Here is a 57671-nt window from a genome sequence, read left to right as displayed (position 1 = left end):
TCAGGTCAGCGACCGAGGAACTTCTCCAGGCCGGCGGGCAGCTCGAGCGGAGCCGCGGGGCCGTCGGTGTCGGTCGACGCGGGCTTGGATCCCAGGCCAAACGCGGACCCCTTCGGCGCCGCCGGCGCTGGACCGGCCGCCGCCAGACGCTCCTGCTCGGCGCGCTTGGCGGGGTTCCCGGACTTGCCCTTCTTGCCCTTGGCCGGCGGCGCGCTGCGCCCTCGGCCCTTCTTGCCGCCCATCCCCGGGAGGTTGCCCATCCCGGGCAGGCCCATGCCGCCACCCTTGGCCATCTGCGCCATCATCTTGCGCGCACCCTCGAACCGTTCGAGCAGCTGGTTGACGTCGGTCGCCGTCGTGCCCGAACCCTTCGCGATGCGGGCGCGGCGGGAGCCGTTGATGATCTTCGGGCTGCGGCGCTCCCCCGGGGTCATCGAGCGGACGATCGCCTCGACCCGGTCGACCTCGCGCTCGTCGAAGTTGTCGATCGCCTCACGCATCTGGCCCATGCCGGGGAGCATCCCCAGCATCTTCTTCATCGACCCCATCTGCTTGAGCTGCTGCATCTGCACGAGGAAGTCCTCGAGCGTGAATCCGGTGCCGGAGGCGAGCTTGGCCGCGAGCTCTTCGGCCTGATCGGCGTCGAACGCCTTCTCCGCCTGCTCGATCAGGGTGAGCACGTCGCCCATGTCGAGGATGCGCGAGGCCATCCGGTCCGGGTGGAACACCTCGAAGTCGGTGAGCTTCTCGCCGGTCGACGCGAACAGGATCGGGCGCCCGGTCACCGAGGCGACCGAGAGTGCCGCGCCACCGCGGGCGTCGCCGTCGAGCTTGGTGAGCACCACGCCCGTGAAGCCGACGCCGTCGGCGAAGGCCTGGGCCGTGGCGACCGCGTCCTGCCCGATCATCGCGTCGATCACGAACAGGATCTCGTCCGGGTCGAGGGCGTCGCGGATGTCGCCGGCCTGCTGCATCAGCTCGGCGTCGACGCCGAGCCGGCCGGCGGTGTCGACGATGAGGATGTCGTGCTGGCGGGAGACCGCGGTCGCCAGGCCCTCGCGCGCGACGGCGACCGGGTCGCCCGCCACCGCCTGGCTCTCGTCGGCGTGCCCCTGGGTGCCGGGGTGCGGCGCGAAGACGGGGACGCCGGCCCGCTCCCCGACGATCTTCAGCTGGGTGACGGCGTTGGGGCGCTGCAGGTCGGCCGCGACGAGCAGCGGCGTGTGGCCCTGGTTGCGCAGGTGCAGCGCGAGCTTGCCGGCCAGGGTCGTCTTGCCGGCACCCTGCAGGCCCGCGAGCAGGATGACCGTGGGCGGGGTCTTCGCGAAGACCAACGGGCGGTTCGCGCCGCCGAGGATCGCGACGAGCTCGTCGTTGACGATCTTGACGACCTGCTGGGCAGGGTTGAGCGCGCCGGACACCTCGACCGAGAGCGCGCGCTCGCGCACCTTGCCGGTGAACTCGCGCACCACGCTCACCGCGACGTCGGCGTCGAGCAGGGCGCGTCGAATCTCCCGCACCGTGGCGTCGATGTCGGCTTCCGACAGCCGGCCCTTGGTACGCAGGTTCTTGAAGGTCGACGTCAGTCGATCGGACAGCGTGGCGAACACCGCTACATCCTCACCGTTCGTTCGAGATCACGGACGGTTCAGCGTACCCGCCAGCGTCGCCGCGGCTCTGCCGGTCAGGTCGTCGATCAGCCGGGCCCGCCACGCGGTCCAGGCGGTCGGCCCCGCGGCCGAGGCGTCCGCCTCCGTCAGGGCGCGCAGCATCCGCAGCATCCCGGGCCGGTGGTCGACGGCGTCGAGCAACGCCTCGACCGTCTCCGGGGCTTCCGGATCGCGGGTCGTGGCGAGGTCGGCGAGCGTGAGGTGGTGACGCACCAGCCGGGTGACGTCGGCGATCTGGTCGGCAGCGAAGCCCATCCGCGTCATGATCGGCTCGACCAGTCGGGCCCCCTCCACGGAGTGGTCCCGGGAGCCGGGCCGTTTGCCGATGTCATGCAGCAGCGCGGCCACGAGCATCACGTCCGCGCCCTCGTGGCTCTGGTACGTCCGGGTGACCCGCGAGACGGTCTCGATCAGGTGCCGGTCCACGGTGTGCCGGTGGATCGCCGACCGCTGGGGCCGGTTCCGCACGGCGGCCCACTCGGGGATCCAGGTCGTCACGACGCCGGCGAGGTCGAGCGCCTCCCAGACCGGGATCTGGGCCGAGCCGGTGCCCAGCAGCTGGAGCAACGACTCCCGGGCCGGCCGCGGCCACGGCACCGGGATCGCCGGGGTCAGGGTCAGGCTCGCGACCGTGACCGGAGAGAGGTTGAGGCCGGTGCGGGCCGCCGTCGCCGCCGCGCGCAACGAGAGCAGCGGGTCGGTCGCGGGCCGCGCATCCACGCCGAGCACGAGCTCGCCGTCGTGCTCGACCAGGCCGAGGCCGACCGAGCGCAGGCTCGGTGCCGGACGGCGCCCGCGCACGAGCACGGGCCGGCGCGACACGGTCGGGCGCTGCAGGGCCTGGCGGGCGTGCCGCACGGTGGTGTCGAGCGCGTACGAGACGATGCGGCCCGCCTCCGCGAGGCTCGCGAGCAGGTCATCGGCATCGTCGAAGTCGCACATCGCGGCGACCTCGTCCTGGTCGGCGAGCAGCAGCCGGTTCGTGCGGCGGCGGGTGACGACCTGGACGGCGTCGCGCACGTCGAGCAGGTGGGCGTGGGCCTCGTCCACCGCGCCGTGCGGGCGGTCGGTGAGCCAGGTCGCAGCCAGGGCGGACAGGACGACGGCGTCGCGAATCCCGCCGCGCGCCTCCTTCAGGTCGGGCTCGATGAGGTAGGCCAGCTCGCCGTGCCGGTCGGCGCGCTCGCGGGTCGACCCGAGCAGCTCGGGCAGCCGGCGGCGGGCCGCCCCGCGCCAGTCGCTGAGCAGGGCCGACTTCGCCCGGTGCGCGACGACGGCGTCGCCCGCCACGGGCCGCAGATCGAGCAGTCCGACGGCGGCAGGCAGGTCCTTGGAGGCGACCTGGCGGCACTGGGCGAGCGAGCGCACGGAGTGGTCGAGGTCGAGCCCGGCGTCCCAGATCGGGTACCAGAGCCGCTCGGCCAGGGCCGCGAGCTGGGCCGGGCTGTGACCCCGGCCGTCGTGCACGAGCACCAGGTCGAGGTCGCTCGCCGGGCTTGGGTCGCCCCGCCCGATGCTCCCGACGGCGCTCAGGGCGATCCCCGTGATCGGGGCACCCGAGGTACCGCCGTCGTCCGCCGGGAAGTCCGCCACCGCGGTCTCCCACAGCTCGGTCAGCCGGGTCGTGACGAGCTCGGCGACGGCGGCGCGACGAGCGACGCCGTCGGACCCGGGCCCGCTCAGCCGGGTGGCGAGCTCCATGCGCTGGACCCGAAGGTCCCGCACCCCCGTGCGGGGGTGCGGGACCTCGGGCGCCGCGGGGCCCTCTGTGTCGCCTTCCGGCGCCCGCGATGCGGTCATGCTTACAGCGCGTCCACGCCGTGCTCGCCGGTCCGGACCCGGGCCACGTCCTCGACCGGGACCACCCAGACCTTGCCGTCGCCGATCTTGCCGGTCTGCGCCGCCTTGATCAGGACCGCGGTCACGGTGGCCGTGTCCTCGTCCGCCACCAAGACCTCGATGCGCACCTTCGGGACCAGGTCCACGGTGTACTCCGCGCCGCGGTAGACCTCCGTGTGGCCGCGCTGCCGGCCGTAGCCGCTCGCCTCGCTCACGGTCATCCCGCGGACACCGGCCGCCTCGAGGGCCGATTTCACATCATCCAGCCGATGGGGCTGGATCACTCCGGTCACGAGCTTGGTCATGCCTTCACCTCCGTCATGGTCACGCGAGCACCCAGGGCCTCGTACGCAGTCTCACCGTGCTGTGCCAGGTCGATGCCGCCGACCTCGTCGCCGTCACTGACCCGCATACCGATAGTTGCCTGCAGGATCGCACCGATCACGTACGTCACGATGAAGGAGAACACGACGACCACGACCGCCGCGATCACCTGGGTGGCCAGCTGCGTCAGACCGCCGCCGTAGAACAGCCCGTTCATGGCGCCCTCGGGGTACCAGGTGGAGTTCTTGTCGGTCGCGAACAGGCCGATCAGGATGGTGCCGGTGAGACCACCGACGAGGTGGACCCCGACGACGTCGAGCGAGTCGTCGTAGCCGAACCGGTACTTGAGGCCGACGGCCAGGGCGCAGAGCGAACCGGCGATGGCGCCGATCGCGATGGCACCGAAGGTGTCGACGGCTGCGGCCGCCGGGGTGATCGCGACGAGACCGCCGACGACGCCGGACGCGGCACCGAGCGAGGTCGCCTTGCCGTCACGCAGCCGCTCCGTGAGGAGCCAGGTGAGCATCGCGGCGCAGGTGGCGATCAGGGTGTTCAGCCAGGCCCGGCCGGCGACGCCGTCCGCGGCGAACTCGGAGCCGGCGTTGAAGCCGAACCAGCCGAACCACAGCAGCGCCGCACCGAGCATGACGAACGGAAGGTTGTGGGGCCGCATGGGCTCCTTGCCGAAGCCCTTGCGCTTGCCGAGGATCAGGGCGAGCGCGAGGCCGGCGATACCGGCGTTGATGTGCACGACCGTTCCACCGGCGAAGTCGATCGGGACCGACAGGCCCATGTCGACGGTGATTCCCTCGGCGCCGAGCAGGCCGCCGCCCCACACCCAGTGGGCCACCGGCATGTAGACGATGGTCACCCAGATGCCGGCGAAGATCAGCCACGCACTGAACTTGGTGCGGTCCGCGATGGCACCGCTGATGAGGGCGATCGTGATGATGGCGAAGGTCGCCTGGAACGCCACGGCAACGAGCGCGGGCACGCCGGCCGCTGCCATCAGGCTCTGGTCATCGGTCATGCCGTCGAGGCCGAAGTAGTCCAGCGGGTTGCCGATGAAACCACCGATGTCGCTGCCGAACGTGGCCGAGTAGCCCCACAGGACCCAGATGAGCCCCACGACGCCCATGGCGCCGAAACTCATCATCATCATGTTGAGCACGGACTTGCCCCGCACCATGCCACCGTAGAAGAACGCCAGACCAGGCGTCATCAGCAGCACGAGTGCAGAAGCCGTCAACATCCACGCTGTGTTGCCTGTATCCAGCGCAAAATCCATGAGGATCGCCTCTCCCTTCGCCGGCCGCTCGGCCGGACGGTCATTACTCTCTGGGAGAGGAGTTACCCGACAGTGCCCGTGGTGTTACCGGGGCGTGACAAGGAGTGCAGCCAGGTAAACGTTGCGTTTCGCGGCACCCGTACGGGGCAATCTGCCGGGTGAGGCGTCAGTCCCCGAGCAGCCCGTCGACGAAGTCGGCCGCGTCGAACGGGGCCAGGTCGTCGGGGCCCTCGCCGAGCCCGATGAGCTTGACCGGGACCCCCAGCTCGCGCTGGACCGCGATGACGATCCCGCCCTTGGCGGTGCCGTCGAGCTTGGTCAGGACGATCCCGGTGACCCCCGCGACCTCGGCGAACACGCGCGCCTGGTTCAGACCGTTCTGGCCCGTGGTGGCGTCGAGCACGAGCAGCACCTCGGTCAGCGGCGCCTCCCGCGTGATGACCCGCGTGATCTTGCCGAGCTCGTCCATCAGGCCGGCCTTGTTCTGGAGCCGACCGGCGGTGTCGACGAGCACGACGTCGGCCCCGGTCTCGCGGCCGCTGCGCACGGCGTCGAACGCGACCGCGGCCGGGTCGGCGCCGTCGCGGTCGGAGCGCACGGTGGGCACCCCCACCCGGGCCCCCCAGGTCTCGAGCTGGTCGGCGGCGGCGGCGCGGAACGTGTCGGCCGCGCCGAGCACGACGGTGCGCCCGTCGGCCACCAGGACCCGCGCGAGCTTGCCGACGGTCGTGGTCTTGCCCGTGCCGTTGACCCCCACGACGAGCACGACGGCGGGGCGGTGCAGGCCGTCCTCGCCGAGGCCCGGCGCGGTGGCGAGGGTCCGATCGAGTGCCGGGTCGACGAGGGTGATGAGCTGTTCGCGCAGCAGGGCGCGCACGGCGGCCGGCTCCCGCACGCCGTCGACCCGCACCTGACGGCGCAGCGCGTCGATCAGCTCGCCGGTCGGCCCCGCACCGACGTCCGCGAGCAGCAAGGTCTCCTCGAGCTCGTCCCAGTCGTCCTCGGAGAGGTGGTCGCGCGAGAGGACCGCGAGCAGACGAGCACCGAGGGGTGAGCCCGATCGGGCCAGCCGGCCCCGCAGCCGGGCCATGCGCCCGACGACGGGTTCGGGCACCTCGAGCGTGGGGGCAGGCGTCGGGGGCGCCTCGGCGACGCCGGCGTCAGGCGCCAGGACGTCCTCGGGCAGGGTCGCCGTGGACCCAGGCGTCGTGCCCGTGGGCGCGGGCGCCGTGCCCGTGGGCGCAGGCGCCGTGTCAGCCGGCGCGCTCGGCAACGTCGGGCCGGAGCTCCGGCGTCGGGCGACGAGGGCGACGGCCGTACCCAGGACAGCGAGGGTCGGCAGGCCGATGGCGAGGAGCAGATCGAGGGTGTCGTTCACCGGGTCAGTCTGTCAGGACCTTCGCCGTGGGCGCCGCGGAGATTCGCGAGCAACGCCTGCGGGGCTGTCGGCGGGGCGGCTCAGCGCCGGACGAGGCCGACCCCGCGGGACGCCAGGTCGCGCGCACGCAGGAGCGTGTCGGCCAGGTCGTCGAGCTGCAGATAGGCGTCGTCGTCCACCTCGGCGGCGGCGAAGAACTCGTCGAACGTCGCATCCACCGGCTCGGGCTCGAGAACCCTGGCCGTGGCCTCGGGAGTGGTCTTGCGCGAGCGCCACGACGCCAGGCCGGCTCGCACGTCGGTCAGGACCTCGCGCGGACCGCCGGACCGGCTGCCGTCGTTGCCGCGGCTCGCGACGACCAGCACCACCACAGCAGCAGCGAGGGCGACGAGAGTCCAGACGACAAGAGAGACCATGGCTCCAGTATCTCCCGTCCGACGTCCGCTCACCCGCCGGCAGGGCCGTGCGGTGACCGAACTCACTCGACAACCACTCGCCCGCCAGCCCGACCGCCACGCGTCCGGATCAGGTCCGGGTGCTCTCGCGCATCCGCTGGCTGACGACCGTGGTGACGCCGTCGCCGCGCATCGTGACGCCGTACAGCGCGTCGGCGATCTCCATCGTGCGCTTCTGGTGCGTGACGACGATGAGCTGGCTGTCTTCCTGGAGCTCGACGAACAGCTCGAGGAGTCGACCCAGGTTCGCGTCGTCGAGCGCGGCCTCCACCTCGTCCATCACGTAGAACGGGCTGGGGCGGGCCTTGAAGATCGCCACGAGGAGCGCGACGGCGGTCAGGGACCGTTCCCCACCCGACAGCAGCGACAGGCGCTTGACCTTCTTGCCCGCCGGCCGCGCCTCGACCTCGATCCCCGTGGTGAGCATCTGACCCGGTTCGGTCAGCACCAGGTGCCCCTCGCCACCCGGGAAGAGCCGGGGGAAGACGATCTCGAACTGCGCGGCGGTGTCCCGATAGGCGTCGGCGAAGACCTGCTCCACGCGCTCGTCGATCTCGCGCACGATCTCGAGCAGGTCCGCGCGGGACCGTTTCAGGTCCGCGAGCTGATCGGTGAGGAACTTGTGCCGCTCCTCGAGCGCGGCGAACTCCTCCAGCGCGAGCGGGTTGACCCGGCCGAGCAGCGCGAGCGCGCGCTCGGCGGCCCGCAGGCGCTTCTCCTGCTGCTCGCGCACGTACGGGACCTCCCGCGGCGCGTCGTCCGCGCCGGCGAGCACGGGAACCGGCAGGTGGGGCCCGAAGCTCTCGAGCAGCATCTGCGGATCGAGGCCGAGGTCGTCGACGGCGCGCATCTCGAGCTGTACGATCCGCAGACGCTGCTGGGCGCGGGCCACCTCGTCCCGGTGCGCCACGTCGGTGAGCTCGGCCAGCTGGCGGGTGAGCTCGTCGACCTCGGCGCGCAGCACCACGAGCGCGCCGTCGCGCTCCTGCCGAGCCGCCTCCGCCGCCTCGCGTTCGAGCCCCGCCCGGTGCAGGGAGACCTCGAGCTCGGCGAGCGCCCGCTGCGCGCCGCTGCGCACGGCCTGGGCGAGATGGGCCTGGTGGGCGCGGACGCGTTCCCGGGCGGCTGCCCGCACCCGCGCGGCGCGTTCGGTCTGGGCCGCCCGTTCGAGCGACTGGGCCCGGCCCGACAGGGCCCGGGCGCGTTCCTCGCTCGTGCGCAGCGTCAGGCGCGCATCGGTCTCCGCTCCGCGGGCCGCCGTGGCCAGGCCCGCGAGCCGGTCCCGCTCCTGCGTGCCCTCCTCGATGGCTGCCTCGGACTCGGCCGGCTCGGTCTGGGCGGCGCCCAGCCGTGCGGTGAGCTCGGCGAGCTCGGCCTGATCGGCAGCGAGCGACGCGGCGGCCACCGCGAGCGAGCCGCGTACCCGCTCGGCCTCCGCGCGGGCGGCGCGGGCCGTCGCGCCGAGGTGCCCGAGCTGTTCGGCCACCGCGGCCAGGGCTGCATCGGACTGGTTCAGGCGGTCGAGGGTGTCCTCGTAGGCGGCACGCGCCGCGGTCTGGCCCTCGACCGCCGCGACGAGCTCAAACCTCGCCCGCTCACCGCGTCCGGCGGCCTCGGCGAGAACGCGGCGGGCCTCCTCCAGGGCGGCCTGCAGGTGCAGGACGCTCGGCGCCGTGGCCGACCCACCCGACGCGGTCGTGCGCGAGAGCAGGTCACCGCCGCGAGTGACCACGGTCAGGTCGGGCCGGCTGGCGACGATCGCCCGAGCCGTCGCGAGATCGTCGACGACGACGACCCCGGCGAGCAAGACCTGCACGGCGCCGCGCACGGACTCGGGGGCACGCACCAGATCGATCGCGCGATCGGCGCCGACCGGCGGCTCGGGCTCCGCAGCCCCACCCGCACCGGCGGTGCCGGCTGCACCGGCTGCACCGATGAGCAGGCTCGCCCGCCCCGCGTCGTCGGTGCGCAACCACCGGATCGCGTCCACGGCCGCGTCGACCGACTCGACCGCCACGGCATCGGCCGCCGACCCGAGCGCCGCGGCGATGGCGTTCTCGTTCCCGGCGGTGATGCTCAGCAGCGCGGCGAGCGACCCGAGCGTGCCGCCCAGGCCGTCGGCCGCGAGCAACGCGCCCGCACCGTCCTTGCGCGTCAGGCTGAGCTCGAGCGTCTCGATCCGGGCCACCTGCGAGGTGCGGTCGCGCTCCGCCACGGCGAGCTGCTCGCGGAGCGCGGCCACGCGGGCGGCGGACTCCTCGACGGCGTCGGCGGCGGCCTCGTGGTCGCTGTCCAGGCCCTCCTCGCCCTCCTCGACCCCGGCGACCTGCGTCTCCAGCGCGGCGAAGTCGGTCGTGGCGCGACTCCCCCGCTGCTCCGCCTCCGCCAGCGTGTTCCGCAGGCGTCCCAGCTCGCTCTCGGTGGCCTCGACCCGGCTGCGCCGGGCGGCGACGTGCCCCGCGAGCCGCGCCAGCCCCTCGCGCCGGTCGGCCGCACCGCGCAGCGAGGTGGCGAGCGCCTTCTCAGCGGCCGACGACGCGGCCTCGGCATCCGCGCGGGCGGCGACGGCCTCGGCGAGCGCGGTCCGGGCGAGCTCCACCTCCGCGACGAGCTCCGCCTCCGCGGCACGCACGCGCGCGGCCTGCGCGTCCAGGTCGTTCGGGTCACCGCGATGCTCCACCTCGCCGGCCGCCGAGCCGAGGAGCCGGAGCCGTTCGGAGGCGAGGGTCGCGGTGCCGCGCAGTCGCTCGCGCAGCGACGACAGCCGGTACCAGACCTCGCTCGCGGCGGAGAGCTGCGGGCTGGCCTCGGCGGCGAGCTGCTCGAGCGCGGTGAGCCGGCCGCGCGCGGTGTCGAGCGCCTGCCCGACCTCGCCGCGCCGAGAGGCCAGGGCCGACTCGTCCGCGATCTCCTGCTCGAGGGTCGAGCTGAGCTGGGCGAGGTCGTCCGCCAGCAGGCGGGCCCGGGCGTCCCGGAAGTCGGCCTGGACGACCTGGGCACGACGGGCGACCTCGGCCTGCTTGCCGAGCGGCCCGAGCTGGCGACGGATCTCACCGGTCAGGTCACCGAGCCGGGTGAGGTTGGCCTGCATCGCCTCGAGCTTGCGGAGCGCCTTCTCCTTGCGCTTGCGGTGCTTGAGGACCCCGGCGGCCTCCTCGATGAAGCCGCGACGCTCCTCGGGGGTGGCGCGCAGGACGGCGTCGAGCTGCCCCTGCCCGACGATGACGTGCATCTCGCGTCCGAGCCCGGAGTCGGAGAGCAGGTCCTGGATGTCGAGCAGCCGGCACGACGAGCCGTTGATCGCGTACTCCGACCCGCCGTTGCGGAACAGCGTCCGCGAGATCGTGACCTCGCTGTACTCGATCGGCAGGGCGCCGTCGGCGTTGTCGATGGTGAGCGAGACCTCGGCCCGGCCGAGCGGCGGCCGCCCGGCCGTCCCGGCGAAGATGACGTCCTCCATCTTGCCGCCGCGCAGCGACTTGGCCCCCTGCTCACCCATCACCCACGCGAGCGCGTCGACGACGTTCGACTTGCCCGAGCCGTTCGGCCCGACGACGCACGTCACCCCAGGCTCGAAGTTCAGGGTCGTCGCCGAGGCGAACGATTTGAACCCGCGCAGGGTGAGGGTCTTGAGGTGCACGAGGGCAGCCTAGAAGGTCCTGGTCAGAGGGTCGGGAACCAGAGCGCGATCTCGCGCGCGGCCGACTCCGGGGAGTCCGAACCGTGCACGAGGTTCTGCTGCACGGCGCTCCCCCAGTCACGGCCGAGGTCCCCGCGGATGGTGCCCGGTGCGGCACCCGTGGGGTCGGTCGTACCGGCCAGGGCACGGAACCCCTCGATCACGCGCTCGCCCTCGGCGACCACCGCGAGCACCGGTCCGGACGCCATGAAGTCGACCAGCGGGGCGAAGAACCCCTTGCCCGCGTGCTCGGCGTAGTGCTCCTGGAGCAGGTCCGACCCGGCGGTGCGCAGGTCCACCGCGACCAGGCGGTAGCCCTTGGCCTCGACCCGGCGAAGGATCTCGCCCGCCAGGCCGCGGCGGACCCCGTCGGGCTTGACGAGGATGAGGGTGCGCTCGGTCGCGACAGCGGGAGCGGTGGAAGCGGTCGGCACTGCGGATGCGGTCATGCGAGGACCCTAACGGCCGAGCGGGCCTGCGTCGTCCCCGTCCTGCTGCGCCTTCTCCCGCTGCGCTGTCTCGCCCTGCGCCGCGTCCCACTCCGCCTTCTCGCGATCGATCCGCCCACCGAGTCGGAGCGCGACCACCCACAGGGCGACGAAGACGATCCCGACCCCGAGCGCGGTCCCCCCGACGAACGAGGCGGCCCGCACCGGCGCGAAGAGCAGCACGAACCCGCTCGCGAGGATCAGCCCCTGCACCACGCTGCCGGCCAGGTAGGCACCCGGCCGACGCAGCATGCCGGACAGGACCACGAGCACCAGGCTCAACGTGCCGCCCACCGCCCAGACGACCCCGGTCGGGGCGGCCCGGAGCCCGAACGCGACCAGCGCGGCGAAGAACACCACGAAGGCCTCGAGCACGAGCACCGTCGCCGCGAACGTGCGGCGCACCGACCGCCGACCCCCGGTTTGTGGCGAGGGCGGGCGGCTCGTGCCGGGGGCCCCGGTCGGGAGGTCGCTGGACGGGGAGGTCATCGCGTCAGGCTACCGGCGCCCGCTGCGGTTCCGGCAGGGTCGGGCCGTCGGTCCCGGCCGGGTGCCGGCCGACCTGCTCGAGCTGAGCCGGAGTGCCCTCGACGATCGCGCCGTCGTCGGCGATCGCCTCGCCGCGGGCGACCATCCCAGCCACGTCGGACAGCTTGACCTCACGCAGGAAGAGCGTGAGGACGAAGCCGAACGCGAGCAACGGCACGAGGTACCAGAAGGCCGGCGCGAGCGCGTTGGCATAGGCGTCGATGACCCCCGTGTGCAGCGGTTCGGGCAGGGCCGCGACCAGGGCCGGGGTGAGCCCGTCGGTGCTGGCTCCACCGGCGCCGGCGGGGACCCCCGCGAACACCTCACCGAGGTTGGTCTCCAGGCGGGACACGAAGATCGTGCTGAACAGCGCGGTACCGACGGCGGCGCCGATCTCGCGGAAGAAGTTGCTCGCGCTGGTCGCCGTGCCCATCTCGTGGGGGTCGACGGAGTTCTGCACCGCGAGCACGATCGTCTGCATCACGAGGCCGAGCCCGGCGCCGAGGACGAAGATCATCGCCGAGAACAGCAGCATGTTGACGCCGCCGGTGAGCTGGGTCAGCCAGACCAGCCCGAGGGTGGCGATGCCCATGCCGAGGATCGGGTAGATCCGGTAGTGACCGGTCTTGGTGATCGCGATCCCGGATCCGATCGCGGTGGCCATGACGCCGACCATCATCGGCAGCATGAGGAAGCCCGACTCGGTGACCCCGGCACCCGTCGACATCTGCAGGAACTGCGGCAGGAAGCCGAGCGCGGCGAACATGCCCATGCCGATCACCAGGCCGACTGACGTGGCGATGGCGAACGTGGGGTTCTTGAACAGGTGCAGCGGCAGCAGCGGCTCTTCCGCGCGCTGCTCGACGAACACGAACACGACGGCCGAGAGCACGGTGCCGACCACCAGGGCGAGGAGCGACAGATCGGTCCAGTCGTAGCCCGCGTTGCCGCTCCAGCTCTGCCAGCTCGTGGCGAGCACCAGGCCGGAGGTGGCCACGACCATGAAGAAGATGCCGGCGACGTCGATCTTGCGGCCCGACCGGTGGCTCGGGAGCTTGAGGGTCTTCCAGGCGACCGCGAACGCCGCGATCCCGATCGGGATGTTGATCCAGAAGCACCAGCGCCAGTCGAGGCTCTCGGTGAAGAACCCGCCCAGGAGCGGCCCGATCACGGCGGCGACGCCGAACAGCGCCCCCATCGGGCCCATGTACTTGCCGCGGTCCTTCGCCGGCACGATGTCCGCGATGATCGCCTGCGACAGGATCATGAGCCCGCCGCCGCCGAGCCCCTGGATCCCGCGCCAGACGACCAGCTCGCCGAAGCTCTGCGCGAAGCCGGCCCCGGCGGACGCCACGGTGAACAGCCCGATCGCGACGAGGAACGGGTACCGCCGGCCCCACAGGTCACCGAACTTGCCGTACAGCGGCATGACGATCGCGATCGCCAGGATGTAGGCCGTGATGACCCAGCCCTGGTGCGCGACGCCGTTGAGCTCGCCGACGATCGTGGGCATCGCGGTGCCGACGATCGACTGGTCCAGGGACGACATGAACATGCTGGCCATCAGGGCAGCGAAGATCACCCACACGGTGCGCTTGGTGAGCACGATCAGCGCAGGCGCCGTGTCTGCCGGTGGGGTGGGGGTTGGGGTGGGAGCGGCGGGAGCCATCGGGACCTCGTTCAGGTTAGGGACAGGTGGTGTCGGCGCCGTTGCCGCGGGGAAACAAAGACGATCGGGAAGGGGATGCAGTTCTCAGGTCTCGGCCAGGAGCCCGCGCAGGTCGTGCACGACGCCGGCCAGCTGGTCCTGGGCACCGCCCTCACCCCCGGTGGCCTCCCAGCGCACGAAGGCGGACCGGGTGAGGACCATCACGAGGATGCCGATCAGCTCGACCCGGTCGGCGGGCACGTCGGGGCCGAGCCGGCGCCGGATGAGCGCCTCGACCTCGCCGCGGGACTTCTCCATCCATGCCACCTGGGCCAGCAGCAAGCGAGGTTCGTGCTGCGCGAGCGCCATGACGCGCGCGATCCGGTCCTTGCCGATCATCGGCTTGTCGAGCAGCCAGGTGACGAGCACCTCGAGGTCGGTCATCAGGTGCCCGGTCGGACCGCCGGCCGCGAACGCGTCCGCCACGGCGGGGTCCATCGCCCACGGCTCGATGCCGAGCACGGCGTCGTCCTTGGAGGCGAAGTAGTTGAAGAAGGTCCGGGTGGAGACGCCCGCCTCGGCGCAGATCGCCTCGACGGTGGCGCCGTCCAGCCCCTCGCGCTCGACGAGCAGGTGGGTGGCGTCGATGAGGGCCTCACGGCGCGCCGCCTTCTTGCGTGAGCGCAGGCCAGCGGGCGGCGCGGACGACTCGGAGACGGAGGACATGACCGGAACTCTACACCGAGTGCAAATATGCAGTCAGTAAAGTTTCGAGTGATTCACGTCTCACCGACGACGCCGTCTCACAACGGTCGCTGTCGCTACGCCTCGCCGAACCCGGCCTCGATCTCGTCGATCACGGCCACGAGAGCCGCACGCGCCTGCGGTCCGGCCGCGGTCACGACGACCTGCTGGCCACCCACCGCCCCCAGCCCGATCAGGGCGAGCACGCTCGCGGCGTCGACGCCGTTCACCGTGACGACCGCCTCGAAGCTTGCGGCGGTTCGCGCGAGCTGCGCGGCCGGCCGGGCATGCAGGCCGAGCGGGTTGCGCAGCACGGCCGTGGCCCGCATCGAGGCCGGGACGGGTCCGTGCTCCGAGGGTGCCGCGCCACCCGAACGGGCGAAGGTCGCGCCCGCCAGCTCAGCGGCACCGAGCACGGCCTCGACGTCCTGGCCGCCGTCGGCCGCGACGGCCGCCGCGATCGAGCCCTCCACGAAAGGTGCGTCGGCCAGGCGGACCCGGGCGCGAACCTCGTCGTCCAGGAACTCGAGGACCGACTCCGCGGTGAGGACCGCCGAGCCCAGATCGGTCAGGATGACGACCGAACGCCCGCCGTCGGCGGCGCGGCCCAGGCCCGCCTCGATCAGGTCGTAGCTCGTGCCGATCCCGCCGTCCTCGAGCCCGCCCGCGGCGACCAGCAGGACGCTCGGGGCCATCTGTGCCGCAAGCTCAAGGGTCCCGGCGGCGAGGTCCCGCGAGTGCGAGACGAGCAGGAGCGCCACCGGGGCACGGCCTGCGTCGCCGCCGGTCGACGCAGCCTCGACGGGAGCGGTCATGCGCCGTGCGCGGCAGCCGCGTCGGACGCGGCCCGCAGGACGATCGCGGTCGAGGTCGCCCCCGGGTCCTGGTGCCCGGCACTGCGCTCGCCCAGGTAGCTGGCGCGGCCCTTCGTCGCGACCAGCGGAATCGTCGCGACGGCACCGAGCTCGGCGGCCGAGGCGGCCGAGACCAGCACGGCCGCGGCGTCCGCACCGCCGGTCGAACCCGCGACGGCGGCCTCGACCGCGGGGGACCAGGCATCCACCATGGTCTTCTCGCCCGTCGTGGCCTTGCCCCGCGCGACGATCCCTTCGAGAGCCGCTTCGAGCATCGCGACCACGCCCGGGGCGTCGAGCGCGGGGGTGGCCGAAACCTTGGCGGCACGCAGATACGCGGTGCCGTACAAGGGTCCGGCCGCCCCACCGACCTTGGACATGAGCGTGGTGGCGATCAGCTTGAGCACGTCGCCGACCGTGCCCAGAGGCTCCTCGAGCGCGTCGAGCCGAGCGATGACGGCGGTGAACCCGCGCGCCATGTTCTCCCCGTGGTCGCCGTCACCGATCTGTCGATCGAGCTCGTTCAGCTCAGACCGTCGAGCGAACACCTCGTCCGCCGTCCGTCGGGTCCAGTCGACCGCCCACGCCACATCCAGGGTCATGCTCAACCTTCCGATTCGTCGACTACCAGTGCATCGCCGCCGTGTTCACGGGGGCGTCCCACAGCGCCGTGAGCTCCGAGTCCAGCCGAAGGACGGTCACCGACGCACCCTGCATCTCGAGCGAGGTCACGTAGTTGCCGACCAACGACCGGGTGACACGAACCCCCCGGGCCTCGAGCAGCTTGCGCGCCTGACGATAGACGATGTAGAGCTCCGACGCGGGGGTCCCCCCCATCCCGTTGACGAACAGCAGCACGTCGTCGCCCGCGGCCAGGGCGAGGTCGTCGGCGACGGGCGTGAGCAGCATCTCCGTGATGTCGTCCGCGGGGGCGAGCGGGATGCGCCGACGCCCGGGCTCACCGTGGATCCCGATGCCGATCTCGATCTCGTCGTCGGTGAGGTCGAAGCTCGGCTGGCCGGCGTGCGGGACGGTGCACGCGGCGAGCGCGACGCCCATCGTGCGGACGTTCGCAATCACGTGCTCGGCGACGGCCGTGACCGCCGCGAGGTTGTCGCCGCGCTCGGCTGCTGCGCCGGCGATCTTCTCGACGCAGACCGTGCCCGCGACCCCGCGTCGACCTGCCGTGTACAGCGAGTCCAGGACCGCGACGTCGTCGTTGACGATCACGGTGCTGACCTCGATGTCGTCAGCCTCCGCGAGCTCGACGGCCGTCTCGAAGTTGAGCACGTCGCCGGTGTAGTTCTTCACGATGGCCAGCACGCCTGCGCCACCGTTCGCGGCGGCGATCGCCGGGGCGATCTGATCGGGGGTGGGCGAGGTGAACACCGCGCCGGGAACTGCGGCGTCGAGCATGCCGACCCCGACGAAGCCCGCGTGCAGCGGCTCGTGCCCGCTGCCGCCGCCGGAGACGAGGCCGACCTTGCCGGCCACCGCACCGCCAGCGCGGGAGACGAAGTCGGGGTCAAAGCTCACCGCGACGATGTCCGCATGGGCCCAGCCGAACCCCTCGACGGACTCGGCGACGACGTTCTGCGGGTCGTTGATCAGCTTCTTCACGCTGCACATCCCTTCTTCACCGGCGCGTCGCGCGCGGGTCCGAGCCAGAGCAGGGCGTGTCGTCGGTGACCCGCCCGGTGAGACAGCGGTGAGAGGGCGCCTGCGCGCCTCTCACCTGTCTGTTCACCTTTTCGGGGCGCCGAACCGGCGTCAAGGGGAACTCGTGCACCAGAGATGCACGTTTGTTCACCCGGGTGCACGACCCGCCGTGCGCGACCCGTCAGCCCCGGCCGAGCAGGATCCGGAGGTCCGCGACCATGGTGATCGAGCCGGTCACGAGCACGCCCGCGCCGTACTGCTCCTCACCCTCGGCCAGCGCCACCGCGAGGTCGAGCGCGTCGTCGAGCCGCTCGACCGCGTGCACGCGATCCTCCCCGAACACCTCGTTGGCGATGTCCTCGAGGTCGGCCACCTCGAACGAGCGCGGCGACGACGAGCGCGTGACGACGACCTCGGCGAGCAGCGGCTCGAGGCCGGCGAGCACCGACTCGGCGTCCTTGTCCTGCAGGACCCCGACGACGCCGACCAGGCGCGTGAACTCGAACGCCTCCTCGACGCCCGACACGAGCGCCTCGATCCCCGCCGGGTTGTGTGCGGCGTCGACGATGATGGTCGGGCTGGAGCGCAGCACCTCGAGCCGGCCGGGCGAGTCGACGTCGGCGAACGCCGCCCCGACCACGTCGCCGTCGAGGGCCGCCCCACCGGTGAGCAGCGCCTCGGTCGCCACGAGCGCGAGCAGCGCGTTGTGTGCCTGGTGCGCGCCGTACAGCGGCAGGAACACCTCGGTGTAGATGCCGCCGAGCCCGCGCAGCGAGATGAGCTGGCCACCGACCGCGACCGTGCGCTCGGTGACGTCGATGTCGACGCCCTCCCGCACCACGCGCGCACCCCGGGCCGCCGCGGCCGCGAGCAGCACCCCCTCGACGTCCTCGGTCTGCCGCGCCAGGACGACCGATGCGCCGTCCTTGATGATCCCGGCCTTCTCCCCCGCGATCGAGATCAGGTCGTGCCCGAGCCAGCGTTCATGGTCGAGCGAGATCGGCGCGACGACCGCGACCTCACCGTCGACGACGTTGGTCGCGTCCCACCCGCCGCCCATGCCGACCTCGATGATCGCCACGTCGATGGGCGCGTCGGCGAACGCCGCGAACGCCATCACGGTGAGCACCTCGAAGAAGCTCATCCGCGGACCGCCCTCGGCCGCGGACCGGGTGTCGACCATGTGCACGTACGGCGCGACGTCCTGCCAGATGTCGACGAACCGCTCGGCACTGATCGGCTCCCCGTCGATCGCGATGCGCTCGCGCGGGCTGGTCAGGTGCGGGCTCGTGAACCGTCCGGTCCGCAGGCCGTGCTCGCGCACCAGGCGGTCGATCATCCGTGCGGTCGACGTCTTGCCGTTGGTGCCGGTGACGTGCACCGTGCGAAACGCCTTCTGCGGGTCGCCCAGCAGGTCGCACACCGCGCGCACGCGGTCGAGCGTGGGCTCGAAGTCGTGCTCGGGGTTGCGGGACAAGATGGCCTGGTAGACCTCCTTGGCGGCCTCGTCGGCGGCGCGCTCGGCGTCCCGGCGGGACCGGTCGGCGCGGGTCATTTCTGGCCTTCCGTCCGGGAGTCGAGGGGTTCGACGGCGACCTCGAGCTCGGCGCCCGCGACCGCGGCAAAGCTGAGCTCGGTGGCGAGCGTCTCGCGTGCGATCAGGTCGCGGTGCTCCTCGACCGCGGCCAGCTCGGCAGCCGGCACCCCGAGGGTGAGCCGGATCCGATCGGTGACGTGCAGCCCGGCCGCCTTGCGGGCGTCCTGGACGGCCCGCACGACGTCGCGGGCGAAGCCCTCCGCGCGCAGCGCGTCGTCGAGCGCGATCTCGAGCACGACGAATCCGGTGCCGGGCAGGACCGCCGCGACCAGCTCGTCGCCGTCGCTGCCGGCGACGACGGTGCGCAGCTCGTACTCGCCCTCGAGCAGCGGCACGGCGCCGGCGGACGTCGTGACCTCCACGGTTCCGTCGGCGAGCCGCTGCCACGCACCCGACTTCGCGGCCCGGATGACGTCCTGGACGCCCCGGCCCAGCCGCGGCCCGGCCGCTCGGGCGTTGACGTTGAGCTGGGACGAGACCCCGTACTCGCTCGAGGTCGCCTCCGCGACGTCGACCAGCACGACGCTGCGGACGTTGAGCTCCGCCTCGATCAGCGCGATGAACTGACGCAGGCGCTCCGGGTGCGGCGCGGCGACCCGCAGCGCACGCAGCGGCTGGCGCACCCGCAGGCCGTTGGCCTTGCGCAGCCCGAGGCCCACCGAGCAGATCTCGCGGACGCGGTCCATGGTGTCGATCAGCTCGGCGTCGGTCAGCGCGGCGTCGGTCAGTCCGGCGCCGGTCTGCGCGGCCCCCTCGGTGACGGGCACGTCGTCGGGCGTCGGCCAGTCGGTCAGGTGCACGCTGCGGCCGCCGGTCAGGCCGCGCCAGACCTCCTCGCTCAGCAGCGGGGCGAGCGGTGCCATCACGCGGGTGAGGATCTCGAGCGCGGTCCACAGCGTGTTGAACGCCGCCGGGTCCTCGTCCCAGAACCGCTGGCGCGAGGTGCGCACGTACCAGTTGGTCACCATGTCGAGGTGCACACGCACGCTCTCGCACGCACCCGGCACGTCGTACTCGTCGAGCTGGGTGGTCACGGTGTCCACCAGGTCCCGGGTGCGCGCGAGCAGGTACCGGTCCATCGTGGCCAGCCCGGCGACGTCGTCGGCCGTGATGGCGCGCGCGGTGAGGCCCTCGCCGCCGTTCGCGGCGCCGGCGTAGAGCGCGAAGAAGTACCAGGTGCTCCACAGCGGCAGCATGACCTGGCGGACGTTCTCGCGGATGCCCTCCTCGGTGACCACGAGGTTGCCGCCGCGCAGGATCGGCGACGCCATCAGGAACCAGCGCATCGCGTCCGAGCCGTCGCGGTCGAAGACCTCGTTGACGTCCGGGTAGTTGCGCAGGGACTTGCTCATCTTGCGGCCGTCGGAACCGAGCACGATGCCGTGCGAGACCGCGGTGCGGAACGCGGGCCGGTCGAAGATCGCCGTGGCGAGCACGTGCAGCAGGTAGAACCAGCCGCGGGTCTGGCCGATGTACTCGGTGATGAAGTCGCCCGGGTAGTGGTGCTCGAACCACTCGGTGTTCTCGAACGGGTAGTGCACCTGGGCGAACGGCATCGAGCCGGAGTCGAACCAGACGTCGAGCACGTCGGGGATGCGACGCATCGTCGAGGCACCCGTCGGGTCGTCCGGGTTCGGGCGCGTGAGCTCGTCGATGTACGGGCGGTGCAGGTCGGTGACCTCGACCCCGAAGTCGCGCCGGAGCTCGGCGAGCGAGCCGTAGGCGTCGGTCCGCGGGTAGGCCGGGTCGTCGCTGACCCAGATCGGGATCGGCGTGCCCCAGTACCGGTTGCGCGAGATCGACCAGTCGCGCGCGCCGGCGAGCCACTTGCCGAACTGGCCGTTCTGGATGTGGTCGGGCACCCAGGTGATGTCCTGGTTGAGGTCGACCATCCGGTCGCGGAACTCGGTGACGCGCACGAACCAGCTCGAGACCGCCTTGTAGATCAGCGGGTTCCGGCAGCGCCAGCAGTGCGGGTAGGAGTGCTCGTAGGTCTCGTGCCGGACGACGACGACGCGCCGCTCGGCCGGCGTGGCGGCCAGCGGCCCGGTGCCCGCCTTGAGGTCGGCGATGATCGGCTTGTTGGCCTCGAACACCTGCAGGCCGGCGTAGTCGGGCGCCTCGGACGTGAAGCGGCCCTTCGAGTCGATGGGCACGACCGGCGCGATCCCGGCCGCGTCGCACACCACCATGTCGTCCTCACCGAAGCCGGGAGCCAGGTGGACGAGACCCGTGCCGTCCTCGGTCGTGACGTAGTCGGCGACGAGCACGTGGTGCGCCTTCGGACGCACGACCGGGTCGACGAAGAACGGGAACGGGGGCGTGTAGGCCCGGCCCGCGAGGTCGGTGCCGCGCAGCCGCTCCAGCACGACGGCGTCCTCGCCGAGCTCGGGCGCGTACGCCTCGAGGCGCGCTGCGCCGAGCAGGACGCGATCCCCCGCGAGCGCGCTGCTCGCGCCGGGGGCGACGACGACGTACTCGATCTCGGGGCCGACGGCGACGGCAAGGTTGGCCGGGAGGGTCCAGGGGGTCGTGGTCCACACCAGCGCGAGCTCACCGGTCTCGAGGCGCACGCCGACGGTCAGCGCGGGGTCCTGGCGGGACTGGTAGACGTCGTCGTCCATCCGCAGCTCGTGGTTGGACAGCGGCGTCTCGTCGCGCCAGCAGTACGGCAGCACGCGGTAGCCCTCGTAGGCGAGGCCCTTGTCGTAGAGCTGCTTGAAGCCCCAGATGACCGATTCCATGTAGCTCAGGTCGAGCGTCTTGTAGTCGTTGTCGAAGTCGACCCAGCGCGCCTGGCGCGTGACGTAGACCTCCCACTCGTCGGTGTACTTGAGCACCGAGCTGCGGCAGACCTCGTTGAACGCGGCGATGCCCATCTCGTCGATCTGAGACTTGTCGGTGATCCCCAGGATGCGCTCGGCCTCGAGCTCGGCCGGCAGCCCGTGGGTGTCCCACCCGAAGCGGCGCTCGACCCGGTGCCCTCGCTGCGTCTGGTAGCGCCCGACGAGGTCCTTGGCGTACCCGGTCAGCAGGTGGCCGTAGTGCGGGGTGCCGTTGGCGAACGGCGGGCCGTCGTAGAAGACGAACTCGTTCGCACCGTTCTCGCCGGCCGGGCGCTGGTCGATCGACGCCTGGAAGGTGTGGTCCGCGGCCCAGTAGGCCAGGACGTCCCGCTCGAGCGCGGGCAGGTCCGGCGAGGGTGACACGGCTGCGGTCGCGACGCGGGGACCGTCGGACGGATCGCTCGGACGGTGCATCGGGTAGGCCATGGCTGCGAAGGCTCCTGGGTCGGTGGCGTCGAGAATGCTTGCCACGAGGACGACACCCGGCTCCTGAGCCACGTGCCGCGGTACCACCCCGCTTGCCGCCGCAACCTCCGACGACCACTTGAGCCGGCTATGACGGGCCACCCGTCCGGTTCTACCGGGGACCGTGCACGGGTCCCGTTCTTCCGGAGGCTCACCGGTGATGGCCGGGTCGACGCCTGTGCGACGAGTCTACTGCGCCCCGGTCACCGCCTGCCCCGGCGGCCAAGATGCACGTCTCGCCCGGCGGTGGAACCTTGGTTACAGCTCGCGAGGAACGCAGGTCGCGCCGGGCGTGATCACCCCAGGGCGGCGACCGGAGTCAACTCCACATCCGTCAAACGAAGGGCGAAGCCATGTCTCGCACCCTGCGCAACACGCGCCGCTCCCCCGCCGTCCTCCTCGTCGCAATCCTGTGCGCCCTCGGTCTCGCGACCTCGGCGCAGGCTGCATCCCAGACCGTGCTCAGCCTCCGCCTCGACGAGACCTCGGGCCGGACCGCCTACGACAGCAGCGGACTGAAGAACCACGGCACGTTCGGCTCCGGCGTGACGGTCGGCCAGAAGGGGTCCTCGTACCTGTTCACGACCGGCCACATCACGGTGAAGACCGCGAGCAGCCTCAACCCCGGGACCAAGCCCTTCTCGTTCAGCCTGGACGTCGCCTGGGACACCCGGGTCCCGACCTCCGCCGCGCGGGACGTCGACCTGATGCGCAAGGGCCTCGCGTCCACCTCGGGCGGCTCGTACAAGATGGAGCTCAAACCCCAGCCGACGTGCTTCTTCAAGGGCGCCGGGGCCACGGAGAAATACGTGGCGAGCTCCCGGAACGTGCTCGACGGAGCCTTTCACTCGATCACCTGCCGACGGTCTGGCAGCACCCTGTCCATCACCGTGGACGGGGCGACCACGAGCCGTTCGATCGCGATCGGGACAATCGGCAATTCCAGCCCGCTGACGATCGGTTCGAAGCCCGACGGTGGCGACCAGACCAGGGGCTACCTCCGGAACGTGCGGGTCGCCGTCGGCTGACGCAAATCTGTCGACGCCGCCGGGGCTGACGGATTCCCGCTACGTTACGGGTGTTTGCTTTCCTGCTACCGACACCCCTGGGGGATTCATGACCAGCATGCCGACCTATCCGACCGGTTCGGGGCCGACCGCGAACGAGATGGGCCAGCCTCGGCTCGCACCGCCCGCCGACGTGCTCATGTCCGTCAAGCTCTGGTTCGCGAGCATCGCCGTCGCTCTGGTGGGCGGCATCGCGTCCTACCTGATGACCGACCAGACCGCCGCCGTCAAGGAGATGGCGGACGCCGACACGAGCGGCCTCACCGAGGCGCAGATCCAGACCGCCGTCAATGTCGGCCTCGTCGTCGCCCTGGTGTTCTCGCTGGTCCTCATCGGGCTCCAGCTCCTGTTCGTGTTCAAGATGAAGGCCGGCCGCAACTGGGCCCGGATCGTGCTCACCGTCCTGGCCGGCCTGTCCGCCCTCATGACCCTGATCTCGTTGACGCAGGGCTTCTCCATCGGTACGGCCACCAACCTCATCTCGCTGGTGGCCACCGTCGGCGCTGTCGTCTTCATGTTCCGCCCCGCAGCGAAGCCGTACTTCAGCGCGCCGCGAAGCTGACTCCACCTCGGCCCGCTCGGGCGACGAGCTGCGCCCGGTGCGCCTGCGATTCGCAGGGCACCGGGCGCAGTTCGTACGGGGTCAGACCGCCAGGGCCTGTTCGAGCGGCTCCGCAGCGAGGGGCCGGTTGGCCTCGACCACCTTCTGGTAGGCGGGCAGGTCGCGGTAGATCTCGTCCGTGAGCGGGTTGCGGCGACCCTTGACGATCTTGACCACCTGGTAGATCACGACGGCGATGTTCGCGGCCAGGGCGATAGCGCTGACGACGAAGAGGGCCTGGGGATCGTTCGAGGACTTCACCGCAAACATGGACTCGCCGACAAAGGCCGGGAACGCCATCGTGAACATCATCCAGAACGCGAGCGTCTGGGCCCGGTGCTGCAGCCACGCGCCGCGTTTGATGAAGAATGCCGGAATCGTGCACGACACGAGCAGCGCCGCACCCGCGTAGAACGCGTGGTCGCCCACGCAGTTGTAGACGTACGCGAAGTTCCACAGGTCATAGGCGATGATCCAGAACCAGAGCATGTCCGGCCAGATCATGTCCTTCTGCTTGCCCCGGCTGATGAAGATCCCCATCCAGCCGCAGATGGTGAGGAGGTTCAGCAGGCCGGCCACCCCGTTCATGATGTTCCACGGGCCGCCGACCATCATGACGCCGTCGATCCGGCCGTCGAGTCCGTAGACCTGGAAGTCGCGGATGACCGCCTCGAAGATGTTCAGGGCCAGGATCGCGGCCGGGAACATCAGGGCGAACTTGTTCTTGATCAGGCCCGGGATGAACCGCAGCGCCATGAAGCCGAGACACCCCGCCAGCGCGGAGTACACCTTGACCCAGTGGAACCACGTCCCGGTGCTGGACCCCTCGCCGGCGGTTGTGGGCCACACGAAGATCGTCAGCACGACGGGCAGCACCAGGAAGAGCGAGAGTCCGACCCACTTGTTGGCTCGCGCGGCCTCGTTGGCGAGCATCAGCGCCGCGACCACCGCGATCCACATGAGTACCGAGGACCACGGGATCGATTCGAACAGGAACACAGCGTCAGTCTCCTTCGACGTGGGCGGGTGGGGAAAAGTCGAGGTCGCGCTCGCCGGCCCGCGGGCTCGGCCCGAGGTGCAGGGTCTGCCGCACGATGGCGATCAGGATGCGGTCGTCGAGGTCGGGCTTGGACCGGGTCAGACCGATGAGTCCGTAGACCAGCACGGAGAACGTCTCGTGGACGTGCGCGATCTCCATCTGGTGTAGCCGGGCGTAGGCCTCGACCGTGGTCGTGCTGAAGCAGTCGACGATGGCGACGACCGCCCGATCGACGAACTGGTTGTACAGCCCCGCGTTCTCGGCCCGGTGCAGATCCGCGCGCAGCGGACCGGCATCGCGCTGGTGGTGCCGGAAGATCGCGATGCAGTCCGTGAGCGCGCGCTCGATGTTGCCGACCTCGCGCGCCGCGTCCCAGACCCGGATGCTCTCGACGAACTCCGCGATATCGGCCTCGAGCACGGCCTGGACCAGGACGTCCTTGTCGACGAAGTAGTGGTAGACGAGCCCGCGCGTGACCCCCACGCGTTCGGCGACGTCGGTGATGGAGGTCTTGGCGATCCCGTGCTCGGAGAACAGCTCGCGGGCGGCGGCGCGGATCTCCTCCCGGCGCTCGACGGGCGCCTTGATCGACCGAGCACGCTGTCGAGCAGGCTCACCGGTCCGTGTCATTGCCAGCCTTCGTCGATTCCGAGCGCACCAGGACGTCGTTCAGTGCGTCGACGATCACGCTACCCACTTCCGTTGACACACTGTCAACGGAAGTGGGTGGCGACGGCGAAGTCGACCCGTTCGGCTCAGTCGATACGGCTCAGTCGATACGGCTCAGTCGTTGCGGGGGAAGCCCAGGTTGATCCCGCCGTGGCTCGGGTCGAGCCAGCGGGAGGTCACGACCTTGCCGCGGGTGAAGAAGTGCACACCCTCCAGACCGTGCGCGTGCGAGTCCCCGAACAGTGACGCCTTCCAGCCCCCGAACGAGTAGTACGCCATGGGCACGGGGATCGGCACGTTGATCCCGACCATGCCGACCTGCACCTCGTTCTGGAACCGCCGCGCGGCCCCGCCGTCGTTCGTGAAGATCGCGGTGCCGTTGCCGTAGCGGTTCGCGTTGATCAGGGCAAGGCCCTCGTCGTAGGTCTCGACCCGCACGACCGACAGCACCGGTCCGAAGATCTCCTCGGTGTACACGCTCATCCCCGGCGTCACCCGGTCGAACAGCGTCGGGCCGAGCCAGAAGCCGTCCGGGGCGCCGTCCGCCTCGATCCCGCGGCCATCGACGACGAGCTCGGCACCTTCGGCCTCGCCCGCGGCCACGAACCCGGCCACCTTGTCGCGGTGCGCGCGCGTGACGAGCGGGCCCATGTCGGCCCCGACCCCGTCGCGAAGCAGGGCGCCGTCGCCGGTGCGGAGCCCGGCGATCCGCGCGGTGATCCTCGCGATCAGCGCGTCGGCGACCGGCTCGACCACGACCAGTGCCGAGATCGCCATGCAGCGCTCCCCCGCCGAACCGAAGCCGGCGTTGACCGCGGCGTCCGCGGCGAGGTCGAGGTCGGCGTCGGGCAGCACGAGCATGTGGTTCTTCGCGCCGCCCAGGGCCTGCACGCGCTTGCCGTGCGCGGTCCCGGTCTCATAGACGTACTTCGCGATCGGAGTGGAGCCCACGAACGAGATCGAGGCCACGTCGGGGTGCTCGAGCAGGGCGTCGACGGCGGGCTTGGCGCCGTGGACGACGTTGAAGACGCCGTCGGGCAGGCCGGCCTCGCGCCACAGCTCCCCCAGCCAGACGGAGGCCGACGGGTCCTTCTCGCTGGGCTTGAGCACGACCGTGTTGCCCGCCGCGATCGCCAGCGGCACGAACCACAGCGGCACCATGACCGGGAAGTTGAACGGGCTGATCACCCCGACGACACCGAGCGGCTGCCGGATCGAGTACACGTCCACCCGGGTCGAGGCGTTCTCCGTGTACCCGCCCTTGAGCAGGTGCGGGATGCCGCACGCGAACTCGACGATCTCGAGCCCTCGGCTGACCTCACCCAGCGCGTCGGCGAGCACCTTGCCGTGCTCGGCCGTGAGGATCGCCGCGACCTCCTCCTTGCGCGCGTTGAGCAGCTCGCGGAACGCGAACAGCACCTGCGCCCGGCGGCCCAGGGCGGTGTCGCGCCACCCGGGGAACGCGGCGCTCGCCGCTGCCACCGCGGCGTCGACCTCGACGGTTCCCCCGAGCGGGACGGCCCCCGTGACCAGCCCCGTGGCGGGATTGGTCACCGGCGCGGTCGGCGCACCGGTGGCGGCGGGCACGGCCCGGCCGCCGATCCAGTGCGGGATGTCCACGACGACGGGCGCGGTCGGCGGGGTGGTGGCGTCGATCGGGTGGCTCATGGAAGCTGCCTTTCTCAAAGGGCTCAAGGGGGACGAGGGCGACTACGCCCGGGCCACCAGCGTGTTGGAGGCCTGGGCGCGCGGGCGGATCACGAGCTGGTCGATGTTCACGTGGTGCGGCCGGGTGAGCGTCCACGCGATGGCGTCGGCGACGTCGTCGGCGGTGAGCGGGGCGTCCACCCCGGCGTAGACGGCGTCGGCCCGGGCCGCGTCGCCGCCGAAGCGGTTCAGCGAGAACTCCTCGGTGCGGACCATCCCCGGCGCGATCTCGATCACCCGCACCGGCTGGCCCACGAGCTCGAGCCGCAGCGTCGTGGCGATCTGGCGTTCGGCGTGCTTGGCCGCGACGTACCCGCCGCCGCCGGGGTAGGTGTCGAGCGCGGCTGTCGACGTGAGCACGACGACGTCCCCGCGGCCCGTCGCGCGCAGGGCCGGGAGCAGCGCCTGGGTGACCCGCAGCGTGCCCAGCACGTTGACCTCGAACATCGCGCGCCAGTCGTCGACCGAACCCGTCTCGACGCTCGCGCCGCCGAGGGCGCCGCCGGCGACGTTCACCAGCGCGTGCACCGGGCCGCCCGCCACCACGACGGCGGCGAGGCGCGCGACGTCGTCGTCCACGGTGACGTCGGCCACCACGGCGACCGCCCCGGTCTGGGCTGCGAGCTCGGCGAGCCGATCGGCACGGCGCGCGACGGCGACCACGTCCCATCCCCGCGCGCGCAGCTGGCGCACGGTGGCGGCGCCGATGCCCGACGACGCCCCCGTCACGACGGCCCGCAGCGTCCCGGTGTCCATCGCCGTCACAGCGACGCCTCGACGACGGTGAGCGCCTCGTCGTAGATGGCGAGCGCCCGCGCGACCTCGTCGTCGGTCACCACGCACGGCGGGACCACGTGGATCCGGTTCTCCGCGAGGAACGGGAGCAGGTGGCGGGCCATCAGCTCACCCTTGAGCCGGCCCATGACGGCGGCCGGCACCGGCTCCCGGGTGCCGCGGTCGACGACCAGCTCGAGGGCCCAGAAGACACCCAGCCCACGCACCTCGCCGATCAACGGGTGTCGGTCCGCGAGCGCGGCTAGACCCGGCGCCAGGACCTCGGTGCCGATGCGCGCCGCGTTGGCCACGATGCCCTCGGACTCCATCGCCCCGAGCGCCGCCACGATCGACGCCATGGCGAGCGGGTGACCGGAGTACGTGAGCCCGCCGGGGAACACCCGGTGGTCGAAGGTGGCCGCGATCTCGTCGGACAGCACGACGCCACCGACCGGCACGTACCCGGAGTTGACCCCCTTCGCGAAGGTGATCAGGTCGGGGCGTACGTCGAAGTGGTCGAACGCGAACCACGCGCCGGTGCGGCCGAACCCGGCCATCACCTCATCGAGGATGAGCATGATGCCGTAGCGGTCCGCGAGCGCGCGCACGCCCGGCAGGTAGCCCGGCGGCGGGACCAGGACGCCGGCGGTGCCGACGACCGTCTCGAGCAGGATCGCCGCGACCGACTCGGGGCCCTCGGACTGGAGGATCCGTTCGAGGTGGCGCAGGGCACGCTCGGTCTCCTGCTCCGGGCTGGTCGCCCAGAACTCCGAGCGGTACAGGTACGGGCCGAAGAAGTGCACGTGACCGCGCGCGTACTCGTTGGGCACGCGGCGCCAGTCACCGGTCGCGACGATGGCCGACCCGGTGTTGCCGTGGTACGAGCGGTAGGTCGACAGGATCTTGTCCCGGCCGGTGTGCAGACGGGCCAGCCGGATGGCGTTCTCGTTGGCGTCCGCGCCGCCGTTGGTGAAGAAGACCTTGTTCATCCCGGCCGGGGCGTGGGCCACGATCGCCTGGGCTGCGCGGCCGCGGGCGAGGTTGCCGTTGGCCGGCGCGACGGTCGCGAGCAGCGCCGCCTGCTCCTGGATCGCGGCGACCACTGTCGGGTGCCCGTGACCGATGTTGACGTTGACCAGCTGGCTGGCGAAGTCGAGGAAGGTCTGGCCGTCGAAGTCCCAGACCTCGCTCCCGAGCCCGCCGGCGATCACGAAGGGATCGAGGCCCGCCTGGGCCGACCAGGAGTGGAACACGTGCGTGCGGTCCAGCTGGCGGGTGAGCTCACCGTCGGCGTGGGTGTCAGGAGTCATGGTCGTCACCCTTCCAGAACCTCTCGTGAAGTAGGAGTCTTTCGTGCAGCGTGCAGCGAGTCGCCGCGGGTGGGTGCCGCGGCACGATTGCAGCGGCACCCACCCCCTCGAGCGAGGGGCGGTCGGTCAGTTGCCGCCCGCCTCGAGGGTCACGTCGATCGGCTCGAAGCCCTCGCCGGTGACGTCCACGCCCTCGGCGAGGAGCTCGTCGAGGGCCTGGGTGACGTACTCGTTGGTGTACGCGTCGTCGGACGGAGCCGCCGAGATCACGCTGGCACCCTGGTCGTTCTTGGTGTTCATCGCCACGTCGACCGTCTGCGCCCACGCGGCCTCGTCGATCATGCCGATGCCCGCGACCGACGGCCAGATCAGCTTGTTGACCTCGTTGGTCTGCCACAGCTGGTGGCTGTTGCCGAGCTGCGCTCCGGCCGCGACGACGGCGTCCCGCGCGGCCTCGGCGTTGTCGCGCGCGTAGATCCACCCCTTGAGGCTGGCCTTGATGAACTTGACCGTGGTCGCCTCGTAGTCGGCGTCCGAGGCCAGCTTGTCGGTGTTCGCCCAGATGGCGTCCTGGAGCATCGCGGTGCCCTCGTCGTTCCAGTCGATGACGTTGAAGTCCTCCGCGGTGTACAGCTCGCCGGTGGCGGGGTTCTCGGCCTCGAGCACCTGGGCGTACTCGTTGTAGGTCATGGCCTGCGCGGCGTCGATCTCGCCGGAGAGCAGCGCGTTCATGTCGAACTGCTGCTGCACGAGCGTGACGTCGGCCGCCGGGTCGAGCCCGGCCGCGGTGATGCCGGCGAAGAGCTCGAACTCGTTGCCGTAGCCCCAGTTGCCGACCTTCTTGCCCTGGAGGTCCGCCGCCGTGGTGATGCCGGCCTCCTTGAGCGAGACCTGGAGCGTGCCCGACCGGGCGAAGATCTGGGCGACGTCGGTGATCCCGGCCCCCTGCTCGCGCGAGGCGAGCGCCTTGGGCACCCAGGCGATGGCGAAGTCGACCGAGCCGTCGGCGAGCACGGTCTGCGGGACGATGTCGACGCCGCCCTCGACGATCTCGACGGCCAGCCCCTCCTCCTCGTAGTAGCCCTGGTCGAGGGCCGCGTAGTAGCCCGCGAACTGCGCCTGGGTGAACCACTGCAGCTGCAGGGTGACGGGGGTGAGCTCGTCCGCCGCCGCCGAGCCGCCCGAGGCCGCCGGTTCGGCGGCGTCGCTCCCGCTGCACCCGGTGAGCGCGAGCGCCGCGGTGACCGCGACGGCTGCCATGCACCCGCTGGTACGCCTGGTGAGTCTCATCGTGTTCCTCTTCTCGTTGCCAGTGCTTCGCTGCTCGCAGGTGCGGGCGGCGGACGACTCACCTGGCAGCACTGGCAGGCGAAGGGGGTTGGGGGCGGCGACTCCGTCAGCCGCCGTGTCCGATGGGCGGCGACTCCGTCAGCCGCCGGTCCGACGAGCGGCCGCGCGTTCCAGCGCGAGGGTCGCGAGGTAGAACACCAGCCCGAGCGCGATGGCCCCCAGCACGAACGCCCAGGCGCGTGCGTACGCGCTGTTGGCCGCCGCCGAGGTGATGCGTGAGCCGAGCCCGTTCTGCAGCCCGCCGAAGTACTCCGCCACCACCGCGGAGATCACGGCCGTCGAGGACGCGATGCGCAGGCCCGTGAACAGGTACGGCAGCGCACCGGGGATCGTGACCAGCCGGCTCAGCTGCCGCGGGCTCGCCGCGTAGGCGCGCATGAGGTCCCGGTGGACCGGTTGGACCTGGCGCAGCCCCCGCAGGGTCGTGACGAAGACCGGCGCGAACACCACGATCGCGACGATCAACCGGCGCGGGGTGGTCGACGTCGTGCCGAACATGGTGTTCAGCACGGGCGCGAGCGCGACGATCGGCATGACCGACACCGCGGCCGCCGTCGGCGACATGAGCTCGTCCACGACGCCGCTGCGGGCTGCCGCCACGGCGGCCACGATCGCGACCGCGGTGCCGAGGACGATCCCGACGAGCACGTTCGCACCCGTCGCGAGAGCCGAGGTCCAGACCAGCGGCGCGACCAGGGCGAGCTGCGTGCCGATCGCCGTCGGGCTGGGCAGCAGGTACGGCTTGATCTCCGCACCGACGACCAGCGCCTGCCAGGCGAGCAGGAAGGCCAGGCCGAGCACGAGCGGCGGCGCCCACTGGCGCAGAGCCACGGTGACGGCCCTCATCGCACGTCCACTCCGCGGGCGGCGCGGACGTGCCCGTCCCCGTGCAGCGCCTCGCGCACCCGGGTGACGGCGGCGAAGAACGTCGCGTCCTCCCGGAGGTCCTCGTCGCGCCCGGCGGCGTCCCGGGTCAGCGTGATCGGGACGACCTCGGCGATCCGACCCGGCCGCGGCGACATCACCACCACCCGGTCCGCCAGGAAGACGGCCTCCGGGATCGAGTGGGTGACGAACACGACCGCGGCCCGGCTCTCGGCGCAGATCCGCACCAGCTCGGTCTGCATGCGCTCCCGGGTCATCTCGTCGAGCGCGCCGAACGGCTCGTCCATGAGCAGCAGGCTCGGCTGCTCCGCGAGCGAGCGTGCGATCGCGACGCGCTGCTGCATGCCGCCCGACAGCTGGTGCGGGAAGTGCCCGGCGAACTCCGTCAGCCCGACCAGCTCGAGGAGCTCGGTCGAGCGCACCGTGCGGCCGGACCGGCCGACGCCGTGCAGCTCCAGCGGCAGCTCGATGTTGGCCCGCACCGACCGCCAGGGCAGGAGCCCGGCCTGCTGGAACGCGATGCCGTAGTCCTGGGCCTCCCGCGCTGCGCGGGGCGACCTGCCGAAGACCGTGAGCTCGCCGGAGGTGGGGGTGTCGAGGTCGGCGATCAGTCGCAGCAGCGTCGACTTGCCGCAGCCCGAGGGCCCGATGAGCGCGACGAACTCCCCGGCGCCGATGGTCAGGTGGACGTCCTCGAGCGCGGTGACCGCGCCGGCCCGGGTGGTGAACACCTTCCCGACGCCGGTCGCCTCGACCGCGTGCGCGGCCAGGGCGAACGCCGCGGGCGGGAGGCCGGTGGTGGAGACGGGCGTGCTCATGACACCTCCGAGTGACGGTAGCGACCTAGGCCGAGCGAGAGCAGGGACACGAGCCCGGCCGCGACCAGGCCGAGCAGCGCGGCGCCGACGATCGCCGCCCAGGGCTTGGCGGGGTCGCCGCTCGCCGCCTGGGCGTAGGCGATGATCAGCCGCCCGATCCCGCCCTTGGTCCCGGTCGACACCTCCGCCACGATCGCCCCGACGACGGCCGTGGCCGCAGCGAGCCGCAGGGCCGGGATCACGTAGGGCACGCTCGCGGGCAGCCGCAGCGACCGGAACGTCCGCCAGGGGCTCGCCGCCTGGGCGCGGAACAGCTCGACGTGGGCCTGCTCCGGCGACTGGAGCCCGCGCAGCGCGCCGACGGCGACCGGGAAGAACGCCAGGTAGGACGCGATCAGCGCCACGGACATCCAGCGCTCCCAGACGAGGTCCCCGACCTGGATCTTGCCGCCCCACCCGACCACCAGCGGCGCGAGGGCGATGAGCGGCACGGTCTGGCTCAGCACGACCCACGGGAAGACCGCCGACTCGGCGAGGCGGAAGCGTTGCATCCCGATGGCCAGGCCGAAGCCCGCCACGACCCCGGCGAGCCAGCCCGCCAGGGCGACCCGGAGCGTGAACCAGCAGGCCTGCAGCATCGCGACGGCAACGCTCGGAGCGCCCGTGGCCGAGCTCTCCGGGGCGAGCATCCGGGCCACCACGTCCCACACGTGCGGCATCGAGCGCGCCTCCGCGCGCGGCAGCAGGCTCGCGCCGAACAGGTGCCCGCCGGCGTCGGGCCCGAGAAGCGTGTACAGCTCCCAGATCGCGGCGGCGGCGAGGCCGGCAAGCACCCCGACCGCCAACCGGCGCAGCGGGCGCACCCACCCGCGGCGCACCCGCTCAGGGGCAGGCGTCACCAAGAGGCCACTGTGGTCTCGGCCAGTGCCGGGATGACCCACTCGCCGTACTGGCGCAGGGTCTCTTCCTTGTTGTCGTGCTGGAGGTAGCCGGCGAACTGGTGCACCCCCAGGTCGCGCAGGGCCTCGAGCTTGGCGACGTGCTCCTTCGGGCTGCCGAGCAGGCAGAACCGCTCGACGATCTCGTCCGGGACGAACGAGGCGTGCGCGTTGCCCGCCTTGCCGTGCTGGTTGTAGTCGTACCCCTCGCGCCCGGCGATGTAGTCGGTGAGGGCTTTGGGTACCGCCGATCCGGCGCCGTACTTCGCGACGATGTCCGCGACGTGGTTGCCGACCATGCCGCCGAACCACCGGCACTGCTCGCGCATGTGCGCCCGCGCCGCCGGGGAGTCGCCGTCGCCGACGTACATGGGTGCCGCGACGCAGAACTTGACGGCCGCCGGGTCGCGGCCGGCTTTCTCGGCGGCGTCCCGGACCACCTTGATGGTCCACTCGGCGATGTCCGGGTCGGCGAGCTGCAGGATGAACCCGTCGCCCACCTCGCCGGCGAGCTTGAGCGCGAGCGGGCCGTACGCCGCGACCCACACCTCGAGCGCGGAGCCCTTGCTCCAGGGGAAGTGCAGGGTGCGGTCGTTCAGCTCGACCGGGCGGTCGTTGGCGAGCTCGCGGATCACGTGGATCGCGTCGCGCAGCGTGGCGAGGTTGGCCGGGCGGCCGTTGAGCGTGCGCACCGCGGAGTCACCGCGACCGATGCCGCACACGGTCCGGTTGCCGTACATCTCGTTCAGGGTCGCGAACAGCGAGGCGATCACGGTCCAGTCCCGGGTCGCGGGGTTGGTGACCATCGGACCGACCATGACCTTGCGGGTGGCCGCGAGGATCGCCGAGTAGATCACGAACGGCTCCTGCCACAGCAGGTGCGAGTCGAACGTCCACACGTAGTCGAACCCGTGCGTCTCGGCCTGGCGCGCGAGCTCGATCGTGCGGGACGCGGGTGGGTTGGTCTGGAGAACGACGCCGAATTCCATGCGGGGCTCCTCGCTGAGTCAGATCACGGCTCGGTCAGATCACGGCTACGTCAGATCGCGACTACGTCAGATCAGGTACTGCGACAGCTCGCGCCGGATGTAGCGCCCGTGCCCGGCCCGGCCGTGGAACTGGCCCCCGTCGACCACGACCTCCCCGCGGGACAGCACCGTGTCGACGTGGCCGTCGATCTCGTAGCCCTCCCACGCCGAGTAGTCCATGTTCATGTGATGGGTCTTGCCCAGCCCGATCGAGGTGTGGCCGGCGGGGTCGTAGACGACGACGTCGGCATCGGCCCCGGGCGCGAGCACGCCCTTGCGGCCGTACATCCCGAACATCCGCGCCGGGGTGGTCGAACAGATCTCGACCCACCGCTCGAGGCTGATCTGACCGGACACGACCCCCTGGTACAGCAGGTCCATCCGGTGCTCGACGGAGCCGATGCCGTTGGGGATCTTGGAGAAGTCCCCGAGCCCGAGCTGCTTCTGCGTCATGCAGAACGGGCAGTGGTCGGTGGAGACCAGCTGCAGGTCGTTGGTCCGCAGCGCGCGCCACATGTGGTCCTGGTGCCCCTCTGCCCGCGAGCGCAGCGGCGTCGAGCACACCCACTTGGCGCCCTCGAACCCCGGGGCGCCGAGCTGCTCCTCGAGCGAGAGGTACAGGTACTGGGGGCACGTCTCACCGAACACGTTCTGCCCGGTGTCACGTGCCTGGGCGATCTGCTCGGCGGCCTGCTTGGCCGAGACGTGCACCACGTACAGCGGCGCGCCGGTCAGGTTCGCCAGCATGATCGCGCGATGGGTGGCCTCCGCCTCGGCCTGCCACGGGCGGGTGAGCCCGTGGTAGATCGGGTCGGTCTCGCCGCGGGCGAGCGACTGCTGCACGAGCAGGTCGATCACGCTGCCGTTCTCTGCGTGCATCATGATCATCGAGCCGTTGGAGGCCGCCTTCTGCATGGCCCGGACGATCTGGCCGTCGTCGGACAGGAAGACGCCCTTGTAGGCCATGAACAGCTTGAAGCTCGTCACCCCCTCGGCCACGAGCTCGTCCATCGCGTGCAGCGAGGAGTCCTGGACGTCGGACAGGATCTGGTGGAACCCGTAGTCGATCGCGCAGTTCCCGGCCGCCTTGTCGTGCCAGCGGGCGTACTGCTCGAGCGGGTTCTCCCCGGCGTACTGGACCACGAAGTCGACGATCGACGTCGTCCCGCCCCAGGCGGCCGCCCGCGTGCCCGTCTCGAAGGTGTCCGAGGCCGAGGTGCCGCCGAACGGCATCTCCATGTGCGTGTGCGCGTCGATGCCGCCGGGGATGACGTACTTGCCGCGCGCGTCGATGACGCGGTCGACGTGGCTCGCGAGGTCGACGCCGAGCGCCGTCGACCCCGGGGCGACCAGGGCGGCGATCGTCTCGCCGTCGATGAGCACGTCGGCGGCGCTGCGCCCGGTCGAGCTGACGACCGTGCCGCCCGTGATGAGTGTCTTCATGGCGCCACGATCGGGCCGTACGCCTCGGGGCGGCGGTCGCGGAAGAACTGCCAGCGCTCGCGCACCTCGCGGATCTGGTCGAGGTCGATCTCCCGGATCAGCAGCTCCGGCTCGGTGGCCGAGCCCTTCTCGCCGACGAAGTTGCCGTCGGGCCCCACCACGTAGGAGCTGCCGTAGAAGTTGGCCGCCTGGTCGCCGTACTCGTTGTCCTCGAGCCCGACCCGGTTGGTCGCCACCACGAAGTAGCCGTTCGCGACGGCGGCGGCCGGCTGCTCGAGCTCCCAGAGCCGGTTGGAGAGGCCGGGGGCGGTGGCGTTGGGGTTGAACACGATCTCGGCGCCGTTGAGCGCGAGCACCCGCCACCCCTCCGGGAAGTGCCGGTCGTAGCAGATGTTGATCCCGACCTTGCCGACGGCGGTGTCGAACACCGGATAGCCGAGGTTGCCCGGGCGGAAGTAGAACTTCTCCCAGAACTTCGGCAGGTGCGGGATGTGGTGCTTGCGGTACTTGCCGAGGTACGAGCCGTCGGCGTCGATCACGGCGACGGTGTTGTAGAGCACCCCCGGCTGGTCCTCCTCGTAGACCGGCAGGATGATGACGATCCCGAGCTCCTTGGCCAGGGCCGCGAACCGCGCGGTGGTCGGTCCGGGGACCGGCTCGGCGTAGGCGTAGTACTGCGGATCCTGGGTGATCCCGAAGTACGGGCCGTAGAACAGCTCCTGGAAGCAGATCACCTGCGCCCCGGCGTCCGCGGCCGACCGGGCGAAGCCCTCGTGCAGCACGGTCATCGACTCCCGGTCACCGGTCCAGGTGGCCTGGGTGAGCGCGACGCGAACGACGGTCATGGGATCCTCCGGAGCTGGTCGGATGGGGTGGTGCGGAGCGTCCTCGGTGAGAATGTGACTCTGGGTGTTGAACATTTCTGTGGTGTTACCTCTGGTGCGGCGCCCGTGTCGGCGAGGTAAACATCTGCGCCGACGCGCCGTTGCGCCGGTGTCCCGGTGCCTGCGGCGGCCCCGATTCACCCCACGATGACCCCATGAAGCTCGCAGCGCACATCGAGGACCGGAGCCCGCGGGGGATCGCTGCGACCGTCGCGCGCCTGGTGCGCTCGGGTGAGCTGCGCGCCGGCGACCGGTTGCCGACGGTGCGCGAGCTCGCCGTGGACCTGGCGGTCAGTCCCGCCACCGTGAGCGGGGCGTGGCAGGCGCTGTCCGCCGTGGGGCTGGTCGTCTCGCGCGGCCGCGCCGGGACGTTCGTGCTGCCCGAACCCGCCGGGTGGCTGCCGCCGCGCTACCGGGACCTGGCCACGGACGGGCCGCCGGCACGCCTGGACCTGTCGAGCGGCACCCCGGACCCCGAGCTGCTCCCCGCGTTGGCACCCGCCCTGGCCCGGGTCTCGGCGCGGACCACCGCCGCCGAGACCGGCACCTACCTCGCACCCCCGACCATCGAGACCCTCGAGCGGCTCCTGAGGTCGACGTGGCCGTTCCCTCCCCAACGGGTCACGGTCGTCGACGGCGCGCTGGACGCGATCGGGCGCACGCTCGAGCAGGTGGCCGGGTTCGGGGCCCGGGTCGCCCTCGAGGACCCCGGCTTCCCGCCCGTCTTCGATCTCGTCGAGCAGCTCGGGCTCGAGCGCGTCCCGGTGCCCGTCGACCGGCACGGCATGGACCCGGCGGGGCTCGCGGACGCGCTCCGGGCCGGTGCGCGCGTGGTCGTCCTGCAGCCGCGCGCGCAGAACCCGACCGGGGCCAGTCTCACCGCGACGCGGGCGCGTGAGCTCGCGGTGGTCGTGCGGCAGTGGGGCGCGGACCCGCCGGCGCTGGTCATCGAGGACGACCACTCCAGCGAGATCGCCACGGCGCGGACCGTCAGCCTCGGGACCTTCCTGCCCGATCGCGTGGTGCACGTGCGGTCGTTCTCGAAGTCGCACGGACCCGACCTGCGGATCGCCGCGGTCGGCGGCCCCGCCGCGGTGCTGGACCGCCTCGTGGCCCGCCGCATGCTCGGGCCGGGATGGACGAGCCGGTTGCTCCAGCGCGTCCTGGTCGACCTGCTGACCGACGGCGCGGCGCTGGAGGCGGTCGCCGACGCGCGGCGTGCGTACTTCGCCCGCCAGCGGGCGCTGTGCGTCGCGCTCGCGCTGCACGGGCTGCACGTCCCGCCGGGCGACGGGATCAACCTGTGGCTGCCGGTGCGGGACGAGGCGGTCGCCCTGGTCCGCCTCGACGCCGCCGGCATCCGGGTGGCCCGCGGTGCACCGTTCTTCGCCGGGCCGCGGGCCGAGGGTTCCGGCGGTCATGTCCGGGTGACGGTCGGGATGCTCCGTGGGGACGTCGACGCGGTCGCCCACGTGCTGGCGCTCGCAGCACTCGGCTGACCGGCCTAGGGTGGCTCCCGGAACCCGGCCCGTCCTTGGCCCGGAACGCCACCTCGACTTGGGTGGCTGGTCCGTCGGGCGCGACGTGCGCCCCCACCCGTCGCCGTCGACGCCTCCCCGCCTCCGCGAACCTCGTCGGTGACGCACGTCGTCCCATGCCAAGGAGCTCATCTCATGCCGTCCTCGACTTCCGCCTCCCTCCGCGCCCGACGGCGACCCGTGCTCGCCGCCACCGCGGGTGGCGCCCTGCTGCTCGCTCTGACGGGCTGCGGGACCTCGACGCCCGACGCCGCCGCGGAGCCGGAGACGACCGCCGCGGCCGTGGCGGAGGCGTTCGACCCCGTCACCCTGGACAACTGCGGCACCGAGGTCACGGTCGAGTCCCCGCCGACGCGGGTGATCACGGTCAAGTCGACCGCGACCGAGATGCTCCTGGCCCTCGGCCTGCAGGGTGCGGTCATCGGGACGGCGTTCGCCGACGGCCCGGTCCCGGCGCCCTACGCCGCCGCGTACGACGCGATCCCGGTGCTGTCCGACAACGTGCCCGGCCAGGAGGCCGTGCTCGGCGCCGATCCCGACTTCGTCTACGGCGGCTGGGAGTCGAACTTCTCGGCCGATGCCGCCGGCGACCGCGGCGACCTCGCCGACCTCGGCATCGGGACCTACGTGTCGCCTGCCGCGTGCAAGGCCCCCGAGTACAAGCCGGACCCGCTCACGTTCGACGAGGTCTTCGACGAGATCCGCGAGGTCGCCGCGCTGTTCGGCGTCCCGGACCGGGCCGAGGCGCTCGTCGCCGGGCAGCAGGACCTGCTCGCCACGGTCGAGAAGCCCGCCACGCCGACGACGGCCCTGTGGTACAGCTCCGGCACCGACACGCCGTATGTGGGCGCCGGGATCGGTGCACCCCAGATGATGCTGGACGCCGCCGGTCTGACGAACATCTTCGCCGACGTCCACGACACCTGGACCTCGGCCGGCTGGGAAGAGGTCGTGGCCGCCGACCCCGACGTCATCGTGCTGGTCGACGCGACCTGGAACACCGCCGCGAAGAAGATCGAGCTCCTCGAGGCCAACCCCGCCACCAGCCAGCTCACCGCCGTGCGGGAGCACCGGTACCTGACGGTCCCGTTCCCGGCCGCCGAGGCCGGGGTGCGCAACGCCGAGGCCGTGGTGAGCCTGTCCACGCAGCTCGCCGCGCTCGACCCGGTCGGCTGAGACCCCGGTGGACCGGTCCGGGTGGCGCCCCCCGTTGGCCGTCCTGGTCATGGTGGGGCTCGTCCTGCTCGTCGTCACCGTGCTCGTCACGGTGACGATCGGGCCGGCCGAGATCGCCGTCCCGGACGTCGCGCGCAGCATCGCCGGCCACCTCGGGCTCGGCGACGCGGGCGTCCCGCGGCTCGTGGACGCGATCGTGTGGGACCTGCGGCTGCCCCGGGTGCTCACCGCCGCGGCGGTCGGCGCGGGTCTGGCTCTCGCCGGCGCCGTCATGCAGAGCCTGACCCGCAACGCGCTGGCCGACCCGTACCTGCTGGGGCTGTCCTCCGGAGCCTCGCTCGGCGCGGTGGCGGTGCTCATCCTCGGGGTCGGCCTGCTGCTGCCGGTCGCGGCGTTCGCGGGCGCGCTCGTGGCCCTGGTCGCCACCCTCGCCCTGGCCCGCACCCACGGCGTCCTCACCCCCGGGCGGGCCGTCCTGGCGGGGCTGGCCGTCTCCCAGCTGTGCGCGGCGGGCACCTCGTTTGTCATCTTCTGGACCGCCACCGGCGACTCCTACCGCGAGATCATCAGCTGGTTGATGGGCTCCCTGGCCGGCACGACCTGGTCGTCGGTGGCGATCTCGGGGGTCGCCCTGCTCCTGGTCGGCGCGGTCCTGCTCGCCAGCGCGGTGCGGCTGGACGCGTTCGCGTTCGGCGACACGTCCGCCGCGGCGCTCGGCATCGACGTCGAGCGCACCCGGTGGACGCTGATGACCCTCGTCGCGCTCCTCACCGGCGCGATGGTCGCCGTGAGCGGCGCGATCGGGTTCATCGGCCTGGTGCTCCCGCACGCGGTCTCGGTGGTCACCGGCCCCGCCCACCGGCGGCTGCTGCCGGTCGCGGCGCTCGCCGGCGCGGTGTTCCTCATCTGGGCGGACACCGCGGCGCGCACCGTGTTCGACCCGCGGGAGCTCCCCGTCGGCATCATCACCGCACTCGTCGGCGTGCCGGTCTTCGCGGTGCTGCTGCGCCGGGGTCGGGGTGCCGCATGGAGCTGACGATCGACGGGGTGCGGACCCGGCTCGGCGGTCGCTGGGTGGTCGACGGGATCGACGCCACCCCGCCGACGGGCGCGCTGACCGGCCTGCTCGGGCCGAACGGCTCGGGCAAGACCACGCTGCTGCGCCTGATCGCGGGCCTGCTCACCCCCGAGGGGGGTGCGGTGCTGGTGGGCCGCGCCGATCCCGACCCGGCTGCTGCCCCGGTCCCCGTGCACACGCTCGGGCGGCGGGCCCGGGCGCGCCGGATCGCCCTGCTCGAGCAGGAGTCGGCCAGCACGGTCCCGCTGTCGGTCCGCGAGGTCGTCGCCCTCGGTCGCATCCCCTACCGCACGCTGTGGGGCGCCGATCCCGACGACGGCGCCGTCGATCGCGCCCTGGACAACGCCCGCGCGACCCATCTCGCGGACCGCGCGTGGTCGGACCTGTCGGGCGGCGAACGACAGCGGGTGCACATCGCGCGCGCCCTCGCCCAGGAGCCGGACCTGCTGCTCCTCGACGAGCCCACCAACCACCTCGACGTCAGCGCGCAGCTGAGCGTGCTCGCGTTCGTGCGCGGCCTGCCCACCACCACGGTGGCCGCCCTGCACGACCTCAACCTCGCCGCGACCTTCTGCGACCACGTGCTGGTGCTGTCCGACGGGCACCTGGCCGCCGCGGGCGACCCGCGCGAGGTGCTGCGCCCCGACCTGATCCGCGCGGTCTACGGTGTCGACTGCGACGTGCTGACCCATCCGCGCACAGGCCGACCCGTCATCGCGTTCGCCGCGCAAGAGCCCGCCCGGGACACGTCGCACAGCCGCGAGACGACCCTGGAGGATGCGCGATGAAGGTCACTGTGCTCTCGGGCGGCGTCGGCGGGGCGCGCTTCACCCGGGGCCTGCTCGCCCACCTGCGCATGCCGGACGTCGGCCGCGGCCGCCCGTCCGAGGTGACGGTCATCGCCAACACCGGGGACGACCTATGGCTGCACGGCGTGCGGGTGTGCCCGGACCTCGACACGCTGATGTACACCCTGGGCGGCGTCGTGCACGAGGAGCAGGGCTGGGGCCGCCGGGGTGAGAGCTCGCACATGGCCGCGGACCTGGCGGGCTACGACGTCGGCGGTGACTGGTTCACCCTCGGCGACCTCGACCTCGCCACGCACCTGGCCCGCACCCAGCTGCTGCGCGAGGGGCTGCCGCTCTCGCAGGTCACCGAGCGGCTGTGCCGCCGCTGGCAGCCCGGTGCCCACCTGCTGCCGATGTCCGACCAGGAGGTCGAGACGCACGTCGTGGTCGACGGACCGGACGGGGGCGAGCAGCTGATGCACTTCGAGGAGTGGTGGGTGCGCCATCGCGCGGCGCCGGCCGCACGCCGGTTCGTCCAGGTCGGCCTCGACACGGCGAGCGCCGGACCCGGCGTCCTGGCCGCGGTGCTCGACGCCGACGTCGTGATCCTGCCGCCGTCGAACCCGGTCGTGTCCGTCGGCACGATCCTCGCCGTGCCCGGCGTCCGCGCCGCGCTCGAGGCGACGACGGCGCCGGTGGTGGGCATCTCCCCGATCGTGGGCGGGGCCGCGGTGCGCGGGATGGCGGACCAGTGCCTGCGGGCGATCGGCGTCGAGACGTCGGCCGCCGCGGTCGCCCGCCACTACGGCCGACGCGCCGAGGGCGGGGTGCTCGACGCCTGGCTGGTCGACACCGTCGACGCCGGTGCCGCCGCCGAGCTCGCGGCGGACGGCTGGCGCGTCGGGGTGGCGCCGACGCTGATGACGGACGTGCCGGCCACCGCCCGGATCGCGGCCGCGGCCCTCGCGCTCGTGCTCGGCTGACTGCAGAGCGCTACGGCAGTGGTTCGTCGCGGGCCGGTGGCCCGCTGGTGCCGTGCAGCGCCCGACGCGTGCGGGTGCCGACGCCGAGGGTGAGGGCGACCTCGAGGTCCGCCCGGACGTCGACGTCGTTCGCGAGGCCCGACCCCGGCGGGACGACCAGACGCACGTGCCCCCGGGCTTCATGGGCGCCGGCCGAACCCGGCCCGAACGCCGGGTCCACCGGTTGCCCCGGCAGCGCCGTCAGCAGCGTGGTGCCCGTGCCGGCGGCGTCGGCCACGAGCGCGAGCGGGTGCGACGCGGCCTGCACGAGCGCCGCCTCGAGATCGGCAGCGCGCAGGGCCGGCAGGTCGCCCAGCAGCACCGCGACCCCGTGCGCCGGTGCGACCAGGCGGGCCCGGTCGAGGCCGGCCCGCACGGCGGGGTTCAGCCCCGCCGGATCCGGCTCGCCGACGACGTCGAGCACCACCGGGGCGCTCGCCCCACGCACGGCGCGGCGCGCGGCGTCCGCGGTCCGCCGGTCGGCGGTGACCACGATGATCCGGTCGACCACGTGGACCGCGGCGCCCGCGGCGAGGGTGTCCCCCACCATCGCGCGGGCGAGGGCCGCCCGCGGGCCGGGCTCGAGCCAGTCCGCCAGCCGCGTCTTGCCCTCGCTCGCGGCCTTGATCGGGACGACGAGCGTCCAGCGCAGCTCGGTCACGCGTCCACCTCAGGGACGCTCGCCGCTGGCGGCGTCCTTCCACCCTCGGGCGTACGCCTCGGCGGTGCCCTGGGCGAACATGTCCTGCTCGCCCAGCCGCACGAGCGAGCGCGCACCGGGACCGTCGCCGTCGGTCAGCAGGTGCGCGAGGCCCCGCACGACCGCCACCGGGCGCCCGGCGGACTTGCCCTTGACGAGCTCGGCCGCCGCGGCGATCTCGTCGCCGACCGCCGTCAGGGTGGCGGTGAGCACCCGCCCGTGGCTGTCGTGGCCGCCGCGCAGGTCGTCGAGCACGGTGAGGCCGGCGGCCCCGATGGCCAGGTCGGTGACGCCCTGTCGCCACGGCCGTCCCGCCGTGTCCGTGATCAGCACCCCGACCGTGACGCCGAGCCGGTCCCGCAGCCCGGCCCGCACGGCCCGCGCGGTCGCGTCGGGGTCGAGCGGGAGCAGCAGGATGGTGCCCTCGGGGGTGTTGCTCGCATCGACGCCCGCGGCTGCCATCACCAGCCCGAGCCGGTTCTCCACGATCCGGGTCACGCCGCCCGGGTGCTCGCGGGTGGCCACGACGCGGACGGTCTCGTCGGTGATCGCCTGCTCGCGGTCGCGCGCGGCCACCACTCGCCCCTCGGCCTTGGACACGATCTTCGAGGTGATGACCACGACGTCGCCGTCGCGCACGTCGCCCAGCACCTCGGCGAGCAGCGCGACGAGGTCGTCGCCGCCGCCGACCTCCGGCAGCCCGTCCGGGGCCCAGACGGTGAGCGGCCCGAGCCCCTGACCGGTCATCGCCGCGGTCACCGGACCAGGGCGGGGAGCACGTCCCGGCCGAAGGTCTCGATCCACTCGCGCTGGTTGCGCCCGACGTTGTGCAGGTAGATCCGGTCGAAGCCGAGGTCGACGTACTTCTGGATCTCGGCACGGTGCCGGTCGGGGTCGGCCGAGATGATCATGCGTCCGGCGAAGTCCTCGGGGCGGACCAGCTTGGCCATCTGCTCGAAGTCGAACGGCGAGCGGATGTCGGCCTTGGGGAACTTCATCCCGCCGTTCGGCCACTCGGTCATGGCGTTCGCGAGCGCCACCTCGTCCGTCTCGGCCCACGACAGGTGCAGCTGGAGCACCCGCGGCATGGTCGAGGGGTCCTTGCCCGCCTCGCGCGCGCCGTCGTCGAACTTGCCGAACAGCCCGGCGATCTTCTCCAGCGGTGCACCGACCGTGATCAGCCCGTCCGCCATCCGGCCCGCCCGCTTGGCGGTGACCGGTCCCGCCGTGGCGACCAGGATCTCGGGGGCGACCTCAGGCATGGTCCACAACCGGGTCGACTCGAGCTTGTAGAACGGGCCCGAGTGCTTGACGTCCTTGCCGGCGAGCGAGCCCGTGAACAGCTTCTTGATGATCTCGATGGCCTCGAACATGCGATTGATGCGCTCGGGGGCCTCGGGCCAGTACCCGGCCACGACGTGCTCGTTGAGCGCCTCGCCGGAGCCCAGACCGAGCCAGTGCCGGCCCGGGTACATCGCCGCGAGCGTCGCGGACGCCTGGGCCACCATCGCCGGGTGCCACCGGAACGTCGGGGCGGTCACGCCCGGTCCGATGTCCCCGCGGGTCCGCTCCCCCAGCGCGGCGAGCACGTTCCACACGAACGCGGACTGCCCCTGGGCCGGGACCCAGGGCTGGAAGTGGTCGGCCGCCATCACTCCCGAGAAGCCGTTCGCCTCGGCGAAGGCGGACAGCTCGATCGCTTCCGTCGGGTGGAACTGCTCGAGCATCGCTGCGTAGCCGACCGTCAGACCCTGCGCCACCGGAGTGTCTCCCTCATGTGCGATGAACTGTCCGGGCCGAGCGTATCTGGGGTGGCGCGGGAGGTAGCCGTGACCGCACGGCGGGTCTGGGAGGATGTCTGACCATGAGCAACACCCAGCCGATCGAGCCCACGTCCGCCACCCCAGCCCCGCGAGCCGCCGGTCCGCAGGTACCGGACAAGGTGTCCCTCGCCGGGCTCGAGGACCGCTGGGCGGCGAGCTGGGACGCGCAGCGGACCTACGCGTTCGACCGGACGGCCACGCGCGAGCAGGTCTACTCGATCGACACCCCGCCGCCGACCGTCTCCGGCTCGCTGCACGTGGGGCACGTCTTCTCCTACACGCACACCGACATCGTGGCCCGGTTCCGGCGGATGAGCGGCCGCGAGGTCTTCTACCCGATGGGCTGGGACGACAACGGCCTGCCGACCGAGCGCCGCGTGCAGAACTACTTCGGGGTGCGCTGCGACCCGTCCCTGCCGTTCGACGCCGACTTCACCCCGCCCCAGGTGGGCGGCGAGGGCAAGAGCACCCGGGCCGCCGACCAGGTGCCGATCTCGCGCCGCAACTTCATCGACCTGTGCGAGCAGCTCACCGTCTCGGACGAGCGCGAGTTCGAGTCCCTGTGGCGCTACCTCGGCCTGTCGGTCGACTGGGAGCACCACTACCAGACGATCTCGGGCGAGTCCCGCGCCGTCGCGCAGCAGGCCTTCCTGCGCAACCTCGCCCGCGGCGAGGCCTACCAGGCCGAGGCCCCCGGCATGTGGGACGTAACCTTCCAGACCGCCGTCGCGCAGGCGGAGCTCGAGGCACGCGACTACCCGGGCGCGTTCCACCGGGTCGCGTTCCACCCGGCCCCCGACGCGTCCGGCGCACCCGCCGCGCCGCTGTACATCGAGACCACCCGGCCCGAGCTGCTGCCCGCCGCGGTCGCGCTCATCGCCCACCCGGACGACGAGCGCTACCAGCACCTGTTCGGCACCACGGTCCGCTCGCCGCTGTTCGGCGTCGAGATCCCGGTGCTCGCGCACCGCGGCGCCGAGCCCGACAAGGGGTCGGGCATCGCGATGTGCTGCACCTTCGGCGACCTGACCGACGTGGTGTGGTGGCGTGAGCTGCAGCTGCCCGCGCGCTCGGTGATCAGCCGCGACGGCCGCCTGCTGCGCGAGACGCCCGCCTGGCTGACCGTCGAGGCGGGCGCCGACCCCGGCGCGGTCGCGCTGTGGGCCGAGATTGGTGGCAAGACGACGTTCTCCGCCCGGACGGCCGTGGTCGACGCGCTGCGCGCGAGCGGCGACCTCGACGGTGAGCCGGTGCCGACCCAGCGCAAGGCGAACTTCTTCGAGAAGGGCGACAAGCCGCTCGAGATCGTCACCTCCCGCCAGTGGTACATCGGCAACGGTGGTCGGGACGAGGCGCTGCGCGAGCAGATGCTCGCCCGCGGCACCGAGCTGGCGTTCCACCCCGACTTCATGCGCGTGCGCTACGAGAACTGGGTCGGCGGCCTCAACGGCGACTGGCTGGTCTCCCGGCAGCGGTTCTTCGGCGTGCCCATCCCGGTCTGGTACGCGCTCGACACCGACGGCGAGGTGCTCTACGACGCGCCGATCGTGCCGCGCGAGGACCAGCTGCCGATCGACCCGTCGAGCGACCTGCCGGCCGGGTACTCAGCCGACCAGCGCGGCGTGCCCGGCGGCTTCGTGAGCGACCCGGACGTCATGGACACCTGGGCGACGAGCTCGCTCACGCCGCAGATCGCCGGTGGCTGGCGCACCGACCCCGACCTGTTCGCGCGCGTGTTCCCGATGGACCTGCGCCCGCAGGGCCAGGACATCATCCGCACATGGCTGTTCTCGACCGTCGTGCGCTCGCACCTCGAGCACGGCTCGCTCCCCTGGGCGAACGCCGCGATCAGCGGCTGGATCCTCGACCCCGACCGCAAGAAGATGTCGAAGTCGAAGGGCAACGTGGTCACCCCGCGCGGCCTGCTCGAGGAGCACGGGTCGGACGCCGTGCGCTACTGGGCCGCCTCGGCCCGCCTCGGGACCGACGCGGCCTTCGAGATCGGGCAGATGAAGATCGGCCGCCGGCTCGCGATCAAGGTGCTCAACGCGAGCAAGTTCGCGCTGACCTTCGGCGGTGACCGCGGGCTCGCGATCGACCCGGCGCTCGTCACCGACCCGCTCGACCGCGCGATGCTCGCGGGCCTCGCCGACGTCACCGACCGCGCCACCGCCGCCCTGACCGCCTACGACCACACCCGGGCGCTCGAGGTCACCGAGACGTTCTTCTGGGCGTTCTGCGACGACTACCTCGAGCTCGTCAAGGACCGCGCCTACGGCGGCGGGGCGATCGAGATCTCCGCGGCCACCGCGTCGGCCCGCGCCGCCCTCGGCCTGGCGCTGGACACCTTGCTGCGCCTGTTCGCCCCCGTCCTGCCGTTCGCGACCGAAGAGGTCTGGTCGTGGTGGCAGACCGGGTCCGTGCACCGGGCCCCGTGGCCCGTGGCCGCGCCGCTGCGCGCGGTGGCCGACGGCGCCGACCCGGCCCTGCTGGGGTCGGCCGGCGCCGCGCTCGCCGCGCTGCGCAAGGTGAAGTCGGAGGCGAAGGTGTCGATGCGCACCGAGATCGCCCGCGCCGAGCTCGTCGTCCCGAACGGCAGCGCCACCGCCCTCGAGACCGTCGCCGGTGACCTCCGGGCCGCGGGCCGCGTGGTCGGCGACCTCGTGCTGGTGCCGGGGCCCGACGGCGGCGAGGGCGTCGAGGTCCGCGTGGCCGAGCTGCTGCCGACCCCGCCGAAGCCCCCGAAGTCGCAGGAGTAGGCCCAGAACGACGCGGGCTCCGCGAGGTCAGCCGACCTCGCGGAGCCGGGCTTGGTCACCCGACTGGCTCACCAGCCGCTCGCTCGGGGTGCCCGGGTCGGACCACCGCAGCACGGCCCCGACGCCGTCGATGAGCTCGACCAGCCCGTCGCCGGCGAACGTCACCCCGGCGTCCTGACCGAGCGCGGCCCGCACCAGAGCGATCTCGGCGGGCAGCTCGCGCGCGTCGTCGGTCACCCCGATGGCCTCGAGGGCTGCTCGGTCGAGGCCGATCTGGAGCGGCTCCGGGCCGACCCAGACCGTGCGGTTCGCGAGCGACGACTCCTGCCCCGGCACCGGCTCGGCCAGCACGAGGTCGCGCACCTGTCCCCGACGCAGGACCTCCACGACATCGCCGAGCTCGGTGACGGCGCCCTCGTCACGCCCCTGCTCCTGCCGGAAGACGCTCAGCACCTGCTCGCGGCGCCGGATCCGGAACTGCTCGAGCGACTCATGCATCTTGTGGGCGAAGACGTCCGCCTTGACCCCCTGCGCCCGGGACCCGCCGGGGACCTCCACCAGCAGCTCCGCCGCCCGCTGCCCGACGGCGTCCCGCACCAGCGAGATCGCCCGCACGTCACCGGTGACCAGGACGACCTCGGGCTCGCGTGCCGCGACCACCCGGTCGATCTCGGCGGCGACGGCCTCGGCATTGCGCTCCCAGGAGTCCTCGGCCCGGGTCTGCATGCGCCGGTGGGACATCCCGCCCTCGCGCATCTTGTGCACGACGTCGTGGCCACCCTCGACCGCCTCGTGGCCCCCGCCCGCCGCCTGTCCGGACGGACCGGGCCAGGACAGGTCGGCACCCTGCCGGTCGACCTCGACCAGCAGGTACTCGACGGCCTGGTCCGCGGCACGGACGGCCGGGAGCAGCGCCGGCACGTCGCCGTACACCGCCACCGACCGGGCCGGCGGTTCGGCGAGCACGCGATCCACGCACACGCCGTCGACGTCAGCGATCAGCACCCGCCCGTGCGGCCCTGCCACCCAGGTCGGGCGCGCGATCTGGTCGCCGAGCCCGTCCAGGATGCGCGCAGGCGCCCCGGCGGACTCCAGGTCGCGTCGCAGCCCCCTCCACCGGTCCATGGCCTCGGTCTCGCCGGCGGAGGCCGCGCGGGTGGCGTCGAGGTAGACGGTGGTGAACGGGCCGGTACGTCCGAGCAGGGGCTTCAGCCACTGGAGTTTCATGGGCATCGCCTTCGGGTCTGAGGATCCCGGCACACGGCTCGGCGTAGCCGGGGCTGACCTCCCCACCCTCGCGCCAAAGGCCCGGTCGGCGCTACCCCTGGACCGGTTAGGGTCTTCCTAGTCCCCCTTCCTCTGGAGCCATTGCCATGCGCGAGTCCGTTTCACCGAGCCTGGTCGACGTCCCGGCCACGACGAGCATCCCTACGGTGCTCGCGCAACGCGTGGCCCGGGCACCCCACGGCACCCTCGCCGAGCGGAAGTCCGGCCTCGGCGGCGCCTGGCTCCCGGTGTCCGCGCGGGCCTTCGCCGCCGAGGTCGCCGCGGTCGCCAAGGGGCTCGTGGCATACGGCATCGCTCCCGGCGAGCGCGTGGCCCTCATGTCGCACACCCGCTACGAGTGGACCATCCTCGACTTCGCCATCTGGGCCGCCGGGGCCGTCAGCGTGCCGGTGTACGAGACGAGCTCGATGGATCAGGTCCGCTGGATCATGGCCGACGCCGACGTCCGCCTCGCGATCGTCGAGACCCCCGCGCACGCCGCCCTCGTGGCCGAGGCCCGCACCCGGCTCCCCCAGCTGGACGACGTGCTGATCATCGATGCCGAGGCCGTGGCGACCCTCGTGGCCGCCGGCACCGGGGTGGCCGACGCCGAGATCGAGCGCCGCAGCGCCCTGGCCGGCATGGACGACCTCGCCACGATCATCTACACGTCGGGTACCACCGGTCGCCCCAAGGGCGTCGAGCTGACCCACGGCAACTTCGTGAGCCTGGCGCTGAACGGTGTCGGGGGGCTCGGCGAGGTCTGCGCGCAGCCGCACTCCCGCACCCTGCTGTTCATGCCGCTGGCGCACGTCTTCGCGCGCTACATCGAGGTGATGTGCATCGCGTCCGGGACCGTGCTCGGGCACACGCCCGACACGAAGAACCTGCTCCCCGACCTGCAGTCGTTCCGGCCGAGCTTCCTGCTCGCCGTGCCGCGGGTCTTCGAGAAGGTCTACAACTCCGCCGAGCAGAAGGCCGGCTCCGGCGTCAAGCTACGGCTGTTCCGGTGGGCAGCGAAGGTCTCGATCACCTACTCGCGCGCGACGGAGACCGCTGAGGGCGTCTCCACCGTCCTGCGCGCCCAGCACGCGGTGGCGGACCGGCTGGTCTACTCCAAGCTGCGCACGACCCTCGGCGGCCACGTCGAGTACGCCATCTCGGGCGGGGCGCCGCTCGGCGAACGCCTGGGTCACTTCTACCGCGGCCTCGGCCTGCAGGTGCTCGAGGGCTACGGCCTGACCGAGACCACCTCGGCCACCGCCGTCAACCGGACCGACGCGATCAAGATCGGCACCGTCGGCCCGCCGTTCCCGGGCGCCTCTCTCCGGATCGCCGACGACGGCGAGATCTGGGTGTCCGGCAGCCACGTCTTCCCCCGCTACCACAAGAACCCCGAGGCGACGGCCGAGGCGCTCGTCGACGGCTGGTTCCGCACCGGCGACCTCGGCACGCTCGACGACGACGGGTACCTCCGGATCACCGGGCGCAAGAAGGAGATCATCGTCACCGCGGGCGGCAAGAACGTCGCGCCGGCCGTGCTCGAGGACCGCCTGCGGGGCCACCCGCTGGTGAGCCAGGTCGTCGTCGTCGGCGACCAGCGGCCCTTCATCGCCGCCCTGGTGACCATCGACGCCGAGATGCTGCCGGGCTGGCTGGCGGCCCACAACCTGCCGCCGATGGACGTGCCCACGGCGGCCGCCCACCCGGACGTGATCGCCGCCCTCGACCGCGCCTCGATCCGGGCCAACACGGCCGTCTCGCGGGCGGAGTCCATCCGCAAGCTGTCCGTGCTGAACCTCGACTTCACCGAGGCGAACGGCTACCTCACCCCGTCGATGAAGGTCAAGCGCAGCGCCGTCCTGCGTGACTTCGCCGGTCAGGTCGACGCGATCTACGGCGGTCCGGTCACCACCACCGTCTGAGGCGCCGCTCCAGCGCGCGGATCAGGGGCGCGGATCACGGACGCAGGTCACGGTCGCGCAGATCAAGGACGCGCGTTCGCGATCTCTTCGTGGTGCCGGATGACCTCTTCGACGATGAACCCGAGGAACTTCTCGGCGAACACCGGATCGAGCCCCGAGTCCTGGGCGAGCCGGCGCAGCCGCTCGATCTGCTGGGCCTCGCGACCCAGGTCCGACGGCGGCAGGCCTTCCCGCGCCTTGAGGTGACCGACCTGCTGGGTGGCCTTGAAACGCTCCGCGAGCAGGTGCACGAGCGCGGCGTCGATGTTGTCGATGCTCTGCCGCAGCGACGCGAGCTCGGGCGGTAGGGCAGCGCCGACCATCCGCGTCACGCGCTCTTCTCGCGCGGCCGTTTCGTGGCGGCGGGGATCTCGCGGGGCACGAGCGTGGGGTTGACGTTCTCCAGCACGACCTCGCGCGAGATCACCACGCGGGCGACGTCGTCGCGGCTGGGGACGTCGAACATGACCTGCTGGAGGACCTCCTCCATGATGGCGCGCAGTCCGCGCGCCCCCGTGCCGCGCAGCAGGGCCTGGTCGGCGATCGCGTTGACCGCGTCGTCGGTGAAGTCCAGCTCGACGCCGTCGATCTCGAACATCCGCTGGTACTGCTTGACCAGGGCGTTGCGGGGTTCGGTGAGGATCCGGACCAGCGCCTCCCGGTCGAGCGGCGACACCGTGGTGATCACCGGGACCCGGCCGATGAACTCGGGGATGAGCCCGAACTTCAGCAGGTCCTCCGGCATCACCTCGCCGAACACGTCCACATCGTCGATGGAGTGCAGGGACGCGCCGAAGCCGATGCCGCGCCGGCCGGCGCGCGAGGTGATGATCTCGTCGAGACCCGCAAAGGCACCGGCCACGATGAACAGCACGTTCGTCGTGTCGATCTGGATGAACTCCTGGTGCGGGTGCTTGCGCCCACCCTGGGGCGGGACCGACGCCGTCGTGCCCTCGAGGATCTTCAGGAGCGCCTGCTGCACGCCCTCCCCGGAGACGTCGCGGGTGATCGACGGGTTCTCGCTCTTGCGGGCGATCTTGTCGATCTCGTCGATGTAGATGATGCCGGTCTCGGCCTTCTTGACGTCGTAGTCAGCGGCCTGGATGAGCTTGAGGAGGATGTTCTCGACGTCCTCGCCGACGTAGCCCGCCTCGGTGAGCGCGGTGGCGTCCGCGATCGCGAACGGCACGTTCAGCATCTTGGCCAGCGTCTGCGCGAGGTAGGTCTTGCCGCAGCCGGTGGGGCCGATCAGCAGGATGTTCGACTTCGCGATCTCGACGGCGTCGGCGTCCGAGCCGGGGCCGCGCGCGGCCTCGCCGACCTGGATCCGCTTGTAGTGGTTGTACACGGCCACGGCGAGGGACCGCTTCGCGGGCTCCTGACCGATGACGTACTGCTCGAGGAAGTCGAAGATCTCCCGCGGCTTGGGAAGCTCGACCATGGCGACCTCGGTCGCCTCGGCGAGCTCCTCCTCGATGATCTCGTTGCACAGGTCGATGCACTCGTCACAGATGTACACGCCAGGCCCGGCGATGAGCTTCTTGACCTGCTTCTGGGACTTGCCGCAGAACGAACACTTGAGAAGGTCGGCGCCGTCTCCGATGCGAGCCAAGGCCGTCCCCTCTCTCCGGGTCGTCTGCCCTTGCAGCGGACGAGGTACCACGCGTGCGATCGGGACCGAGCGGTCCGCGCCTTTCCCATTGCACACCACCGACGGCCCAATGTCGCATTCAACACCCGCCCGACGCCGGCTCGTTGTCGTCATCGCCGGTGCGAACCGGACGTGAAGACAACGAGCCGCCGTCAGCCGGGCGACGGCCGTCGCGGTGGGCGGCGCCGTCAGGCGGAGACGACAGCCGGCGCCTTGCGGCTCTCGAGCACCTGGTCGACGAGGCCGTACTCCTTGGCCTCGGCAGCCGTGAGGATCTTGTCCCGCTCGATGTCGTTGCGCACCTGGTCCACGGTCCGACCCGAGTGCATGGCGAGCGTCTCCTCGAGCCACTCCCGCATGCGGATGAGCTCGTTCGCGTGGATCTCGATGTCGGACGCCTGCGCGTACCCGCCACCCTCCATCGCCGGCTGGTGGATCAGCACGCGCGCGTTCGGCAGGGCGAGCCGCTTGCCGGGGCTCCCCGCTCCGAGCAGCACGGCCGCGGCCGACGCCGCCTGGCCGAGGCAGACGGTCTGGATCTGCGGCTTGATGTACTGCATCGTGTCGTAGATGGCCGTCATGGCCGTGAACGAGCCGCCGGGCGAGTTGATGTACAGGATGATGTCGCGGTCAGGGTCGGTGCTCTCGAGCACCAGCAGCTGGGCCATGACGTCGTCCGCCGACGCGTCGTCGACCTGGACGCCCAGGAAGATGATGCGGTCTTCGAACAGCTTGGTGTACGGGTCCTGGCGCTTGAAGCCGTACGCCGTCCGCTCCTCGAACTGGGGCAGGACGTAACGGCCCGACGGGGCGCCGAAGGGCAGCGCCCGGCCGCCGGCGAGGCGGGCGGCGCTGGAGATGTACTGCGACTCGATGCTCACGGGTTCTCCTCGAACTTCTGGTGGAACGGGCGTCGACGGACCGCTGGGCGCAGGTCTACGTCAGGAGCTGGTCGTGCCGCCACCACCGGCGACGGCCCCGGCGTGGGTGACGACGTGGTCGACGAAGCCGTACTCCAGCGCCTCGGGGGCGGTGAACCAGCGGTCACGATCGGAGTCGGCGTGGATCTGCTCGACCGACTTGCCGGTCTGCCCCGCGATCAGCTCGGCGAGCACGTTCTTCATGTGCAGGATCAGCTGGGCGTTGATGCGCACGTCGGTCGCGGTACCGCCGATGCCGCCGGACGGCTGGTGCATCATGACGCGGGCGTGCGGGGTCGCGTAGCGCTTGCCCTTGGTGCCCGAGGAGAGCAGGAACTGACCCATCGAGGCCGCCATGCCCATCGCCACGGTCGCGACGTCGGGCTGGATGAACTTCATGGTGTCGTAGATCGCCATGCCGGCCGTGATCGAGCCGCCGGGCGAGTTGATGTACAGGAAGATGTCCTTGTCGGGATCCTCCGCTGCCAGCAGCAGCATCTGGGCACAGATCGCGTTCGCGTTCTCGTCGCGCACCTCGGACCCGAGCCAGATGATTCGTTCCTTGAGAAGTCGGTTGAAGATGTGGTCGTTGAGTCCCAGACCTGCGCCTTCGGCCCGCGCGATCATCGGCATCTGCTCGTTCACCAAGGCTCCCTAATTCTGACGTTCGTGCCGGGCCGACCACCGTGTGACGGAGGCCAAACCCGTGCGTGTGCTCCAGACCATAACGCTGCGCCGCCCGCGAGAAGGCCCCGGAAACGGGCCTTTTCGCTGACGGCGCAGCGCGGTCGGTGGGGTGTTGAGCCCCGGTCGGATCAGGCCTTGTCGGTCGTCTCGTCGTCCGCGGCGACCTCGGTGACCTCGTCGTCGAAGACGATGTCGGAGTCCGCCTCGGCGATCCCCGCGGCCTGGGCCGCAGCGAAGATCGACTCGGCCGCCTGGTCGTCGGCGTCAGACCCGATGAACTCGGACAGGTCGACCGCGTTGCCCGCGGCGTCCGTGACGGTCACCTTGCGCAGGGCCACGGCGATCGCCTTGGACCGTGCGACCTCAGCGACCATGGCCGGGACCTGGCCCTGCTCGTCCACCGTCTTGATGAAGGTGTTCGGGTCCATGCCGTACTGACGCGACGCGCTCACGAGGTACTCGAGCAGCTCGTTCTGGCTGACCTTCACCTCGAGCTTCTCGGCCAGCGTGTCCAGGAGGATCTGGTTCTGCAGCGCGGTGGTCGCCTGCACGACGACCTCGGCGCGGTGCTCGGTGTCCTCCGAGCGCCCCTCGGACTCGAGGTGGCGGACGACCTCGGCCTCGACGACGCCGGCCGGGGCCGGGATCGCCGCGGCGGCGAGCAGCTGCTCGACGAGCAGGTCGCGGGCCTGGATGGCCTGGCCGGAGGCCTTGCCCTGGGCGGCCTGCTCGCGCAGGTCGGCCTCGAGCTCGGCCAGGGTGTCGAACTCGCTCGCGAGCTGGGCGAAGTCGTCGTCGGCCGCGGGCAGGTCGCGCTGCTTGACGGTGGTCGCCGTCACGGTGATGTCGGCCTGCTGACCCTCGAGCTCGCCACCGGCGAGCGGCGCGGAGAACGTGGTGGTCTCGCCGGCAGACAGACCCAGGAGCGCCTCGTCGAGGCCCTCGAGCATGTTGCCCGAGCCGATCTGGTAGCTGACGCCGGAGACGTTGTCGACCTGCTCGCCGGCCGCGGTCGCGACCAGGTCGAGCACGACGAAGTCGCCCTCGCCGGCCGGGCGGTCGACGCCGACGAGTGTGCCGAAGCGCTCACGGAGCGCCTCGAGGCGGGTGGCGACGTCCTCGTCGGAGACCTCGAGGTCGTCGACGACGACCGTGAGGGTGTCGAGCTCCGGGATCTCGATCTCGGGACGCACCTCGACCTGCGCGACGAAGTGCAGCTCGCTGGTCGTGTCCGCGATGTCGGGCACCTGGGTGACCTCGATCTCGGGCTGACCGAGCGGGCGCAGCTTGTTCTCGCGCACGGCGGCGCTGTAGAAGGACGCCATCCCGTCGTTGATGGCGTGCTCGAGCACGGCCGCGCGTCCGACCCGCTGGTCGATGATGCGCGGCGGGACCTTGCCCTTGCGGAAGCCGGGAACCGAGACCTGCCCCGCGAGATGCGCGTAGGCGTGGTCGATGCTCGGCTTGAGCTCCTCGTACGGCACCTCGACGGTCAGCTTGACCTTGGTGGCGTCCAGGGTTTCGACGGCGCTCTTCACTTCGGTGGTCTCCCAGTGCTCGGGTGTGATCGGCCGAATATGCCGGCCGGCGGTCTCGTTGGCGCGGGCGCAACAGTTCAGGGGTGATACCCCGCCTCCGCGGCCCGCAGCGGCGCGAGCGGGCATGGAAGACCGCGCGCGCAACCCGACGATGGTACTTCACCGAGCCCACGGGCCACCCGCGGACGAAGAGTGCTGTCCGCGTGCGGTGAGTCGGGATGGCGGGATTCGAACCCACGACCTTCCGCTCCCAAAGCGGACGCGCTACCAACCTGCGCCACATCCCGTGACGGCGGCGAGTCTAGTGCGTGACTCGCGGTCGACGTGCGGGGCCGCTCGTGCTGGACCACTCGTGCCGGGGCGACGCGGGACCGACCAGAGGGAGCGGGATGCGTGACCGGTCCTGGACCGGTCGTGGAGCGGCTAATCTTGGGGCCGTCCGGTGTGCGAACCGGGCTCCGCGGGTGTAGCTCAATGGTAGAGCACCAGTCTTCCAAACTGGCTACGGGAGTTCGATTCTCCTCACCCGCTCCAGTATTTCCGCAGGTCAGCGACCTGCGGCGACCATGTCAGACCCCCGTTGGACCCTTGTCGCAGGCCGTCGTGCCATAACGTGCCATAAGCGACCGGAGGTCCCGCCATGACTGCTCGTACCTCGCACCGCCGCTCGAGCGGCGCCATCCGCCGACTGCCGTCCGGGAGGTGGCAGGCCAGGTACACCGGACCGGACGGCGCGATGCGCACCATCGGCACCTTCGCGGCCAAGGCCGAGGCCGACCAGGCGCTCGCCCACGAGGTCTCCACGATGGCCCGCGGCGGGTGGCGCGACCCACGGCTGGGCGAGCAACCGCTGGGTGAGTGGTTCCGCGGCTGGATCGCGACCCGCACCGACATCGCCGAGTCGACCCATGCGCTGTACGAGCAGGTCCTGGCCACCTGGATCGACGCGCCCATCCCCGTGGCCACGACCTCCGGGCGGCCGCGAGCCATCCATCTGGGGATCCGGACGCTGGCCTCGCTCACGCCCGCCGTGGTGCGGGAGTGGAACCACGCGGTGACCACCGAGTCGACGCGACGGGTGACCGAGCGGTGGGAACGCAGCAGCAAGCACGACACCCGCGTGAACGCGGCGATCCGGGCGTGGGCGGCCGCCTCGGGTGCGCCGCTGGCGCCCACCGGCCGGATCCCCGGGTGGGCGCGGGACGGATGGGCCGCCGCGACCGATGCCTCGGTGCCCGAGCGCCCGATGCGGCGCAACGCCGGCCAGACGGCCGCGACGCAGGCCTACCGGCTGCTGCACGCCGGGATGGCGCAGGCCGTGGCGGACGAGCTGATCGCGACGAACCCGTGCGCGATCAAGGGTGCCGGGCAGCGTGACGCTCATGACCGCGCGGACCGGCGCACGGTCAGCCTCGAGGAGATGTGGGCGCTGGCGGACGGCATGCCCGAGCGGTACCGGGCGTCCGTGATCCTCGCGGTCTGCAGCGGTCTTCGCGCCGGAGAGCTGTTCGCGCTGCAGCGCAAGCACCTCGACCTCGCGGGCGGCGTGGTGCGGGTCGAGCAGTCCCTGGCGCGCAGCCGGCAAGGCCAGAGCTGGTTCAGCGCGCCGAAGACCCGGGCCGGCAAGCGGGCCGTGGTGCTGCCCAAGATCGCGGTCGCCGTGCTGCGGGAGCACATGACCGAGTTCACTCCCCCGGGCCGTGATTCGTTGGTCTTCGGCACGCAGAACGGGACGCCGCTCGCCAGCGGGTCGCGATCGACGATGTTCGCCAAGGCGCGCAGCGCGATCGGGCGCGACGACCTGACGTGGCACGACCAGCGCCACTCGGCGCTCACGCTCGTGGCGTCCACGGGCGCGACCCTGCCCGAGCTGATGGAACGCGCGGGCCACGCGAGCCCGCGCGCCGCCCTCCACTACCAGCACGCCGTCGACGACTCCCAGCGCCGGATCGCGGCGCAGCTGGATGAGGTGCTCATCGAACGGCCGCGGACGGCGTGACACGAGAAGACCGGCGGTGGCCGCGCTGGCAAGCGCGGACACGGACACCACCTAACGACAGGTGTGCGCTTTCGCGTGCCATCTCTGCGGGGACGAGGCATGGCCGCCCTCGGGCGAGGCCCTGATCGGGTGAATCGCGTCGGTTCCCCTTCACGGCGCTCGGCGTCGGTCGATCGGGATCCCAGGATCACGAAGGGGGCCACGTCCGAGATGAGGATCAATGCGGCGTCGACAAACCTGTCGCGCATCGTGGCGGGGCCCGTAGCTTCGGGATCCGCAGCGCAGCAGGCGTACGACAAAGCCGTGAAACACCTGACCGAGGCACAGAAGAAGCTGGCCCAGGACGCCGTGAACCACGCCCCTGACGACACACTCAAAGTCGACCAGGCGATGGTCGAGATGGCGACAATGGCCGTCGCAGCGGCCGCCGCAGCACTCGCGCGCGAGCAGGACCAGAGTCATAGTCCCGCGGCGCCCCCAGCAGCTGCCCTGGATCCTGGGCGCACCCCGGACCAACGCCGCAAGGGCGAGGTCGACGTCTACGCCTGATCATCACTCGGAGACCTATCAGTTGTGGTGGACGGTCAGGAGTCCTAGACCACAACGCCGACGTAGCTGGCGCCCATGATCGTCCGCTAGGCCCTGCGTACCCTGCGACGATGCTCGCCAGACCGCCACTTGCCGACCCATCCTTGTCCCCCGCCGTCATCGCTAAGCCTCGATCCACCGATGACCTGGGGCTCGACGCCCTGACCGGGGTCGTGGGCTGCAGCTCGCGATAGGGCGC

48 protein-coding genes and 2 tRNA genes are annotated in these 57671 nt (G+C 71.9%); 12 read left to right on the top strand and 38 right to left on the bottom strand.

The features are described 5' to 3' along the window. Nucleotides 1-5 precede the first annotated feature (5 nt). The 16 genes from ffh to ileS all read right to left on the bottom strand — a co-directional run bounded on the left by ffh (nucleotide 6) and on the right by ileS (nucleotide 21423). Nucleotides 6-1610, bottom strand: a complete 1605-nt coding sequence (gene ffh, locus EUA98_RS06765; protein WP_130101910.1) for a signal recognition particle protein — start codon at nucleotides 1608-1610, stop codon at nucleotides 6-8. 27 nt (nucleotides 1611-1637) lie between these two features. After that, nucleotides 1638-3470, bottom strand: a complete 1833-nt coding sequence (locus tag EUA98_RS06760) for a [protein-PII] uridylyltransferase (RefSeq protein ID WP_130101909.1) — start codon at nucleotides 3468-3470, stop codon at nucleotides 1638-1640. Between the two features lie 2 nt (nucleotides 3471-3472). Then, nucleotides 3473-3814 carry a P-II family nitrogen regulator gene (locus EUA98_RS06755; RefSeq protein ID WP_130101908.1) on the bottom strand — a complete coding sequence of 114 codons (342 nt, stop codon included), beginning with the start codon at nucleotides 3812-3814 and terminating at the stop codon, nucleotides 3473-3475. Further along, nucleotides 3811-5121 carry an ammonium transporter gene (locus EUA98_RS06750; RefSeq protein ID WP_130101907.1) on the bottom strand — a complete coding sequence of 437 codons (1311 nt, stop codon included), beginning with the start codon at nucleotides 5119-5121 and terminating at the stop codon, nucleotides 3811-3813. The genes EUA98_RS06755 and EUA98_RS06750 overlap by 4 nt, the downstream gene beginning before the upstream one ends. A 166-nt stretch (nucleotides 5122-5287) precedes the next feature. After that, nucleotides 5288-6499: a signal recognition particle-docking protein FtsY gene (gene ftsY, locus EUA98_RS06745; RefSeq protein ID WP_130101906.1), complete on the bottom strand. Its 1212-nt coding sequence runs from the start codon at nucleotides 6497-6499 to the stop codon at nucleotides 5288-5290. Between the two features lie 80 nt (nucleotides 6500-6579). After that, nucleotides 6580-6915 carry a hypothetical protein gene (locus tag EUA98_RS06740; protein ID WP_130101905.1) on the bottom strand — a complete coding sequence of 112 codons (336 nt, stop codon included), beginning with the start codon at nucleotides 6913-6915 and terminating at the stop codon, nucleotides 6580-6582. 109 nt (nucleotides 6916-7024) lie between these two features. Continuing rightward, nucleotides 7025-10594: a chromosome segregation protein SMC gene (gene smc, locus EUA98_RS06735; RefSeq protein ID WP_130101904.1), complete on the bottom strand. Its 3570-nt coding sequence runs from the start codon at nucleotides 10592-10594 to the stop codon at nucleotides 7025-7027. 23 nt (nucleotides 10595-10617) lie between these two features. Continuing rightward, nucleotides 10618-11082, bottom strand: a complete 465-nt coding sequence (gene ndk, locus EUA98_RS06730; RefSeq protein WP_130101903.1) for a nucleoside-diphosphate kinase — start codon at nucleotides 11080-11082, stop codon at nucleotides 10618-10620. 9 nt (nucleotides 11083-11091) lie between these two features. Beyond that, the gene (locus EUA98_RS06725) at nucleotides 11092-11610 is read right to left on the bottom strand and encodes a DUF4233 domain-containing protein (protein ID WP_130101902.1); all 519 of its coding nucleotides are present in this window, start codon (nucleotides 11608-11610) and stop codon (nucleotides 11092-11094) included. 4 nt (nucleotides 11611-11614) lie between these two features. Next, on the bottom strand, nucleotides 11615-13318 hold the full coding sequence (locus EUA98_RS06720; RefSeq protein ID WP_130101901.1) for an MDR family MFS transporter: 1704 nt from the start codon (nucleotides 13316-13318) through the stop codon (nucleotides 11615-11617). A gap of 84 nt (nucleotides 13319-13402) precedes the next feature. Further along, entirely contained in the window at nucleotides 13403-14023 is a 621-nt protein-coding gene (locus EUA98_RS06715) for a TetR/AcrR family transcriptional regulator (RefSeq protein ID WP_130101900.1), read from the bottom strand. A gap of 95 nt (nucleotides 14024-14118) precedes the next feature. Continuing rightward, nucleotides 14119-14856 (bottom strand): dihydroxyacetone kinase phosphoryl donor subunit DhaM, encoded by a 738-nt coding sequence (gene dhaM, locus EUA98_RS06710; protein WP_130101899.1) that lies wholly within the window; start codon nucleotides 14854-14856, stop codon nucleotides 14119-14121. After that, on the bottom strand, nucleotides 14853-15497 hold the full coding sequence (gene dhaL / locus EUA98_RS06705) for a dihydroxyacetone kinase subunit DhaL (RefSeq protein ID WP_130101898.1): 645 nt from the start codon (nucleotides 15495-15497) through the stop codon (nucleotides 14853-14855). Before dhaL ends, dhaM begins: the two co-directional genes overlap by 4 nt. Nucleotides 15498-15519: 22 nt before the next feature. Next, on the bottom strand, nucleotides 15520-16515 hold the full coding sequence (dhaK, locus tag EUA98_RS06700) for a dihydroxyacetone kinase subunit DhaK (protein ID WP_130101897.1): 996 nt from the start codon (nucleotides 16513-16515) through the stop codon (nucleotides 15520-15522). Between the two features lie 220 nt (nucleotides 16516-16735). Then, a complete protein-coding gene (locus tag EUA98_RS06695; RefSeq protein WP_130101896.1) occupies nucleotides 16736-18109 on the bottom strand; it encodes a bifunctional folylpolyglutamate synthase/dihydrofolate synthase in 1374 nt (457 codons plus the stop codon). Then, nucleotides 18106-21423 (bottom strand): isoleucine--tRNA ligase, encoded by a 3318-nt coding sequence (gene ileS, locus EUA98_RS06690; RefSeq protein ID WP_130101953.1) that lies wholly within the window; start codon nucleotides 21421-21423, stop codon nucleotides 18106-18108. The genes EUA98_RS06695 and ileS overlap by 4 nt, the downstream gene beginning before the upstream one ends. A 392-nt stretch (nucleotides 21424-21815) precedes the next feature. On the opposite strand from ileS, the gene EUA98_RS06685 reads away from it, so the two are divergent. Continuing rightward, nucleotides 21816-22490: a LamG-like jellyroll fold domain-containing protein gene (locus tag EUA98_RS06685; RefSeq protein ID WP_130101895.1), complete on the top strand. Its 675-nt coding sequence runs from the start codon at nucleotides 21816-21818 to the stop codon at nucleotides 22488-22490. 88 nt (nucleotides 22491-22578) lie between these two features. Continuing rightward, nucleotides 22579-23091 (top strand): hypothetical protein, encoded by a 513-nt coding sequence (locus tag EUA98_RS06680; protein ID WP_130101894.1) that lies wholly within the window; start codon nucleotides 22579-22581, stop codon nucleotides 23089-23091. Between the two features lie 81 nt (nucleotides 23092-23172). Here the strand turns inward: EUA98_RS06680 and EUA98_RS06675 are convergent, their stop codons facing one another. From EUA98_RS06675 to EUA98_RS06620, 12 genes are all read right to left on the bottom strand, one after another. Continuing rightward, entirely contained in the window at nucleotides 23173-24129 is a 957-nt protein-coding gene (locus EUA98_RS06675) for a DUF5692 family protein (RefSeq protein ID WP_130101893.1), read from the bottom strand. A gap of 4 nt (nucleotides 24130-24133) precedes the next feature. Beyond that, on the bottom strand, nucleotides 24134-24799 hold the full coding sequence (locus tag EUA98_RS06670; protein ID WP_130101892.1) for a TetR/AcrR family transcriptional regulator: 666 nt from the start codon (nucleotides 24797-24799) through the stop codon (nucleotides 24134-24136). Between the two features lie 153 nt (nucleotides 24800-24952). Continuing rightward, the gene (locus EUA98_RS06665) at nucleotides 24953-26506 is read right to left on the bottom strand and encodes a CoA-acylating methylmalonate-semialdehyde dehydrogenase (protein WP_130101891.1); all 1554 of its coding nucleotides are present in this window, start codon (nucleotides 26504-26506) and stop codon (nucleotides 24953-24955) included. Between the two features lie 42 nt (nucleotides 26507-26548). Continuing rightward, on the bottom strand, nucleotides 26549-27301 hold the full coding sequence (locus EUA98_RS06660; RefSeq protein ID WP_130101952.1) for an SDR family NAD(P)-dependent oxidoreductase: 753 nt from the start codon (nucleotides 27299-27301) through the stop codon (nucleotides 26549-26551). 5 nt (nucleotides 27302-27306) lie between these two features. Then, nucleotides 27307-28629: an aspartate aminotransferase family protein gene (locus tag EUA98_RS06655; protein WP_130101890.1), complete on the bottom strand. Its 1323-nt coding sequence runs from the start codon at nucleotides 28627-28629 to the stop codon at nucleotides 27307-27309. Nucleotides 28630-28755: 126 nt separating this feature from the next. Then, the gene (locus EUA98_RS06650; protein WP_130101889.1) at nucleotides 28756-29919 is read right to left on the bottom strand and encodes an ABC transporter substrate-binding protein; all 1164 of its coding nucleotides are present in this window, start codon (nucleotides 29917-29919) and stop codon (nucleotides 28756-28758) included. A gap of 138 nt (nucleotides 29920-30057) precedes the next feature. After that, nucleotides 30058-30825, bottom strand: a complete 768-nt coding sequence (locus tag EUA98_RS06645) for an ABC transporter permease (protein WP_130101888.1) — start codon at nucleotides 30823-30825, stop codon at nucleotides 30058-30060. Further along, the gene (locus EUA98_RS06640; RefSeq protein WP_130101887.1) at nucleotides 30822-31682 is read right to left on the bottom strand and encodes an ABC transporter ATP-binding protein; all 861 of its coding nucleotides are present in this window, start codon (nucleotides 31680-31682) and stop codon (nucleotides 30822-30824) included. Before EUA98_RS06640 ends, EUA98_RS06645 begins: the two co-directional genes overlap by 4 nt. Further along, nucleotides 31679-32581 carry an ABC transporter permease gene (locus tag EUA98_RS06635; protein WP_165372741.1) on the bottom strand — a complete coding sequence of 301 codons (903 nt, stop codon included), beginning with the start codon at nucleotides 32579-32581 and terminating at the stop codon, nucleotides 31679-31681. Before EUA98_RS06635 ends, EUA98_RS06640 begins: the two co-directional genes overlap by 4 nt. Beyond that, nucleotides 32578-33609: a TIGR03842 family LLM class F420-dependent oxidoreductase gene (locus tag EUA98_RS06630; protein WP_130101886.1), complete on the bottom strand. Its 1032-nt coding sequence runs from the start codon at nucleotides 33607-33609 to the stop codon at nucleotides 32578-32580. Before EUA98_RS06630 ends, EUA98_RS06635 begins: the two co-directional genes overlap by 4 nt. Nucleotides 33610-33675: 66 nt before the next feature. Further along, nucleotides 33676-35091 (bottom strand): dihydropyrimidinase, encoded by a 1416-nt coding sequence (gene hydA / locus EUA98_RS06625; RefSeq protein ID WP_130101885.1) that lies wholly within the window; start codon nucleotides 35089-35091, stop codon nucleotides 33676-33678. After that, entirely contained in the window at nucleotides 35088-35936 is an 849-nt protein-coding gene (locus EUA98_RS06620) for a nitrilase-related carbon-nitrogen hydrolase (RefSeq protein ID WP_130101884.1), read from the bottom strand. The genes hydA and EUA98_RS06620 overlap by 4 nt, the downstream gene beginning before the upstream one ends. Before the next feature lie 194 nt (nucleotides 35937-36130). On the opposite strand from EUA98_RS06620, the gene EUA98_RS06615 reads away from it, so the two are divergent. The 5 genes from EUA98_RS06615 to cofD all read left to right on the top strand — a co-directional run bounded on the left by EUA98_RS06615 (nucleotide 36131) and on the right by cofD (nucleotide 41538). Beyond that, nucleotides 36131-37474 (top strand): aminotransferase-like domain-containing protein, encoded by a 1344-nt coding sequence (locus tag EUA98_RS06615; RefSeq protein WP_130101883.1) that lies wholly within the window; start codon nucleotides 36131-36133, stop codon nucleotides 37472-37474. Nucleotides 37475-37648: 174 nt separating this feature from the next. Further along, nucleotides 37649-38689, top strand: coding sequence for a putative F420-0 ABC transporter substrate-binding protein (locus EUA98_RS06610; protein ID WP_130101882.1), 1041 nt, complete (start codon nucleotides 37649-37651; stop codon nucleotides 38687-38689). A 49-nt stretch (nucleotides 38690-38738) separates the two neighbouring features. Continuing rightward, the gene (locus EUA98_RS06605; RefSeq protein WP_130101950.1) at nucleotides 38739-39725 is read left to right on the top strand and encodes a putative F420-0 ABC transporter permease subunit; all 987 of its coding nucleotides are present in this window, start codon (nucleotides 38739-38741) and stop codon (nucleotides 39723-39725) included. Next, nucleotides 39716-40555, top strand: coding sequence for a putative F420-0 ABC transporter ATP-binding protein (locus EUA98_RS06600; RefSeq protein ID WP_130101881.1), 840 nt, complete (start codon nucleotides 39716-39718; stop codon nucleotides 40553-40555). The genes EUA98_RS06605 and EUA98_RS06600 overlap by 10 nt, the downstream gene beginning before the upstream one ends. After that, nucleotides 40552-41538 (top strand): 2-phospho-L-lactate transferase, encoded by a 987-nt coding sequence (cofD, locus tag EUA98_RS06595; RefSeq protein WP_130101880.1) that lies wholly within the window; start codon nucleotides 40552-40554, stop codon nucleotides 41536-41538. Before EUA98_RS06600 ends, cofD begins: the two co-directional genes overlap by 4 nt. Nucleotides 41539-41548: 10 nt before the next feature. Here the strand turns inward: cofD and cofC are convergent, their stop codons facing one another. From cofC to EUA98_RS06580, 3 genes are read right to left on the bottom strand one after another with little or no spacing between them, the layout of a single operon-like run. After that, on the bottom strand, nucleotides 41549-42238 hold the full coding sequence (gene cofC / locus EUA98_RS06590) for a 2-phospho-L-lactate guanylyltransferase (protein WP_130101879.1): 690 nt from the start codon (nucleotides 42236-42238) through the stop codon (nucleotides 41549-41551). Between the two features lie 9 nt (nucleotides 42239-42247). Beyond that, nucleotides 42248-43024, bottom strand: a complete 777-nt coding sequence (locus tag EUA98_RS06585; protein WP_130101949.1) for a coenzyme F420-0:L-glutamate ligase — start codon at nucleotides 43022-43024, stop codon at nucleotides 42248-42250. Between the two features lie 8 nt (nucleotides 43025-43032). Further along, entirely contained in the window at nucleotides 43033-44037 is a 1005-nt protein-coding gene (locus EUA98_RS06580) for a TIGR03557 family F420-dependent LLM class oxidoreductase (protein ID WP_255424285.1), read from the bottom strand. 104 nt (nucleotides 44038-44141) lie between these two features. Here EUA98_RS06580 and valS point away from each other — a divergent pair, with 104 nt between their 5' ends. Next, nucleotides 44142-46859: a valine--tRNA ligase gene (gene valS / locus EUA98_RS06575; RefSeq protein WP_130101878.1), complete on the top strand. Its 2718-nt coding sequence runs from the start codon at nucleotides 44142-44144 to the stop codon at nucleotides 46857-46859. Between the two features lie 27 nt (nucleotides 46860-46886). Here valS and EUA98_RS06570 read toward each other — a convergent pair whose 3' ends face one another. Then, complete coding sequence (locus EUA98_RS06570) at nucleotides 46887-48086, bottom strand: baeRF2 domain-containing protein (protein WP_130101877.1); 1200 nt, start codon at nucleotides 48084-48086, stop codon at nucleotides 46887-46889. A gap of 146 nt (nucleotides 48087-48232) precedes the next feature. On the opposite strand from EUA98_RS06570, the gene EUA98_RS06565 reads away from it, so the two are divergent. Next, nucleotides 48233-50050, top strand: coding sequence for an AMP-dependent synthetase/ligase (locus tag EUA98_RS06565; RefSeq protein WP_130101876.1), 1818 nt, complete (start codon nucleotides 48233-48235; stop codon nucleotides 50048-50050). Nucleotides 50051-50112: 62 nt separating this feature from the next. Here the strand turns inward: EUA98_RS06565 and EUA98_RS06560 are convergent, their stop codons facing one another. From EUA98_RS06560 to EUA98_RS06535, 6 genes are all read right to left on the bottom strand, one after another. Continuing rightward, the gene (locus EUA98_RS06560) at nucleotides 50113-50412 is read right to left on the bottom strand and encodes a chorismate mutase (protein WP_130101947.1); all 300 of its coding nucleotides are present in this window, start codon (nucleotides 50410-50412) and stop codon (nucleotides 50113-50115) included. A 5-nt stretch (nucleotides 50413-50417) separates the two neighbouring features. Further along, a complete protein-coding gene (gene clpX, locus EUA98_RS06555; protein ID WP_130101875.1) occupies nucleotides 50418-51701 on the bottom strand; it encodes an ATP-dependent Clp protease ATP-binding subunit ClpX in 1284 nt (427 codons plus the stop codon). 227 nt (nucleotides 51702-51928) lie between these two features. Beyond that, entirely contained in the window at nucleotides 51929-52621 is a 693-nt protein-coding gene (locus tag EUA98_RS06550) for an ATP-dependent Clp protease proteolytic subunit (RefSeq protein WP_130101874.1), read from the bottom strand. A gap of 60 nt (nucleotides 52622-52681) precedes the next feature. Continuing rightward, the gene (locus EUA98_RS06545) at nucleotides 52682-53305 is read right to left on the bottom strand and encodes an ATP-dependent Clp protease proteolytic subunit (RefSeq protein WP_130101873.1); all 624 of its coding nucleotides are present in this window, start codon (nucleotides 53303-53305) and stop codon (nucleotides 52682-52684) included. 170 nt (nucleotides 53306-53475) lie between these two features. Continuing rightward, nucleotides 53476-54885 (bottom strand): trigger factor, encoded by a 1410-nt coding sequence (tig, locus tag EUA98_RS06540; protein ID WP_130101872.1) that lies wholly within the window; start codon nucleotides 54883-54885, stop codon nucleotides 53476-53478. Between the two features lie 213 nt (nucleotides 54886-55098). Beyond that, nucleotides 55099-55172 (bottom strand) — tRNA-Pro (locus EUA98_RS06535). A gap of 173 nt (nucleotides 55173-55345) precedes the next feature. Here EUA98_RS06535 and EUA98_RS06530 point away from each other — a divergent pair. The 3 genes from EUA98_RS06530 (at nucleotide 55346) to EUA98_RS06520 (ending at nucleotide 57433) form a co-directional block, all read left to right on the top strand. After that, a tRNA-Gly gene (locus EUA98_RS06530) sits at nucleotides 55346-55419 on the top strand. A 106-nt stretch (nucleotides 55420-55525) separates the two neighbouring features. Next, a complete protein-coding gene (locus EUA98_RS06525; protein ID WP_130101871.1) occupies nucleotides 55526-56884 on the top strand; it encodes a tyrosine-type recombinase/integrase in 1359 nt (452 codons plus the stop codon). 303 nt (nucleotides 56885-57187) lie between these two features. After that, nucleotides 57188-57433, top strand: coding sequence for a hypothetical protein (locus tag EUA98_RS06520; protein WP_130101870.1), 246 nt, complete (start codon nucleotides 57188-57190; stop codon nucleotides 57431-57433). Nucleotides 57434-57671 lie beyond the last annotated feature (238 nt).

Source organism: Pengzhenrongella frigida, from assembly GCF_004168625.1.
Lineage (GTDB): Bacteria > Actinomycetota > Actinomycetes > Actinomycetales > Cellulomonadaceae > Pengzhenrongella > Pengzhenrongella frigida.
This window is presented reverse-complemented; position numbering and strand designations above follow the sequence as displayed.

Coding starts and splice junctions, on each gene's coding strand:
- EUA98_RS06760 (WP_130101909.1), bottom strand. CDS start 3,470: ATGACCGCATCGCGGGCGCCGGAAGGCGACACAGAGGGCCCCGCGGCG.
- EUA98_RS06755 (WP_130101908.1), bottom strand. CDS start 3,814: ATGACCAAGCTCGTGACCGGAGTGATCCAGCCCCATCGGCTGGATGAT.
- EUA98_RS06750 (WP_130101907.1), bottom strand. CDS start 5,121: ATGGATTTTGCGCTGGATACAGGCAACACAGCGTGGATGTTGACGGCT.
- EUA98_RS06740 (WP_130101905.1), bottom strand. CDS start 6,915: ATGGTCTCTCTTGTCGTCTGGACTCTCGTCGCCCTCGCTGCTGCTGTG.
- ndk (WP_130101903.1), bottom strand. CDS start 11,082: ATGACCGCATCCGCAGTGCCGACCGCTTCCACCGCTCCCGCTGTCGCG.
- EUA98_RS06725 (WP_130101902.1), bottom strand. CDS start 11,610: ATGACCTCCCCGTCCAGCGACCTCCCGACCGGGGCCCCCGGCACGAGC.
- EUA98_RS06720 (WP_130101901.1), bottom strand. CDS start 13,318: ATGGCTCCCGCCGCTCCCACCCCAACCCCCACCCCACCGGCAGACACG.
- EUA98_RS06715 (WP_130101900.1), bottom strand. CDS start 14,023: ATGTCCTCCGTCTCCGAGTCGTCCGCGCCGCCCGCTGGCCTGCGCTCA.
- dhaM (WP_130101899.1), bottom strand. CDS start 14,856: ATGACCGCTCCCGTCGAGGCTGCGTCGACCGGCGGCGACGCAGGCCGT.
- dhaL (WP_130101898.1), bottom strand. CDS start 15,497: ATGACCCTGGATGTGGCGTGGGCGGTCGACTGGACCCGACGGACGGCG.
- EUA98_RS06695 (WP_130101896.1), bottom strand. CDS start 18,109: ATGACCCGCGCCGACCGGTCCCGCCGGGACGCCGAGCGCGCCGCCGAC.
- ileS (WP_130101953.1), bottom strand. CDS start 21,423: ATGGCCTACCCGATGCACCGTCCGAGCGATCCGTCCGACGGTCCCCGC.
- EUA98_RS06685 (WP_130101895.1), top strand. CDS start 21,816: ATGTCTCGCACCCTGCGCAACACGCGCCGCTCCCCCGCCGTCCTCCTC.
- EUA98_RS06680 (WP_130101894.1), top strand. CDS start 22,579: ATGACCAGCATGCCGACCTATCCGACCGGTTCGGGGCCGACCGCGAAC.
- EUA98_RS06670 (WP_130101892.1), bottom strand. CDS start 24,799: ATGACACGGACCGGTGAGCCTGCTCGACAGCGTGCTCGGTCGATCAAG.
- EUA98_RS06665 (WP_130101891.1), bottom strand. CDS start 26,506: ATGAGCCACCCGATCGACGCCACCACCCCGCCGACCGCGCCCGTCGTC.
- EUA98_RS06660 (WP_130101952.1), bottom strand. CDS start 27,301: ATGGACACCGGGACGCTGCGGGCCGTCGTGACGGGGGCGTCGTCGGGC.
- EUA98_RS06655 (WP_130101890.1), bottom strand. CDS start 28,629: ATGACTCCTGACACCCACGCCGACGGTGAGCTCACCCGCCAGCTGGAC.
- EUA98_RS06650 (WP_130101889.1), bottom strand. CDS start 29,919: ATGAGACTCACCAGGCGTACCAGCGGGTGCATGGCAGCCGTCGCGGTC.
- EUA98_RS06645 (WP_130101888.1), bottom strand. CDS start 30,825: ATGAGGGCCGTCACCGTGGCTCTGCGCCAGTGGGCGCCGCCGCTCGTG.
- EUA98_RS06640 (WP_130101887.1), bottom strand. CDS start 31,682: ATGAGCACGCCCGTCTCCACCACCGGCCTCCCGCCCGCGGCGTTCGCC.
- EUA98_RS06630 (WP_130101886.1), bottom strand. CDS start 33,609: ATGGAATTCGGCGTCGTTCTCCAGACCAACCCACCCGCGTCCCGCACG.
- hydA (WP_130101885.1), bottom strand. CDS start 35,091: ATGAAGACACTCATCACGGGCGGCACGGTCGTCAGCTCGACCGGGCGC.
- EUA98_RS06620 (WP_130101884.1), bottom strand. CDS start 35,936: ATGACCGTCGTTCGCGTCGCGCTCACCCAGGCCACCTGGACCGGTGAC.
- EUA98_RS06615 (WP_130101883.1), top strand. CDS start 36,131: ATGAAGCTCGCAGCGCACATCGAGGACCGGAGCCCGCGGGGGATCGCT.
- EUA98_RS06610 (WP_130101882.1), top strand. CDS start 37,649: ATGCCGTCCTCGACTTCCGCCTCCCTCCGCGCCCGACGGCGACCCGTG.
- EUA98_RS06605 (WP_130101950.1), top strand. CDS start 38,739: ATGGTGGGGCTCGTCCTGCTCGTCGTCACCGTGCTCGTCACGGTGACG.
- EUA98_RS06600 (WP_130101881.1), top strand. CDS start 39,716: ATGGAGCTGACGATCGACGGGGTGCGGACCCGGCTCGGCGGTCGCTGG.
- cofD (WP_130101880.1), top strand. CDS start 40,552: ATGAAGGTCACTGTGCTCTCGGGCGGCGTCGGCGGGGCGCGCTTCACC.
- EUA98_RS06585 (WP_130101949.1), bottom strand. CDS start 43,024: ATGACCGGTCAGGGGCTCGGGCCGCTCACCGTCTGGGCCCCGGACGGG.
- valS (WP_130101878.1), top strand. CDS start 44,142: ATGAGCAACACCCAGCCGATCGAGCCCACGTCCGCCACCCCAGCCCCG.
- EUA98_RS06570 (WP_130101877.1), bottom strand. CDS start 48,086: ATGAAACTCCAGTGGCTGAAGCCCCTGCTCGGACGTACCGGCCCGTTC.
- EUA98_RS06565 (WP_130101876.1), top strand. CDS start 48,233: ATGCGCGAGTCCGTTTCACCGAGCCTGGTCGACGTCCCGGCCACGACG.
- EUA98_RS06560 (WP_130101947.1), bottom strand. CDS start 50,412: ATGGTCGGCGCTGCCCTACCGCCCGAGCTCGCGTCGCTGCGGCAGAGC.
- EUA98_RS06525 (WP_130101871.1), top strand. CDS start 55,526: ATGACTGCTCGTACCTCGCACCGCCGCTCGAGCGGCGCCATCCGCCGA.